The following is a 57,671-nucleotide window of genomic DNA, read 5'->3' as shown; positions in this document are numbered from 1 at the left end:
ACCGCGGCCGGTCCGCTCGGCCCGCGCATCAGGTTGAGTGCGTCGGCTCATCGGCCCTCCCGTTCGCGAGCAGGGGTGGTCTCCACAACGCCGGGCCCTCGGTCGGCTCGCCGCGATGCCCGGACAGCCGTCGGCCACACACCCAGCATGCTCCCTGTATACCCGCGGGCGGGGCCGAATCGCACAACCGCGGGAGCAAGGCTCACCGGCTGGGCGGTACCCCACCCGGTGGCCCTCGTCAGTCCAGGATCGTGGCGACGCCGCGGCGGCGAAGGTCGGCCAGCCCGTTCAGCATGGCCTCGATCTGCTCGGGGGAGTGCCCGGCCCAGCCCTTGAGCTCCGACACGACGCGCACGGGCTCGCGGGTGCGATAGGAGCGGGTGGGGTTGCCGGGGAACTTCTTGTCGGTGACGTTGGGATCGTCCTCCAGCTCTCCGGTCGGCTCCACCACGTAGATCCGGGCCGGACCGTCCCCGGCCGCGAGCTCGGCGCCCCAGACGGCGGCGTCCAGGGTCTCGGACACGTAGACGTGGCGGGACGTGCGCCCCTCCTCGAAGTTGGACGCGTACCCGGGGACCAGCAGATCCCCTGGGGCCAGGGCCGCCTTCGTACCGTGCAGATAGGTTCCGGCCTCGTACACCTGGAAGGGGACAGGCGTGATGGTCATGGGCAGCTCCTCGGGGCCTGGGCTCGGGGTAACAGGAAACCACAGCGGCCGGGGGCGGGTAGGGGCCGGCGACGACCCCGTGCGCACGGCGCCGGACACGGTGTGACTAACCTGGACCCGACCGAAGATCAGGGCAGTCGATCCCATGGACGATCAGCATCCATGTGATGGATTCCCGCTGGTCAGCGCCGCATCGCAAGGGGAAGCCCCGTGAACCTGGCCCGCCTCGACCTCAACCTCGTCGTCGCCCTGCGCGCTCTGCTGGAGGAACGCAACGTCACCCGCGCCGGACAGCGCGTCGGGCTGAGCCAGCCCGCGATGAGCGCCGCCCTGGCCCGTCTGCGCCGCCACTTCGACGACGACCTGCTCGCCCGCGTCGGCGGCCACTACGAGCTCACCGCCCTCGGCCAGGTCCTCCTCGACCGCACCGCCACCGCGTACGACCTGCTGGAACGCCTCTTCGCCAGCCAGGCCGACTTCGACCCGGCCAAGGAGGTCCGCGAGTTCCGGCTCGTCGCGTCCGACTACGCCGTCGCCGTCTTCGGCACCGAACTCGCCCGCGTCGTCCACGAGGAGGCCCCGGGCATCCGGCTCCGCTTCAGCCACACCCCGGCCGGCGTCGTCGACGACACCGCGACGCTGCTCAGCGCCGCCGACGGCCTGCTCATGCCGCACGGCGTCATCAGCGACTTCCCCGCCACCGACCTCTACGACGACCGCTGGGTCTTCCTCGTCGCCCACGACCATCCCGGCGTGGACGACCGCCTCACCCGCGACGATCTCGCCCGCCTGCCCTGGGTCACCTATCAGCGCACCTACGACGCGCCCGCGGTGCGCCAGCTCGGCATGCTCGGTGTCGAACCCCGGGCCGAGGTCTCCGTCGACAGTTTCCAGCTGCTGCCCCTGCTGGTCGCCGGCACCCGGCGCATCGCCCTGATCCAGGCCCGGCTCGCGCGGCTGCTGGCACCGCTCGCCGCCGTACGCGTCGTGGAACCGCCGTACGAGGCGGTGCCGCTGCGCGAGGCGATGTGGTGGCACCCGGTCCACACCCACGACGCCGCCCACATCTGGCTGCGCGAGACGGCGGCGCGGATCGGCGGACGACTGGCCGACGCCGCCGGGGTGTGACACCGGCCCGGGGCTCCCGCCCACCCGGCGGCGGACAGCGGTCGACCGGTCAGGTGCGCAGCAGCCGCAGGTCGATCGCGTCGGCCATCGCCTTCATCCCCTCGTCGTCGGGGTGGATGTGGTCGCCCGAGTCGTAGGCCGGGTTGAGTGCCGCCGGGTTCGCGGGGTCACGCATGGTCCGGTCGAAGTCGATGACGCCGTCGAACGCTCCGCTGGTGCGGATCCACTGGTTGACGCTCTGGCGGATCCGCTCCGCGTCGGGCGTGTAGTACCCGTTGCCCTGGTCGGGCATCAGCGTCGCGCCGATGATGTTGACGTGGGCGGCGTGGGCCTGGCCGATCAGGGTGCGGTAGCCGTCGATCAGGTCCTGCGCGGTCAGCGGGCGGCCGTCCGGCCCCGCGTTGTTGCCGATGTCGTTGATGCCTTCGAACAGGATGACGTCCTTGACGCCCGGCTGGCCGAGGGCGTCGTGGCCGAAGCGCTTCAGGGCACTGACGCCCTGCCACAGGTTGGGGACGTCGGTGAGCACGCGGTTGCCGCCGATGCCGGCGTCGACGACGCTCAGTTTCTGCGGGCCCGGTCCGGAGCCCAGCCGGCGTCCGAGGAAGTCGGGCCACCGGGTGTAGGTTCCGTTCGAGGAGTGGTAGCCGTCCGTGATGGAGTCGCCGAAGGCGACGACGGTGCCCCTCGCGGTCGGTGACAGCACGTCCATCCCCGCCAGGTAGTACCAGGAGGTCGTGGTGGTGCCGAACGCGGCGGCGCTGTTGTCACCGGCGTGGTTGCCGGAGGCTATGTACGTGGTGTCGAACGCGTCGGAGTGCCAGGTCGACGTTCCCGTCGGGCCGGGTGTGTAGAGGTCGACCAGCAGGTTCTCGCCGGCGACGACCGTGATCGGGACGACGTCGCTGACCGCCTCCTCGCCGGCGGGGATCGTGACACGGCGCGAGCCGCCGAAGGTGACGTTCCGAGTGGTGCCGCGGGTCGCCTCGCCGCCGCTCGCCTGGACGGCCAGGTCCACGGTGCCGAGGTCGAGCGGCGCGGTGCCGTACCGGTTGGACAGGGTGATGCGTACGCCGGAACCCGCGACGCTGCTGTGCACCACCATGCGCAGGGTCTGGTTGTCGAAGGACGGGCCGCCGGTCGTCATGCTGGGTGACCAGGCGCTGACCCGGGTGCCCTTGGCCTGCGGCGACGATGCGGCGGCACTCGCCGCGTGCGCGGTGCTCAGCGGAACGACCGTGAGGATCATCCCGGTCACGGCGCCGAACACGGACAGCAGGGATCCGCGACGCGGCCGGCGGTCCGCCGCCGTGCCTTCTTTTTCGGGGGACATCGTTGTTCTCTCCACTCTCCGCGTCGTCCGCGGCGGGCCGGCTCCGCGGGGAGTCCGGCCCGGTCCCGTCCCCGCCGCGGGCGGACGGATTCCGGGCGGCGGGACGGTCCGCTGACGACGGGTCATCGGGGGTTGGCTCGGGGGGAAGGGGTGTGCCGCACCGGCCTCAGCCGAGGTTGTTCAGCGTGACGGACGCGCCGGGCTTGAGGCTGACCTTGCGCGAGGTGCCGCCCGCGAACACGGTCGTGTCACGGCCGCCGACGCTCTTCAGCGTCAGCTGGGTGACCTTGCCGTTCCTCCACCTGAGGTCGGCGACGAAGCCGCCGCGCACGCCGACTCCGGACACCGAGCCGGACGCCGCCCACGCGGCGGGCAGTGCGGGCAGCAGCTCGATGTGGCCCGGCCGCGAGTACACCAGCATCTCGATCATCGCGGAGGGGGTGCCGAAGTTGGCGTCGATCTGGAAGATGCCGCGGCCCTGCCCCATGTCCATGATGTCGAAGAGGTTCGGCGCGGTGCCGTTGCTGCCGCCCGCGGACGGCTTCAGGTTGTTGACGACCAGCTGGTAGGCCTTCTCCGCGTTCTTCAGCCGGGCCCAGCACAGGCCGCGCCAGGCGTTGGCCCAGCCGTAGCTGTTCATGCCGCGCGCGGTCAGCAGGGCGGTCGCGCCGGCGAGGATGTCCTTCGGGGTGGAGTCGTCCGGGCGGATCCGGTCGCCCGGGAAGAGGCCGACGAGCGGGGACAGGTGCCGGTGGGTGGTCTCACCCAGGTTGTCCGGCGACATCCACTCCTCCAGCCAGCCGGTCTTGGGACTGACCACGGGCAGGTACAGGCGCTCGCGCAGGCCGTCGACGGTCTGGCTGTAGGAGGTGTCCCTGCCGAGCACCCCGGTCGCGGTGCGGTAGTTGCCGAAGAGGTTCCACACCAGCTCCTGGGCGTACGTGATGCCCTTGGCGTCCAGCGGTCCCTGCTCGGGGGACCAGTCGCTGTCGGCGATGAGGACCTCGCGTGAGGCGCCGGAGGCGTCGGTGACGGTCGTGGTGATGAGGCGGGCCTCCCAGAACTCCACGGCTCCCTTGAGGAGGGGGTAGATCTTGTCCAGGTAGGCGCGGTCCTGGGTGTACTCGTAGTGTTCGAACAGGTTCTGGCAGATCCAGGCGTTGCCCGCCGGGTGCCACCACCAGCCGCCTCCGCCGTAGGGGTTGGTGGAGATGGCCACGGTCCAGCCGGCTATCTTCCCGCTGGAGTTGCGGTACCTGTTGTCCGGGCTGTTGAACAGCCGCCGCGTGACGTCCGTCCACGAGGGCAGCTGCGCGAGGCAGTAGTCCGTGAAGGCGTCGAAGCAGTCCGGCAGTCCGGCGCGATCGGCCAGCCAGTAGTTCATCTGGACGTTGATGTCGGTGTGGTAGTCGCCCATCCAGTCCGGGTCGTTGCCGTCCAGCCACGGCCCCTGCAGACCCATCGGCAGGACGCCCCGTGATCCGGAGATCATCAGGTAGCGCCCGAACTGGAGGTAGGCCGCCTCCAGTTCCGGGTCCGGGACGTCGTCCCGGTAGCGGGCCTGTACGCGCTGCCAGGTGTCCAGCTTGCGCTGTGCGGTGGACGAGGTGCCGAGGTCGACGGCGAGCTGCTCGAACACCGGGCGGAAGTCCGCGACGTGGGTGTGCAGCAGGGTGCTCGCGGAGTGGCCGGCCGCGTCCTGCACCTTGGTGCGTGCCAGACGCTCCGGGTCCAGGGCCGGGTCGCGGAACCCGGCGGCCGCGTCGGGCGCGTAGTTCGTGCCGCCGCTGACCACGACGGTGAGGTCCTTGCAGCCGCTGAACCTGATCGACGTACCGCTGACGGTCACCGTGCCGGTGCCGCTGGTCGCCGTGACGGCGGCGCCGTACTTCAGGCCGTTGGCGAGGGACGCCCCGAACGAGACGCGCCGCGTGCCGTCCGCGGTGGTGTGCTCGCCGTGGGTGCCGGCCAGCGTGACGGTGCCGGTGTAGGTGCCGCCGCCGAGCTGGGAGAAGTACACGACGATGACGTCGTCGGGGCGGCTGGCGAAGATCTGCCGCTGGTAGGTGACGCCGGACAGGTCGTAGGAAGCGCTGACGAGGCCCTGGGCCAGGTCCAGGGTGCGGCGGTAGTTGTCGACGGAGCCCAGGTCGTGGCCGGGGATGTCGACGGTGAGTTCGGCCAGCAGGGTCAGGGAGCCGAAGTCGTCCCGCCCGTAGGGGAACTGGCCGTCGCTCTGCAGGGTGTCGTTGGCGCCGCCGGTCCACAGGGAGGCGTCGGTGATCGTCAGCAGTTCGCTGGAGGGGTCGTTGCTCACGAGCGCTCCGAGGCGCCCGTTCCCGACCGGCAGGCCCTGCCGGATCATCGAGGTGGGGGAGCCGGGGGCCCGCCACCACAGCTGGTTCTTCGCGGCGGCGGCAGCGGACAGCATGGGCGAGGAGAGGGGGCGGGACGGGGCCGCCGACGCGGTGAAGCCCGGCAGACCGCCGAGTGCGGCGGTCGCGCCGGCGATGGCGGCGAGGGAGAGGAAGCCTCTGCGGCTGGGACGGTTGTCGCGCGATGCGGTGTGCTGGGTGTCCACGTGGTGCACTCCATGTCCGGGGAACGGCGCATGCGGGAACGACGGATGCGGGGCCGTCGGGTGTGCTGCGAGGGGGGTGGGCCCGGAGCCGTACCGGGCCCACGTGCGGGTCAGGCGGTCCTGGGGACGTCGATCCGGTCGATGTCGGGGGAGTAGTCCCAGCCGCTGTCGAACGTGATGCTGTTGGAGCCCGCCTTCAGGGCCAGTTGCACGCTGACGGTCTGGACCGTGCTCCAGTCACCGGTGGAGGGGAACTTCAGCCGGGTGCCGTTGCCGCTGTTGGAGTAGACGGTCACCGAACGGGGATCGCCGCTGACGTAGGCGACGTCGATGGTGTAGATGCCGTCCTTCTTCACCTTGATGTCGTTGAACTGCAGCCGGCTGTCGAGGTAGAGGTTGCCGACCTTCTTGCCGCCGGAGCAGGCGTCGCACGAGGCGAGGGAGGCGTTCCCGGTCAGGGTGTTGTTCCCGGACTCGGCCTCGTAGCGGGTGGTCGACAGCGCGGGGCCGCCGGGCTTGACGGTGAACAGCCGTGAGCCGTGCGCGGGCAGCGTCGCGGTGATCCTGTTCTTGTACGTGCCCAGGTTCTGGTGCTTCCACAGGTCGCGTACGGTGGCCGCGCCGGTGAAGCCGAACGACGCCCAGTCGGCGGTGACGGAGTCCGACGAGTCGCCGAGGTTGAACAGGGCGACGGTGTAACTGCCGTCGGGGTTCTTGGCTCCCCAGACCTGCTGGTCGCCCATCGGGGTGACGGGGCGTGCGACCGGCGAGCCGTTCTGGTCGACGTCGATGACCTCCTGGTTGGTCAGCAGGGAGAGTCCGTAGTCGTCCAGTCGGGTGAGGTCGTCACCGGTGAACAGGGGCGACTTGTTGATGGCCCACAGGGTCATGTAGCTCTGCCGCTCGGCAGGGGTGAGGCCGTCCATCTCGCCGTTGCCGACGTCGACCGCGTCGAGGTCGTTCCAGCCGCCGGGGCCCGCCTTGCCGCTCCACGCGGGGGCGTCGTTCCACCGGTCGTTGACCGAGTTCTCCCAGGTGACCAGGGTCTTGCAGTAACACTCCACATCGGTGTCGATGCGCCAGCCGTTGGAGTACTTCTTCCAGTCGGCGGCGTGGCCGATGTCCAGCGACCAGGACAGTTCCAGGTGCATCGGGCGGCCGGTGTCCCCGATGGCCTTGTGCCAGGCGGCGATGTCCGGGACGTTGTCGTAGTTGTCGCCGGACTTGAACGAGCCCGGACCCACGCCGTCGAGCTTCAGGAAGTCGTAGCCCCAGTCCGCGAGCATCTGCGCCTGCGAGTCGATGTACTTCTGCGCGCAGGGGTTGCCGAAGTCCAGCTTGTAGGCGCTGTCCCAGCCGTTGGTGGTGCGCAGGTCGGGGTAGACCACGTCCGCGGTGGTGCAGCCGGGGGCGTTGCGGATCGGCACCTTGCCCTCGCCGTAGGCCCCCTTCTCCAGGCCCACCGGCAGGTAGATGCCGGCCTTGAGGCCCTTGGCGTGGATGTGGTCGGCGACGGACTTCATGCCGTGGGGGAACCGGACCGGGTCCGGGGTCTGCCGGCCGTACTGGTCGAACTCGGACGTCCAGTTCTGGTCCATCCACCAGCCGGCGTCGATGTTGACGTACTCGTAGCCGTACTTCTTCAGCGTGGTGGCCAGGGCGTCCGCCTGCTTCAGCACGTTGGCCTCGGTCAGGTAGCTGTAGCTGCCGTTCGGATTCAGCCCCGGGTACTGGGAGGACTGCATGCTCCAGCTGGACCAGCCCATGTAGGGCTTGGCCGCGAGGCCGGAGGCGGCGTCGGCCGTGGTCGAGGCGGAACGGGCGGCCGGGGCGGCCGACTTGGCGGTGGCGGCCATGGCCTGATCGACGGCCGGGACCGTGGCCAGTCCGGCCGTGACGGCCAGCACCAGCGTCGCTCTGAGGGTACGGCGCGGGAAGCCGGTACGGGTTCCGCGCAGGGCTGTGTACGGGGATGACCGCATGGGTCGCCTCCTGGGGGTGGGGTGAGCGGAATTGCGGTGGTACCCGGTGGGGGCGGGCGCCGGATCGGGCGGGACGCCGGGCGCGGGCGGTCGAGTGGCGGGCCGCCGAAGCGCCGGACCGGCGGCTCTGTCCTTGCCCGGGCCGATGGGAGCCCGCTGATGCGCTGTCGCCGTGGCGTGCAGTGCAGCGGGAGCGTGGGGTCGCGGTCAGGGGAGCGCCTGCCGTGACGAACGGGGGAGGGTACCGTCTTCGGGCCGGGCTCCGCGCCGCCGACGGCGGGAGCGGGCGGGGCCGGGCTCATGGCGGCCCCGGCACCGGACGGCACCCGGGGGCCGTCGGTGGCCGGATGCGCCGGCGGTCTACGGGCTGCGGCTCTGCAGCGTCATGGGCTGCTCCTCGTACGTGTCCGATCCCAGGAAGGACTGGATCGCGGTGGCCGCGGCCCCCCGCGCCCACTCCTCGAAGGCGAGAGGACGTGTCACCACGTCACACCGCGCGGCGGTGCCGAAGGCGGACGCGGCGAAGGAGTCCCGGATGCCCTCGGCGAAGAGGTCGTAGGCGGCCAGGCCCTCCCCGGAGATGATCACCCGCTCGGGACCGAGGAGGTTCACCAGCGAGCCGATCGCCTTGCCGATGGCCTCGCCGGCCCGCGCGTAGACCGCCCGGGCGCCGGGGTCCTCGCGGCGGGCCAGGTCCAGCGCCTCGGCGATGCCGGCCACCCGCTCGCCGGTGGCCGCGCGCACCGCTCGCACGATGGCGGGGTCCGCCGCGATCGCCTCCACACACCCCCGGTTGCCGCAGTGGCACGGCGGGCCGAGCGGGTCGAGGGACAGATGCCCGATCTCCCCGGCCACGCCGTGCGCGCCGGACACCACCCGTCCGTGCACCACCAGGCCGCAGCCGATGCCGGCGCCCACGGTGACCAGGGCGAAGTGCGAGAGTCCGACTCCGGCCCCGAACCAGTGCTCGGCGACCGTGAGCGCGCGCACGTCGTTGTCGACCGTGACCGGCAACCCGGTCGTGGCCTCGACGAGTTCGGCGAGCGGTACGTCCCGCCACTCCAGGAAGGGCGAGTAACGGACCACACCCTCGGCCCGGTCCACGTCCCCCGAGATCGCGATGCCCAGCCCCCGTACCCGCACGCCGAATCCGACGGCCTCGGTGAGCAACTCCTGTACCAGCGCGGTGATGACGGGGAGCACCGCCTCCGGAGCGCGGCCCGTGAGGTGCACGTGCCGGGACATCCGGATGCGGCAGCACAGGTCGGTCAGTACGCCGATGATCTCGTCGCCGGTCACCTTGAGCCCGATGAACAGCGCCCTCCCGCCGTCCACCCACACCAGGCTGGCCGGGCGTCCCACGGCGGGCGGCGCCTCTTCGTCCACCCCCTCGACCAGGTAGCCGAGTTCCATCAGCGGGCGGACCGCCTTGGTGACGGCGGCGGCGGAGAGGCTGGTCCGCCGCGCGACCTCGGCCCGGGTGAGCGGGCCGTGGGAGAGCAGTGTGGTGAAGACCAGGGAAGCGGCCGGAGTCATCGTGGGGACCGACTCACGGGGGGAGGTCGGGCGCATGGCCGGAAACCTAGGCGTGACTCTTTTCCGCTGTCAATGAAAAAACCACACTTCTTCAGAAGTGCTCTCTGGAGGGGTTCTAAACCTGTGAAACTGCCTCCGATGCATGGATGTTGACGTGCATCCAAGGCCGTGTCCATGAGGGTGCCGGAAGCGCCTCGGTCGCCGACGGTACCGGTTTTCTATGTGGTTCTGGGGAGTGGTGGAGATGCGTCCCCCGACCCGTCCCGTCTCCACCCGTGCTTCCAGCCCTGGAAGCACGGCGGGTGCCGCCGCGTGGCCTCGTCGGCGCCGGGCGCAGCGAACGGGGCAGAGCCGTACTGGGCGTCGAACGGAGGACCGCCGGTGAGATCAGGCTGCACGGCACCCCGGCTCCCGGCGCACGCGTGGGGATCGAAGGGCACTGGCCAGGCTGGAGTACGCAGCCTCCGCCGCCGGCTCAGCCAGGCACGCCCTGACCGGCGCCGGCTGAAGAGATCCAGGCGGGCGCGGGCGCGGGCACTGGCCGTCGCCGGGCCGCGCGTGCCGTCCGGATGCGGGTACCCGTGTGGTGCCCGAGGACGGGTACGACCCGAGCGGCCAGGAGAGAGAGGCGAGGTGACCGACAGCACCGGGGCGTCGCTGTTGCGGCTGATGCAGGCCAGTCACACGGCCACGCTCGAACAGCTTCCGGGGATGATCGCCGGCCACGCCGCCGTGGCAGGCATGCACGACGTGGCCATCTTCGTGGTGGACATCCGGGAGACGGTGCTGCGCCGGCTCACCGGTGAGGGGCTGGATGCCGGACGCGGCGGGCAGGAGTTCACCGTCTCGGGCAGTCTGCCCGGCCAGGCCTACCGGCGCGTGGAACTGTTGCCCGAACCCGTGCGGGAGGGGGAGTGCGATCGTCCGGGCGGGCGGCGCTGGTGGGTGGCCGTCACCGACGGCGTGGAACGCCTGGGTGTGCTGCGGGCCGACACCGACACCGACGACGAACCCGTCCGCCGGGCCCTGCGCGACCTGGCGTCGATGACGGCCCTGCTGTTGCTGAGCAAGCGGTCCTACAGCGACTCCTACGCGCGTCTGGTGCGTACGGAGCCGATGAACGTGGCCGCGGAGATGCAGTGGAACCTCACCCCGCCACCCGCCTACGCGGGGCAGCAGGTCACCGTCGGCGCGGTGATGGAGCCCGCCTACCAGGTGGGCGGCGACGCCTTCGACTACGCGGTCGCCGGCAGCACGCTCCACCTGGGTGTCTTCGACGCCATGGGCCACGACACCACCGCGGGTATCACCGCGAACGTCGCCGTGTCCGCCTGCCGCAACGCCCGCCGCCAGGGTGCCTCGCTGTCCGAGACCAGCCGGAGGGTGGAGGAGACACTGCTCGGGCAGTTCGGCACCAGCCGCTACGTCACCGGTGTCCTGGCCGACCTGGACATGGAGAGCGGTCGGCTGACCTGGATCAACCGCGGTCACCACCTGCCCCTCCTGATCCGCGGCCACCGCTGGACCACCGAACTGGTCTGCCCCCCGGCCGGTCCCATGGGCGCGGACCTCGGCCTGTCGGTCATCATGGCCACCGAGCAGCTCGAACCGGGCGATCGCCTGCTGCTGTACACCGACGGCGTCGTCGAGGCCCGCGACAGGCACGGGACGGAGTTCGGCCAGGAGCGGTTCGTCGACTTCATCCGCCGTCACCACTCCGGCCGGCACACTCTGCACGAGACCCTGCGCCGGCTGATGGCCGCCATCATGGAACACCACGACGGCAAGCTCGACGACGACGCCACCGTACTGCTCACCGAGTGGCGCGGCGGCCACCAGCAGGAGCTGACCCCGTGAGGTCCGGTCCACGCGGAAGGAGGCGGCGATGAACACCGGCCGGCCCGCCTCCCGCGACCACCAGCACACCCTCCGGGTGCACGTCCGCCGCCTGAGCGCCCGCCGTCACCTCGTCACGGTCGCGGGCGCCCTCGACCTGCACACCGCCGCACACCTCGCCGACGCCCTGCGGCCCCTGGTGCTCACCGGCGGGCACAGCGTGCTCGTCGACCTGTCCGGCGTCGGCTTCCTGGACTCCACCGGGCTCACCTGCCTGATCGCGGTCTACCGCACGGCCCGCGGCACCGGCGCCCGCCTGGCGCTGATCGCACCCAGCGAACGCGTACGGCGGATGCTCGCGCTGACCGGAACGGACCAGGTACTGCACAGCTACGCCACCGTGGACTCCGTACCCGACTGACCGGCCGCGACCGGAGGCGGGTCAGCCGGGGTCGTCGAACAGGGCCAGCAGTGCCTCCTCGTCCGTCTCGGACGCCGGCTGCTCCGGCTGCGGAATCTGCTCGGCCCACACCGTTTTCCCCTGCGGCATGTAGCGGGCGCCCCAGCTCTTGGTGAACTGCGCCACGAGGAACAGACCCCGCCCGCCCTCCTCGGTCGTGGCCGCGCGTCTGATCCGCGGAGAGGTGTTGCTGCCGTCGGAGACCTCGCAGATCAGTGAGTCGTCACGCAGCAACCGCAGGCCCACCGGTCCCGGGCCGCCGTACCGCACGGCGTTGGTGACCAGCTCGCTGACCACGAGCCCGGTGTTGAAGTCCAGCTCCGGCATGCCCCAGGCGGCGAGCTGGGCACGGGTCAGCGCCCTGGCACGGGCCACGGCCGCGGGGTCGGACGGGAACTCCCAGCACGCCATCCGGTCCTCGGGCAGCGCGTGCACACGGGCCAGCAGCAGCGCCACGTCGTCGGACGGGCCGCTGGGCGGGAGCGCGTCCGTGACCCGGTCGCAGGTGTCCTCCAGATCCGGACCGGCGAGGCGCAGGGAGGCCAGCAGCTGGTCGGTGCGCGCCTCGGTGTCCTCGTAGCCGCGGCCCTCCTTCAGCAGTCCGTCGGTGTACATCGTCAGCAGGCTGCCCGCGGGCAGGCCGACGGTGGCGGACTCGTACGGCTGGAGCCCGCCGAGCCCGAGCGGCGGACCGGTCGGGAGGCCGATCAGCCGTGCCTCCCCGTCCGGAGTCAGCAGAGCCGGCGGCGGATGACCGGCCGTCGCTGCCGTGCACCGGCAGGACACCGGGTCGTAGATCGCGTACAGGCAGGTCGTCCCCGTCGCCGGGTCCTGGTCGTCGGCGTCTTCCTCGGGGGTGCGGCTGACCAGGTCGTCCAGGTGGGCCAGCACCTCCTCCGGCAACAGGTCGAGACCCGCCAGCGTCCGTACCGCCGTACGCAGCCGGCCCATGGTCGCCGCCGCCTGCAACCCGTTCCCGGGCACGTCACCGACGACCAGCGCCACCCGCATGCCGGACAGCGGGATCGCGTCGAACCAGTCCCCGCCCACCCCGGACCTGGCGTCGGCGGGCAGATAGCGGGAGGCGAGGCCGACGGTGCTCAGCCGGGGCAGGGCGTGCGGGAGCAGGCTGCGCTGCAGGGTGAGGGAGGCGTGGTGCTCCCGGCGGTAGTGGCGGGCGTTGTCCATGCTGATCGCGGCACGCGCCGCGAGCTCGCCGGCGAGCGTCAGGTCGTCCTGCTCGTACGGCCTCGTCCGGCCGCGGCGGTAGAACCCCGCCAGGCCGAGGACGGAGCCCCGCGCGGTCAGCGGAGCGCCCAGGTAGGAGTGCGCGCCCTCGCCGAGGAAGCCGACGGGGTGCGCGCGGCCGGCCGGGTGCCCGGCCAGGGCGGCGGTCATCACCGAGTCCGTGACCGGCTGCCCGGTCTCCAGGCACCGGGCCTGGGGTGTCCCGGCGGGGTAGCCGGCCGGCGCGTTCACCCCGTCGGCCGGAAGGCCGCGGGAGCCCTCGCCGGCCCAGGCGGCCACCCGGCGCAGCGGCACGCCGGGGCGCAGCGGTCCGGGCGGTGGCTCCTCGCCCGCCAGGACGCTCTCGGCCAGGTCGACGACGACCAGGTCGGCGAAGCGCGGCACGGTGATCTCCGCCAGCTGCTCGGCGGTGCGCCACAGGTCCAGGGTGGTGCCGAGCCGGACACCCGCCTCGTTCAGCAGGGCCAGCCGTCCGCGCGCCTCGGCGGCGAACCGGCCGACACCCGGCTCGCCCACGAGCAGCAGCCACGCGTCGGTTCCGCCGGCGTGCGGCTGCGCCGTCTCGGCGGGGCGGTCCGGGAACGGCACACCACCGCCGGGGCCGCTGGCGGCAGCCGGACGCGCCGTTCCCGTACCGCCGCTGTCCTCGAAACTGACCTCGACCGCCGCGCCCTCCGCGTCGCCGTGGTGCAGCTCCCGTCGGCGCAGGACGGCCACACGATTTCCCGCGAGCGGCACCTCGGCGAACGTCTCGCCGTTCGAGGAGATCAGGCCGACGGCACGCTCCAGCAGTGCCAGCCGTTCCTGCGAGGCCAGCCGGGGCGGCGGTCCGCCGCGCCGGGACAGCTCACCCGACTCCAGGTCCAGCTCGGCGTGCCCGCCGCGTTGCATGGCCCGGCGGAAGGAGTGCGTGAGTTCGAGCTCCCGTGCCGTGCTCAGCTCCAGCAGGCGTTCCCCGATGCGTTCGGTGGCGTCCTGGAGGACCAGCGCCATGCCGGGGTCGGCCAGCTCCCGGGGCACGGAGAGGTTGACCGCGCCCCGCACGGTGCCGCCCACCGGGTCGCGTACCGGCGCGGCCATGCAGGTGAGCTCCTTGAGGGCGTGCAGGAAGTGTTCGTGGCCGACGACCACGAACGGCGCCCTGGTGCTCAGCACCATGCTGACGCTGCTCGTTCCCATGAACCGCTCGTCGACGTTGGCGCCCGGCACCAGGGAGGCGGCGTCCATCAGGTCCAGCCCCACGGGGTCGCCCCACCGGTCGACGATGCGTGCGTGGGAGTCGGCCAGTGTCAGGGTCACCGGTACGCCCGAGAACCGTTCGTACAGGCGGGTCAGCACCGGTGTGGCGGCCCTGACCAGCCGGGTGTCGGGATCGAGGTCACGCTCGACCGGCAGGGCCGCGCGCTCGCGGTCGATGCCGAGGGACTGCGAGCGCTCCCAGGACGCGAGGATCTCCGGGCGCATTCCGGCGCCCAGCCGGGCCCGTTCGCCGTGATCGCTGCCGGAGGCATTTGGGTACGACTCCACCGCTCCAGAGTAATCAGGCAAATAGGGCATTTGCCTGGGTGGAGCTGCCCGGTCGTATGCGTTTCGGGCTGTTCCGGGCCCCAGGCCGGCGGGTTCCGCAGGGGAGTCCTAGCCGATCCGGGCCGCCGCCGGTTCCGGCCGGGCGCCCGGGGCGGCCTCGGCCGCCGTGTAGGGGGAGGCGAAGGTGAACGCGCGCGGGGACGGCCCGTGGGCCCGCAGGTCCGCCAGCCGCTCCAGGGCCTCGCCGGCGGTCGGGAGGTGGCCGGCGGGGACCCACCAGAGCACCAGGTGCGCCTCGACGTGCCGGTGGAACCATTCGCGGCGCCGCCGCAGCGCCTCCAGGTGCCCGCTGCGGTAGGTGAAGTCCCACAGCGCTTCCTGGCTCTCCCACACGGACAGGTTGACGATGACGTCCTCGCCCGCCGGGCGCAGGCCGGTGGCGTCGGCCGCCCCCTCCGCCACGAGCCGCCACACGAAGCCGGGCGCGGCGTCGGCGGCGGCGTTGACCGGGGCGAGCATCTCGACGAACGGTGCCGTGCGCGGGTCGTCGAGGGGGTGACGGAGCGTGGCGACGTTGAGCTGGGCGAGGTGGGCGGCGGGCGCGGATGCGGTCATGGCCCCATCCCAGCACGGCCCCCTTTCTATGTCAATGAATGTTGTTTTTAGAGTCCTCGACCACCACGCAGCATTCGCCCGGCCGGGCGTCCATACGCGCGCGGACGGGGCCGTCCGTGCCGAGCAACCCCTCCAGCAGGGCGAGGTTCATGCCGCAGACGAGGGGCGGGAAGCGCTCGGCGACGGCGTGGAAGGGGCAGTTGCGCATGCGGACGGCGCGTGCGCCCGCCGCGGCCGTCGCCGCGGGCCCTCCGGCGGCCTGGCCGCCCCCGGTGGCCCCGGCGTCCGCCACGTAGGGTTCGTAGCCGCGGGCGGCCAGCACCTCCATGGCTTCTTCGAGCCCGCCACAAGGTCCCGCCCGGCCGCGCAGCTCCTCCCCCCGGCGGCGCGCCGCCGCGCAGAGCCCGGCGTCCAGTCCGGCCTGCTCGGCGGCCTCGGCGAGCAGTTCGGCGGCGGTGCGGTAGTCACGGGCGGGCAGCGACACCGACCGTTCGGCACGGGCCCGCGTGTACACCTTGGCGGGGCGTCCGGCCCCCGGCCCCGAGCGGCCCGTCAGGCGGCGGCTGCCGCATTCCAGCAGCCCGGCCTCGGCCAGCTTGTCCAGATGGTGCGCGGCGAGCGTGCGAGCCACCCCGGCCGCCTCGGCGGCCTCGTTGCGGCCGACCTCGCGGCCCTGTGCCACCACGTACTCGTACAGGCGGCGCCGCACCGGATCCTGCAACACCGCGATCGAGTCGATGTCCTTCACCCCACCCAGTCTAGGAACAATCCAGGTTGGAGATAGAAAGGCGGGCCCGCCCCGGCCGATGCCGGACGCGCCGGTGGGCGGCCGCACCGTACCCGGCGGCCGGCCACGGGCGGGACCGGCGCGCATGAAGCGCCCCGGCCAGGGGAGCCGTGAGGTCCCGGCCACGCCACAGGAGGCTTCATGTTCGAGGGGTTCACGCTGACACGTCGCGAGGGCGACGGGGTCCGGTTGCGGGTGCGCCACGGCGGAGAGGGTCCCGCGGTGCTGCTCCTGCACGGGCACCCGCGCACGCACGCCACCTGGCACCGCGTGGCCCCGTTGCTGGCCGCCGCGGGGCACACGGTGGTCTGCCCCGACCTGCGCGGTTACGGGGAGTCCGACAAGCCCCCGACCGACCAGCGGCACACCCCGTACTCCAAGCGCGCCATGGCCGGCGACTGCCTGGAGCTCATGCACGGCCTCGGACACGACCGGTTCGCCGTCGTCGGGCACGACCGGGGTGCGTACGTGGCCACGCGCCTCGCCCTGGACCACCCGGACGCCGTGTCCGCCGTCAGCGTGCTGGACGCCGTCCCCATCGGGGAGGCGCTGCGGCGCTGTGACGCGACGTTCGCCGCCCGTTGGTGGCACTGGTTCTTCCTCGGGCAGACCGACAAACCCGCCGAACGCGTCATCAACGCCGACCCGGACGCCTGGTACAAGGCCACCGCCGAGCAGATGGGCGCCGAGGCCTACGACGACTACCGCCGCGCCGTCCACGACCCGGCCACCGTGCACGCCATGTGCGAGGACTACCGCGCCGGCCTCGGCATCGACCGCGAACACGACGACGCCGACCGGCGCGCCGGCCGGCGCATCGACTGCCCCCTGCAAGTGCTGTGGGCCACCCGCGACGACATGACCGACCTCTACGGCGACGTGCTGGGCGTCTGGCGCCCCTGGGCGGCCGGCCGGCTCGACGGCTCCCCGGTCCACTCCGGACATCACATGGCCGAAGAGGCTCCCGAGGCACTCGTCACCGCGCTGCTCGCCTTCTGGGAAGCGGCGCCGTAGGAGCGGACGGCCGCACGGCGGCCCACTTGGCAGGGCTGTTGACAGCGCACCGATCGCCCGGCTGGAACAAAATGGGACGAAAGTGACGGCGAACTCGGGGAGGCACGGTGGCGCAGGGCAACGCTGGGAACGACGAGGGGGCCGCCGAGGAGCGCGACCCGTACGACGGGGAACCCGACGCGCACGACAGCGACGGGGACGCCGGCGAGTACCCCCGGCCCGAGCCGTACGACGTCGAGCCGGAGCCCTGCGGCAGCACCGCCACGGCGTACGAGGCACCGGCACCGGCTGTCCCCACCGCAGACGGGCCGGCCGGGGCGCGCGTGCCGGCCGGCGCCGGTCCCGACGTCTTCCTCGACGTTCCGGTACTGAAGGTCGACGAGATCGACCTGGACGTCGAGGACCTGCGCGCGCATGTCTCGCTCCAGGCCGAGGTGCTCGACCTGGTGAAGCTGAACGTGGGCGCCGATGTCGCGCTGGGCCGGGTGCACCTGGGCATCTCGGGCGTGGAGGCACAGGCTCAGCTCCGGGTGCGCCTCGACAACGTCGCCTCGATCATCAACCGCGTGCTGACCACGATCGATCGCAACCCGGAGATCCTGCGTGAGGTCGCGCGGGGCGTCGGCTCCGCTGTGCGGGACGTCGGCGACGGGGCCCGCCAGGCCGTCGGGGAGCTGGGCACGGGCGCCGGAAGGGCCGTCCAGGACGTCGGCCTGGGCGCCCGGGACGCGGTGCGGGACGTCGGTCGCGGCGTCGGCTCGGTGGCCGAGGACGTCGGCCAGGGCGCCACCGGCGCCGTCCGTGACGTGGGCACCGCCGCCGGGCGCGCGGTGCGGGAGGCCGGTGGTGCGACGGGCCGGGCCGTCGGCGAGACCGGCACGGCGGCCGGTGCCGCCGCGGGGGAGGCGGTCGCGGGGGCCGCGGATGTGACCGGAGCGGCGCCGGACAGCGGTCGCGTGATCGCGGACGCCCCGCACGCGGCGGACGGCGCCGCGCCTCGCACCGAGTCCGCCGCACGCGGTGCGGTCCGCAAGCCGGCGCAGGGCCGCCGCCGGGCCGTCCGGGACCAGGAAGGCACCCGCGCGCGCCGAGCGCGCAGCGAGGACGGCGAGCCGGCACTCCGGCCGCGCCGCCACCGCACCACCGAGACGCGGGAGGAACCGCCCTGAACGGCAGGCGCGGCCGTGGACAGCGAGGCGTGGGACATCGCGTTCCGGTCGGCGGTCCACGCCGGGCGCCTGCGTTTCACGGAGGAACCCAGGACAGCCGTCCGCTTCCCCGGCGCCGGCCGGCGGGAGTCGGCGAGCCACAGCGAGCGAACCCGCCTCCCCGGCCGGATCGTGCCCGGCGAGGAGTACCGCGACGTCACCGTTGCCTACCGCCTCGCCACCCGGCTCAGCGGGCCGGAAGACCCAGGAGCGAGCCCATGCCCGGAGGGGTGCTGAAAGGACCCCCGGGGCCCGAGCCGTCTGTCTGGGCCGGCCGCACGCACCACCGGGCCGAAGTGAGCGCGTCCGCTGCTTGGACGGTCTGGGCGCCACCCACTGCGCCGAACTGCCCTTCCTCCTCGACACCTTCGACGCCTACCCCGACAGCCCCGTGCTCGCCGGTGCCGGCGACGCCGAACGCGCGCTGGGCCACGCGTTCGGGACGGCTCTCGCCGGGTTCGTCGCCGCCGGCACCGTCGAGGACTGGCCGCCGTACGCCCCGGCGACCGCCCCCGCGTCCGCCGCTTCGGCTGAGCGGGCGGACCGTGAAGCCGCGGAGGACCCGGTTCCGAGGTGTACGGGAGGAGATCCGCACGTGGGCCCCCCGGGCGTCCCGCGGTCACCGCAGGATGCGCCAGCGGTGGCCGGCCGTGCCGTCGTCCGGTGCCTGGACCACGAAGGCGCCGACGGCGCCGGACCCGTTCTCCGCGGCGAGCAGTTTCCCGCTGTGCGCGTTGCGGATCGTGAAGGTGCCGTCGCCTTGGTCGAGCAGGGTCCAGCGGTGGTCGGCGGTGCCGTTGTCCGACCACTGAAGGACGGTGGCGCCGTCGGCCGTGGACATGTTCAGCACACCGAGCACCTTGCCGCTGTGGACGTTGCGGAAGCGGAAGGCGTCGCCGTCGGGGATCATTTCCCAGTCGTGGTCGGCCGTTCCGTTGTCGCTCCAGAGCAGGGCGCGGCCGCCGTCGGCGGTGGACATGTCCTGGATGCCCAGCACCAGACCGCCGGCCGCGTCGGCCAGGCGGACGGAGGGCGGGCCGCCGGTCTTCCAGTAGACGGTGTAGTTGTGGCCGTGCGCGTCGTGGAAGGGCCCCAGACCGACGGTGCCGCCGTTCGCCGTGGCGGTGAAGGCGAGCGCGGTGGAACTGGTCCGCCTGATCGAGGAGGTGTCGAGCGCGGGGAGGGAACCGAGGGCGGTGTCGCCGTAGTCGCCGGCCAGGACGACCGGACCGTAGGTGACCGCGCAGACGTTCGGGTCGTCGTTGGCCGGCCGCAGGACGGTGCGCATGGGCAGGCGCACGGTGACGGTGTCACCGGAGGACCAGGCCCGCTCCAGGGTCGCGTAACTCCCGGCCGCCACGGGGATGTTCTGCGTGACGCCGTTGACGCTGAGGCTCGCCCCGGTCGTCCAGCCGGGGATGCGGACGCGCATCGCCCAGGTGCCGCCCACGTCACCGGTGACGCGCAGCGTCGTGGTGTCGCTCGCCGGGTACGACGTGGTCTGGGTGACGGTGATGCCGCGCTGGGTCCACGTGAGCACCGACGGCACGAACAGGTTGACGGTGAGCGTCGTGCCGGAGTGGAAGTAGACGGAGTCCATGAGCCGGGTGTGGACCTCCACGCCCGTGCCCTGGCAGCACCAGAAGGTGGTGTAGTCGGTGCTCCAGGTGCCGCCGCCCCACGCCGGGCCGACACCGCGCCGGCCCCCGGGCCTCAGCGGGGTGAAGTAGGTGACGTGCCCGTGGGGGTCCGCCGGGTTCTGGTTGCCGATGACGTGGTTGAGCCAGGCCTGTTCGTAGTAGTCGAACAGCGCGGCCCGGTCCGGCGTCAGTGTGAACAGCTCCCTGGTGAGGGTGAGCATGTTGACCGTGTTGCAGCTCTCGCAGGTGTCGTCGGCCAGGTAGGCGGCGATGGCGTTCGGGGCGCGGAAGTGCTCCGCCTGGCTGTTGCCGCCGATGGCGTAGGTGTGGGAGCCGACGCAGTGGTTCCAGGCGTTGGTGGCGATGTCGCGGTACCGGGTGGTGCCGGTCGCCTTGTACGCGCGGACCGCCCCGATCCACTTCGGCACCTGGGTGTTGGCGTGCAGCCCGGCCAGCGCGTCCTGGCCCGCCGCCAGCGGGTCGAACACCGCGGCGTGGTCGAAGCGCTGGGCCACCGTGAGCCACCGGGCGTCACCGGTCTGCTGGCAGAGGTCGGTCAGGACCGCGTTCATGCCGCCGAACTCGGTGCCCAGCACGGCCTGCATCTGGGCGGTGGTCAGCCGGCCGGTGCGCGCGTCGACCCAGCCCGCGAGAGCCAGCAGCACATCGCGGGCCTGGGTGCTGCCGAGGTGCCGCCACACGTCCAGCAGACCGGTCATGGTCTTGTGGACGGTGTAGTACGGCACGTTGCCGTTCCGCAGGGTGCCGGCCTCCAGCGCCGTGAAGTCGGACTCGGGGTAGCCCGAGAGGTAGCCCGCGCCGTAGCCCGCGGCGCCGTTGTTGGCCTGGCACCTGGCCAGCTCCGCCACCATGTACAGGGCCTTGTCGCGGGCCGTCGTGTCGCCCGTGACCGCGTACAACTGCGCCCAGGCGGTCAGGAAGTGGCCCTGGACGTGGCTGCGGAACGGGAAGGTGGGGGCGTCCCAGCCGCCCGTCGCCGCCGCGCCGCCCGTCGACAGGCGGTGGTTGGCACGGAAGGTGTACAGCAGCCGGTCGACGTCGACGAAGCGGAGATAGGCGGCGGTGCGGTCCTGGTTGTCCAGCCACCGGCTCGCGGTGAGCCTGACCTGGCCCAGGTCGAAGGGTGACGCCTTGGTCCCGATGTCGGTGCGGACCGGCGGGACGCTCGCCGCCCTCGCCGCGGTGCCGCCGAGCAGGGGGCCGGCGGTGGAGCCGACGGCCGTGGTCGCGGCGAGCTTGAGGAGCCGTCTTCTGCTGAACTCGGGCATTCTCGAACATCTCCTTGCGTGGGGGAGTCGAGCGCATCGGGCCGTGGCCGGCGCCGCCCGGCCGAGGCTCACGCCGGGGGGCCGCCGTGAAGGGCCGCGGGATCGATGAGCGACCGCATGGGTTCGTAATTTCGAACAGTGTTCGCTAGATCGTCGAGACCATAGTGGGGTGGATGACGGACCGTCAACGGCGCCGACACCTTCCGTCGATCGCCCGCCAGGACCGGGCGGGGATCGACGGCGGCCGCCCGTTGTTCGCCTGCGGCGTCCGCGGCGACTCTGCGATGCTGCTGGGTGGCCGGCGCCTGCCGCGCGGCGACAGACGTCGGCAGATAGACCTCCGCCATCTCACAAGGGAGTTCACATGCGTCTGTGCAAGCGTGCGCTGGCCCTCACGTTCCTGGCCGCCGTGGCCCTCACCACCCTCGGCCCGCAGGCCGTGGCCGCACCCATGCCCTGGGAGACCAGCACGGTCACCGTGCGGTGCGCACCCCCCTGCTACCAGTAGGCCGCTGTCCCGGGAGCGCCTGCGCGGCACCGGGGGCCGCACCGGACGAGTCGGCGCAGGGGTACTCCGGCCCCTCAGGGGTACGCGTGTGCGGCGCCCCCCTCGCAGGCGCACCTGTGGGCAGCACCTGGACAAGCAGTGGGAGATGGCATGAGGCTCCGCCAGTCGGCTCTGGCACCGTTGCGGTGTTCCGCGCACGTACTGGGCGGGCGGTATCGCCTGGACGCGGTCATCGGCTCGGGTGGCGCCGGCGACGTCCACCGCGGCTTCGACCTGCGTCTGAAACGCCGGGTGGCGGTCAAGGTCTTCCGCACCGGTGCCGACGGCGACGCGGAGGACGGCTTCCACAACGAGGCGGTCATCCTCGCCCGGTTGCGGCACCCCGGCCTGGTCACCGTCTACGACGCCGGCCGGCACGACGGACGTGCCTACCTGGTGATGGAGCTGATCGAAGGCCCGACGCTGAAGGCGCGCATCGCCACGGGTTCCCTGGCGCCCGGGGAGACCGCCGCCCTCGGAGCCGGCCTCGCGCGTGCTCTGGCCCACGCGCACGACGCGGGGATCGTGCACCGTGACGTGAAGCCCTCGAACATCATCCTGGACGCCTCCGGCCGCCCCCACCTGACCGACTTCGGCATTTCCCGGCTGCTCGACGCCACCACCCGTACCGCCACCGGCACCCTCGTCGGCACGGCCGCCTACCTGTCCCCGGAGCAGGTGCTCGGCCGGCCCGTCGGCCCGCCCGCCGATGTCTACGCCCTCGGGCTGGTGCTCCTCGAATGCGTCACGAGCCGGCTCGAATACGACGGTACCCCCCTGGAGGCCGCGATCGCGCGGCTCCACCGGCGGCCCGAACTGCCCGGTTCCCTCCCGACGGAGTTCGCGGCCCTGCTGGCGGACATGACCGCGCTGGACGCCGACGCCCGCCCGTCGGCCGAGGACTGCGTCCGGACGCTGGCCGCCCTCGCCGAGGCGGACGGCCCACGGGCGGTCCCGCCCCCGGCCGAGGTCACGAGCCTGGTTCCCGAGCAGGTACCGGCGTGGGCCGACCGCACGCACCCGCATGCGCCGCACACGACCGGCACGGCCGCACCGAAGGCCGTGCCCGCGCGCGGCCGCCGTCTGGTCGCCGGGACGGCTGCCGTGCTGGCGGCCGCCGTGGCCGCCACGGTCGCCGCGTCCGACGGATCCGCGCACCAGGCAGCGGCGCGTGCGATGAGCAGCCCCTCCGTGAAGGCCGACGCACCGGGCGCGTCCGCTCCGGGTCACGAGGCGGGATCCGCCCCCGTCAAGCTCTCCGCCCGCGACGTCCCCGCGGGGCGGCTTCCCGGCTCCACTCCCAGCCAGACCCCCGGCTCCGCCCCGGCTGTGCCGAGCCGGTCGCCGGCCGTCGGCACGGATGCCGCCTACGGCACCACGGCCCCGCCGTCACCCACGGCCTCCCAGGACACACCGGGCAGCGGGGTCACACGAGCGTCCGGGACCGCGTCACACGGCAACAGGGGAGCAGCCCGGTCCGGCGAGCGGCCCGGCAAGCCGCAGAAGGCCGAAGAGGCGCACCAGAAGAAGGCCGGCAAGAAGAAGGCCGGGAAGAACGAGGCCGGGAAGAAGAAGGCGCACTGAGAGTCCGCCCCTGGCGGCGCGGGTCTACCCCTCCGGCGTCCCGCGCCGTACCCGTGCCGCCCCACTGGTCCCCCCGTACACCCACGCCCACACCGTCACGGCCCGGTACACGCAGGCGTCCGCGGGGCCGAGCCGGGAGGGTCCCGCCGGCGGTCTGCGGGGGGCCCCGGCCCGATGGCCGGAACCGGCGGTGACGCGCAGGGAAGGTGGGCATGATGGCCGTGTGCATGAAGAACTGGTACTGCGGTTACGCGGGACGTGGCAGTGTGCCGAGCGGCTCGACACGGCGCTGATCGATGCCGCGCTCGCGCCGTTCGGCGCCGAACTGGTCGCGGTGACCGGCCTCGAACCAGGTGACGTCCGCTTGCTGGTCACGGTCCCCGAGACCGCCGACCTGATCGCCGTCGGGACCGCGGTGGCGGACGCGCTGGCGCTCCCCTCACCCCGGATCACCTTCGACCGGGGGACTCCGGCCGCGCGGGGCATCGCCGGACGCGGCTACTACTGTTCCTGCGGCGGAGTGGACGGCGACCACACCGAGGAATGCCCGAGGGCGCGGACGTGAGCTGGCGGCCCCCCGTCCCGCTGGGTTACCTGGAGAGTGTGCAGACGGTCGGCGGGGTGGCCGCCCCGCTGCTCGCCGGGGGCAGCTTCACACTGGCGGTGCTGGCGTTGCAGTCGTCGGCCCCTGGCCCCACAGCCGTCAGCCGATGGCCGGACGCCTCGCTGGCCCTGTTCGTCGCGGCCGGCCTGCTCCAGATCGCGACCGTCCAGGCGACGGCATGGACCCGGCGCTACATGTGCACGCCGGGCGACCTCGTGCAGTGGTTCCCCGGCGAGCAGACGGACGGCGTTCCGAGCCGGTTCCTGCTCGGCATGCAGCACAGTCACCTGCGCCAGGCCCACCGGTGGGCGAACGCGGCGCGCGGCTTCTACCACGCCGGGATCATCACCCTGCTCGCTGGACTGCTCGTCGCCGGCGTGCCGCGAGGCCACCTCACCGGCGGCCGCTGGACGGTCCTCGCCGTCTGTGCGGCAGGCGTCGCGGGCGAGTTCGCCTGGCTGTTCAGGGCCCTCTTCCTCGACCGCGGCGCGCGTCGCGAGGCCGTACTCCAGCTGGCCGTGCCGCTCTGCATCGCGGTGGCGGCGGCCGTCCCCGGCATCTGGCACGGGTGGCCCGTGCTCGGGGCGTGCGCGGTCTGTCTGCTCCCCTGCCTCCTGTTCCTCGTCGCGCGCCGTTCGGTCACCTCCACGTGGCTCACCTCGGTCGTGAGTCTCTGCCTGGGCGGGATCGCCCTGTTCCTTCCGATACCTCAGCCGATCGTCGTACTCGTGCTGGCACCCGCGTTCGTCCTCGGGGTCCGGGCGTTCGCGGCCGTCCTCCGCCGCCGGCGAGAGCCGGCCACGGCACAGACGTCAGGAGGGACGACCTGATGGATTCACCTGCCCTGCGGGAACTCGCGGCCTGCGTCGAACGCGTGCACGCGACGGACGACTTGGGACACACCCTCGCGGACGGCATGTCGGACCACCTCTCCCACGCCTGGCACGAGTGGGACGGCGAGGACACGGAATCGTCCTTCGTGCTCGGGGTCTTCTCCTTCTACCGCCACCTGGCGGCGCACGAGCCGACGGACCTGCGCCTGGCCGTCATGGCGCTCACCCCCTGCCTGCTGTACGACGACATGGCGTTGCCACCGGACATGCTCCCCTTCCTCACCGACTACGGCGTGTGCGAGGCGGAACTCCTGCGCCAGGACGCCCGCCACTCGCCCGATCCGGCGGCGGCCGCGCGTGCCGCGCACGCCTGGCGGCGCATCGTCACGGCCACCCGGGCCGGCCACCCGGCCACCGGTGAGCGTGAGACCGCCCTGCTGAGGTCGCTGCGCCTGCTCGCCGCCCGGCAGGGCGACACCGCCGAACCCGACCGGGCCGTCGCCCAGGCGCGAAAACGCCTCGCCCCACCGGGCCGCCGGAAGCGGTTCGGCAGCCTGCTCGCCCTCTGCGAGGCGTTCGAGGAACGGTACGAGGCGACCGGCGACGTGGCGGACCACGAGGCCGCCCTCCAGTGCGCCGAGGAACTGGCCGCCTCCGCCGCGCCGGGGGATCCCACCGGCCGCCGGCTCCTGTTCTCGTACGGCGAGAAGCTGTACCAGAGGTTCCTGCGTACTGCCGACGGCGCGGACTTGTCACGCGCCGTCGACTTCCTGCGCGAGTCCGTCACGGCCCCCGACCCCGAGCTGCCGACCCGGCTCCTGGTCCTCTCCTGCGCCCTGTCCACGGGGTACAGCGCCGTCAGGGACCCCGCCGTGCTGGAGGAGGCGGTGGCCGCGGCCGAACAGGCCGCGGCGCTGGTCCGCCGGGACCACAAGGAGCACCCGCTCCTCGAGTGGCACCTCGCCGTGCTGTACTTCCAGCGCTACGGGCACGCCCACTGCGCCGACGACCTCGACAAAGCGACGGCAGCGGTGGCCGAGGCCTGCATGTGCCTTCCCCGCGAGGTCCGGCTCACCGCTCTCAGTGCCGACATCGAGTTCGCGCACTCCCGGCGCACGGTGGACACCGAGCGCCTCTACCGGGCCCTCGTACTGAGGGAACGCGTCGTGCGGAAGACTCCCCCCGAGGACACCTTCTCGCGTGCCGAGGCCCTCTACCAGCTCAGCCAGATCCAGATGTTCTGGTACCGGCGGACGGGATCGCTCGGACACCTGGACGACGCCACCACCAACGGCCGGGCGGCCCTCGGCCTGCTCGCGGCGAACGACAGCCGTCGCTCCCGGTTCCTGTGCGGCCTGGGCTACGTCTGCTTCACCCGCTTCTCGTGTCACCTGGAGCCGGACGCCCTGCCCGAGGCGGTGCACCTGTTCCGGCGCGCCGCCGCGAGCGCACCCGACGACTACCGCCCGCACGCGTTGCTCGCCACCACCCTGTGGCAGGTCTACTCGGTGACGGGTGACAGCGCCGACCTCGACGAGTCCGTCACCTCGGGCGAACGCGCCCTGGAACGCGCCCCCGCCGATCAACGGGCGGAGGTTCTCCTGGACCTCAGCGCCGCCCGCCGGCTGCGGTACGGCAGCACTCGCGACGGCTCCGATCTCCACCGGGCGCAAGCCGCGCTCACCGAGGCCCTCGGTCTTCCCGGTCTGCCGCCGAGAACACGCATGCGGATCGCCCTGGAACAGGCCGAGCTGGCCTCGCTCCCCCCGGCGCATCCGGCCGGAAGACTGCGGGCCTACGAGGAGGCCGTCGGACTGCTTCCCCACCTCGCGCTGCGCAGCAGGTACTACGAGGACCGTGAATTCGTCCTGGGCGCCCACTCCGGCCTCGGTGCCCAAGCGGCCGACGCGGCAGTCGCGGTCGGCCGTCCCGACCGCGCCCTGGAACTGCTGGAGAAGGCGCGCGGCATCCTGGCCGACACCTTGCGCGACAGCACGGACGTCACGGCCCGTGACCTGTGCCGCAGCACCGCCCGCGGCCCCGTGGTCACGGTCAGCGCCGTCGAGACCGGCGGGCTGGCTCTCGTCGTCACCCCCTCCGGCGTCCGCCCCGTCTCCTTGCCAGGGCTCACCCTCCACGAGGCCAGGGCCCGGCACACGGCCCTCCAGAGGGCCCTGGCCTCCCAGGCGAGCGACGACGCCCTCGACGTCCTGCGCTGGCTCTGGCACACGGTCTGCCGGCCCGTGCTGGAAACGCTGAACGCCACGGACCACGACGGTTCCCGCGTGTGGTGGTGCCCCGTAGGCATCATGTCGCTCTTCCCGCTGCACGCCGCGGGCGACGGCCGCGACTCCGTGATGGCGACGACCGTGTCCTCCTACCTCCCCACCGTCCGCGCCCTGCCTGCCACCCGCCCCGCCCAGGTGCCACCGGGCAAGGCCCTCGTGGTCGCCATGAGCAGAACGCCCGGCCAGGCCTTCCTGCCGGGCGCCGCTTCCGAGGTGAACACCCTCACCCGGCTGCTCGACGCCACGGTCCTGCACAACGAACAGGCCACCCGTGACGCCGTGCTCGCCGCCCTGCCCGGCACCCGGATCGCGCACTTCGCCTGCCACGCGCAGGCCGACACGCGCGAGCCCACCCAGAGCCGCCTGCTGCTCTTCGACGAGCCGCTGACTCCGCGGAACCTGCCGGTCGGTCTCGACGCCGACCTCGCCTACCTGTCGGCCTGCGCCACGAGCGACGTCCTGTTCGTCGGGGCCGACGAGGCGATGCACATGACCGCCGCCTTCCAACTGGCCGGTTTCCGCCATGTCATCGGCACTCTCTGGCCCGTGGACGACGGGGTCGCCTCCGACATCGCCGACCGCTTCTACACGCTCATCGCCGCCCACGGCACCGACCACGCCGCCCAGGCCCTCCACACGGCCGCCGCGGAAGTCCGCCAAGCGCACCCCGACCGGCCCGACCTGTGGGCATCCCACCTCCACACCGGCCCGTGACCGGGCGCCGGCACGGCGACGGGCCGGGGCCGGGAGGTCACCGGCCGGCGACCTGCGGGCGGTCGCGGCGGGCGTCGTGGAGGACCGAGCCCCACCACAGCAGCTGGTCGAGCATGGCCCTGGCGGCGTCCTCGGGGCCCTGCGGGTCCCGGAGCGTGCCGTCGGGGGCGAACAGGAGGTAGTAGCTGGGGAAGGCGACGTAGTCGCGCACGGTGTGGGCGTGCAACTCGCTGAAGACCTGCCGCAGTTGCTCGATCGCCAGAAGACCGCCGCTGAGACCGCTGTACCCGACGAAGCCGATCGGCTTGGCCTTCCACTGGGTGTAGTGCCAGTCGATGGCGGCCTTCAGGGACGCGGGGAAGCTGCGGTTGTAGTCGGGGGTCACGATGACGACCGCGTCGGCCGCGTCGAGCCGCCGGGTCAGTTCGGCCATGCCCTCGGGACGCGGCAGGTCGGGCTGCAGGGCCGGCGGGGTGGGCGGCAGCGCGAGCGGGAGGTCGACGTCCGCCAGATCGATCAGGTCGATGGTGAACTCGTCGTGGCGCTTGGCCTGTTCGACGAACCAGTCGGCCACCACCGGACCGAAGCGGCCCTCCCGGACACTGCCGACGATCACTGCGAGATTCAGTCGCGCGCTGGACATGGGTGTGCTTCTCCTACAGGAATGGATACCGCCCCGGCCGGGGCATGCACTCCACGGTGGCGGACCGGCGACGCCCGAGGGAGGCCGGGCGGAGGGTGGTAGTGGCAGGGCCACGATCCGCCGGAGCGACGGGTGTTACGTTCGCGGGATGAGCGACAACGAGCTCGGCCTCTTCCTGAGGCTGCGCCGGGAAGCCGTGACACCGGCCGAGGTGGGACTGCCCGCCGGGCCGCGCCGCCGTACGCCGGGACTGCGCCGCGCGGAACTGGCGACGCTGGCCGGGGTGAGCGTCGAGTACGTCACCAGGCTGGAGCAGGGGCGGGACCGCAGGCCCTCGGTGCAGGTCCTGGCGGCCCTGGCGGACGCGCTGCTGCTCACCCCCGGTGAACGGGTCCATCTGCACCGGCTCGCCAAGGGCGCCGATCCCGGCTTCACCTGCCGGGGCGGGGCGGGACCGAACAGGGCGGTCCGGCCCACGGTGCGGGCGCTGCTGGAGCGGCTGGAACCGGCGCCCGCCGTGCTGGTGAACCGGCTGAGCGAGATCCTGGCCTGCACGGACGGGTACCGGCGGCTCGCCGGGCCGCTCGGCCTGCTGGACGGCGTCCGGCCCAGCCTCGCCCGCTTCGTCTTCACCGACCCGCGGGCGCGCTCGGTGTACCCGGACTGGGACACGGTCGCCGACCAGCAGGTCGCGGCCCTCAAACAGGGACCGGGGCAGACCGACGTGCATGTCGGCGCGCTGATGGACGAGTTGACGGTGTCCTGCGGGGAACCCTTCGCCGGCCGGCTGCGGACGCTGCCGGGGCTGCCGCGGGCGAACGGGGTGGTGCGCATGGTCCACCCGCACGTGGGCGAGGTGCGGCTGGCGTACGAGACGCTCGGGCTGCCCGCCGACGACGACCAGCACCTCGTCGTCCACCTGCCGGCCGACGACGCGAGCGCCGCCGCGCTGGACCGCCTCACCGGCCGCCGCCCGGGCGCCCTCCGGGTGGTCTGAGCGGTACGCCGGCAGCCGCGCCGACGGGCCGAGCTGACCCGGACGAGCCCAAGGGGCGGCCCCGCGTTCCCGGCGCTTTCCGGCATTGGCCGGCACTTCCGCCGCCTACGCGCCCCCTGCACCGCCCCGCTCACCCCGCCGACACCGCTCCCCCGGCACCCGGCGCCCGCCGTACGGATGGCGCGGGCAGCCGCTGCCGGCGGCCGGTCCCGCGCACTCCTCGGCGATCCCCGTCCCGGCTGCGCACTTCTCCGGTCGCAGCCCACGGCACCGTCATGCCCGTCGCGGCCGGCCGAACCGGCACTCGCGCGACGCTCGTCTGACGTTCCCCTGTCCTTACCGCCCGTTCCTGCGCAACCCGTGCACAAGATGACGCAGTCCTGAACAGGCGCGCCTTGATCGGCAGTCGGCGGCCGAAGAGTCTTGAAGCCGGGAAACGGGACACCGCTCCGCACCCGCGGCCCGCCCCGACACCGGCCCGGCCCCGCACACCCGGCCCCGCACACCTCGCCCGCGCACGTCCGCCGTCCGGCATGCCCGTACCGAAGGAGTGTCACGTATGCACAGCACGCTGATCGTCGCCCGTATGGCGCCCGAGGCCAGTACCGAGGTGGCGCAGCTGTTCACCGCGTTCGACTCGACCGAGATGCCGCACCTGATGGGGACACGGCGCCGCCAGCTGTTCACGTACCGGGGGCTGTACTTCCACCTCCAGGACTTCGACGCCGCCGACGGGGGGCAGCGGATCGAACACGCCCGGAACGACCCCCGGTTCGTCGGCATCAGCAACGACCTCAGGCCGTTCATCGAGGCCTACGATCCCGCCACCTGGCGCTCCCCGGCCGACGCGATGGCCTCCCGCTTCTACTCCTGGGAGGCCTCCGCATGACGGCGCGCCGCGTGGTCGTCACGGGCGTGGAGGTCCTCGCGCCCGGCGGGATCGGCACGAAGGACTTCTGGAACCTGCTCAGCGAGGGCCGGACCGCGACCCGGGGCATCACCTTCTTCGACCCCACGCCGTTCCGCTCCCGAGTGGCCGCGGAGATCGACTTCGACCCCTACGCCCACGGACTGACCCCGCAGGAGGTCCGGCGGATGGACCGGGCCGCCCAGTTCGCCGTGGTCGCGGCACGCGGCGCGGTCGACGACAGCGGGATCGACCTGACAGCGCTGGACCCCCACCGGGTCGGGGTCACGATCGGCAGCGCCGTCGGCGCGACGACCGGACTCGACGCGGAGTACCGGGTGGTGAGCGACGGCGGGCGGCTCGACCTGGTCGACCACGCCTACGCCGTGCCCCACCTGTACGACCACTTCGTGCCCAGTTCGTTCGCCGCCGAGGTGGCCTGGGCCGTCGGTGCGGAGGGGCCGGGCACCGTGGTGTCCACCGGATGCACCTCGGGCATCGACTCCGTGGGCCACGCCGCCGAACTGATCCGGGAGGGCTCGGCGGACGTGATGGTGGCGGGGTCGTCGGACGCGCCGATCTCCCCGATCACCATGGCCTGCTTCGACGCCATCAAGGCCACCACCCCCCGCTCCGACGATCCGGCCACCGCCTCGCGCCCCTTCGACAGGACCCGCAACGGATTCGTGCTGGGCGAGGGCGCCGCCGTCTTCGTCCTGGAGGAGCTGGAGAGCGCGCGCAGCCGTGGCGCCCACGTCTACGCGGAGATCGCCGGCTACGCGACCCGCAGCAACGCCTACCACATGACGGGCCTGCGCCCCGACGGCGCCGAGATGGCGGAGGCGATCCGCGTCGCCCTGGACGAGGCCCGGCTCAACCCGGACGACATCGACTACGTCAACGCCCACGGCTCGGGCACCCGGCAGAACGACCGGCACGAAACCGCCGCCTTCAAACGCAGCCTCGGCGACCACGCCCGTCGGACCCCGGTCAGCTCCATCAAGTCCATGATCGGGCACTCGCTCGGCGCGATCGGCTCCCTGGAGATCGCCGCCTCGGTCCTGGCCATGGAGTACGACGTGGTGCCGCCCACCGCCAACCTGCACACCCCCGACCCGGAGTGCGACCTCGACTACGTCCCCCTGCACGCCCGGGACCAGCTGACCGACGTGGTGCTCACGGTGGGCAGCGGATTCGGCGGCTTCCAGAGCGCGATGGTGCTCGCCGAGCCGGGACGGAGGCGGATATGACCGGCACCGCGGTCGTCACGGGCCTGGGCGTCGCCTCGCCCAACGGACTGGGCACGCCCGCGTACTGGGCGGCCACCCTGGCAGGCCGCAGCGGCATCGGCCGGATCACCCGCTTCGACCCCGCCCGCTACCCGGCGCGGCTGGCCGGTGAGATCCGCGGCTTCGTCGCCGAGGACCACCTGCCGAGCCGGCTGATCCCGCAGACCGACCGGATGACCCGGATCGCCCTGGCCGCCGCCGACTGGGCCCTCGAGGACGCGGGCGTGCGCCCCGGCGAGCTGCCCGGGTTCGACATGGGCGTGGTCACGGCGAGCGCCTCCGGAGGCTTCGAGTTCGGCCAGAACGAACTGCGCAAACTGTGGAGCCAGGGCAGCCAGTACGTGTCCGCGTACCAGTCCTTCGCCTGGTTCTACGCCGTCAACAGCGGCCAGATCTCCATCCGCAACGGCATGAAGGGACCCAGCGGCGTCGTCGTCGGCGACCAGGCCGGGGGCATCGACGCCCTCGCGCAGGCCCGGCGGCAGATCCGCCGGGGCACCCGGCTGGTCGTCTCCGGCGCGGTGGACGCCTCCCTGTGCCCGTGGGGCTGGGTCGCCCAGCTCGCGGGCGGCCGACTGAGCACCGGCGAGGACCCCGGCCGGGCCTACCTGCCCTTCGACCGGGCGGCGCGCGGACACGTACCCGGCGAGGGCGGTGCCCTCCTCGTCCTGGAGGAGGCGGAGGCGGCCCGCGCCCGGGACGCGTACGTCTACGGCGAGATCGCCGGGTACGGCGCCACCCTCGACCCGAAGCCGGGCTCGGGACGCCCGCCCGGACTGCGCAAGGCCGTCGAGATCGCCCTGGCCGACGCGGGGACGGACGCCGCCGACGTGGACGTCGTCTTCGCCGACGCGGCCGGCGACCCCGGCCTCGACCGGGCGGAGGCGGAGGCCCTCACCGCCGTCTTCGGCCCCCGGGGCGTCCCCGTGACCGCTCCGAAGACCATGACCGGACGCCTGTACTCCGGCGGGGCCCCGCTCGACGTGGCCGCCGCCCTGCTCGCCCTCCGCGACGGCGTCGTGCCGCCCACCGTGCACAGCGATCCGGCGCCGGAGTACGACCTCGACCTCGTTCTGGACCGGCCGCGCACCCTGCCCGTGCGCACCGCCCTGGTGCTGGCCCGCGGCCACGGCGGCTTCAACTCCGCCCTGGTGGTCCGCCGCGCCGCCCGGTAGCCGCGCCGGTCCACCGCCCCCTTCCCGCTCCCCACCACGCGTTTTGCCGCCCATCCGAGCCCCGCTTCCCACCCCGCGAAAGGACCCCTGATGGCCACCGACGTTTTCACCCCCGACGCGCTGCGGCGCATCCTGCTGGAAGCCGCCGGCGCCGACGAGACCGTCGACCTGGACGGCGACATCCTCGACACCGACTTCACGGCCCTGGGCTACGAGTCCCTGGCCCTGCTGGAGACGGTCGGCCGGATCGAGCGGGAGTACGGCGTCTCGCTCGACGACGACGTGCTCTCCGAAGCCCCCACCCCCCGGACCCTGGTCGACCTCGTCAACGAGCGGCTGTCGGCCGCCCGGGCCGCCTGAAAGGGGAACACCGTGACGACCGAGACGACCGACACGACCGAGACGACCGCTCCGGTCGCGCTCGTGACCGGCGGTACCAGCGGCATCGGACTGGCCGTGGTCCGGCTGCTGGCCGCCGGCGGACACCGCGTGTTCCTCGCGGCCCGCGACGCCGACCGGGTCGCCGCGACCGTGAAGGAACTGACCGGCCAGGGACTGGAGGTGGACGGCACCGCCTGCGACGTCCGCGACCGGGCCGCCGTGGAGCACCTGGTCCGGGCCGCCGTGGACCGCTTCGGCACCATCGACGTCCTCGTCAACAACGCGGGCCGGTCCGGCGGCGGCGTCACCGCCGACATCGAGGACGCGCTGTGGGAGGACGTCCTGGAGACCAACCTCACCAGCGTCTTCCGGGTGACCAGGGAGGTGCTCAACGCCGGCGGCCTGCGGCACAAGTCCCGCGGCCGGATCATCAACATCGCCTCCACCGCCGGGAAGCAGGGCGTGGTCCTGGGCGCCCCCTACTCCGCCTCCAAGCACGGCGTGGTCGGCTTCACCAAGGCACTGGGCAACGAACTCGCGCCCACCGGCATCACCGTGAACGCGGTGTGTCCCGGCTACGTCGAGACGCCGATGGCCCAGCGGGTGCGCCAGGGCTACGCCGCCGCCTACGACACGACCGAGGAGCGGATCCTCGAGAAGTTCCGGGCGAAGATCCCGCTCGGCCGCTACTCCACCCCCGAGGAGGTCGCGGGGCTGGTGGGCTACCTGGTCTCCGACAGCGCCGCCTCCATCACCGCGCAGGCCCTCAACGTCTGCGGCGGACTCGGCAACTTCTGACCGGCCCCGGGACACCGCCGTACCCGTCACACGCCGGGCCCCCGCACCCCCGCACCCACCGCATCCGCCGAGGAGCAACCGCCATGACGACCCGCGAGGTCGAGCACGAGATCACCGTCGGCGCCCCCGCGCCCGCCGTCTACCGGCTGCTGGCCGACGTCGCCCAGTGGCCCCGCATCTTCCCGCCCACCCTCCACGTCGACCAGGTGGAGCGCGGCGGGACCGAGGAACGCATCCGCATCTGGGCGACCGCGGGAGACGCAGCGAAAAGCTGGACGTCCCGCCGCACGCTCGACGCGGACGCGCTGCGCATCACCTTCCGCCAGGAGATCACCGCACCGCCGGTGGCCGCGATGGGCGGCACCTGGATCATCGAACCCGTCACGGACGGAACCGCCCGGGTACGGCTGCTGCACGACTACCGCGCCGTCGACGACGACCCCGGCTCCCTCGCCTGGATCGACCGCGCCGTGGACCACAACAGCCGCACCGAACTCGCCGCGCTCAAGGACAACCTCGAACGCGCCCACGCACACGAGGAGCTGACCTTCTCCTTCACCGACAGCGTGACCGTCGCCGGCGCCGCCAAGGACGTGTACGACTTCGTCAACGACGCGGGGCTGTGGCCCGAGCGGCTGCCGCACGTCGCCTCCGCCCGCCTGACCGAGGACACCCCCGGGCTGCAGACCCTGGAGATGGACACCCGGGCCCAGGACGGCTCCACGCACACCACCAAGTCGTACCGGGTGACCTTCCCGCACCACCGCATCGCCTACAAACAGGTCACCCTGCCGGCCCTGCTGACCCTGCACACCGGGCTGTGGACCTTCGAGGAGACCCCGGCGGGCACCGTCGCCTCCTCCCGGCACACCGTGACCCTGAACCCGGACAACCTGGCCGTGCTGGGCCCGGACGCCACCCTCGACGACGCCCGCGCCTACGTCCGCGGCGCGCTCGGCACCAACAGTCTCGCCACCCTCGGCCACGCCCGCGCGTACGCCGAAGGGAAGGCCTGACCGTGGCCGGGGCCCGGCTGGACACCCAGGTCGTGGTGGTGGGCGCGGGGCCCGTGGGCCTGCTGCTCGCCGGTGAACTGCGGCTCGGCGGCGCCGAGGTCGTCGTACTGGAACGCCGGCCGGAACCCACCACCGAGTCGCGCGCCTCCACGCTGCACGCCCGCACCATGGAGATCCTCGACAGCCGCGGTCTGCTCCCGGCCCTCGGCGATCCGCCCCGGCAGCCCCGGGGACACTACGCCGGGATCCCCCTCGACCTCACCCTGCCCAGCCCCTACGCCGGGCAGTGGAAGGTCCCGCAGCACGCCACCGAACGGCTGCTGGAGCAGTGGGCGCGCGCCCTCGGCGCCGACATCCGGCGCGGCCACGACGTGCACACCGTCACCGCGGGCGCCGGCCCCTGCGTGGAGACGGCGGCCGAGGGCCCGGGCGGCGCCCTGCGGGTGCGGAGCCCGTACCTCGTCGCGTGCGACGGCGAGGACAGCACCGTACGCCGGCTGCTGGACGCCCCCTTCCCCGGGCACGACGCCCGACGGGAGCTGATCCGCGCGGACGTCGCCGGCGTCGACGTGCCGGACCGGCGTTTCGAGCGGCTGCCCGACGGCTTCGCGGTGGCGGCCCGCCGGGCGGACGGGGTGACCCGTGTCATGGCGCACGAGTTCGGCGTCCCGCCCCGGCCGCGCACCGGCGCACCGGAGTTCGCGGAGATCGCCGAGGTGTGGAAGCGGGTGACCGGCGAGGACATCAGCGGCGGCACCCCACTGTGGGTGAACGCCTTCGACGACACCAACCGTCAGCTCGACGCCTACCGGCACGGCCGCGTCCTGTTCGCCGGGGACGCCGCCCACCGTCAGATGCCCATCGGCGGCCAGGCGCTCAACCTCGGCCTGGCGGACGCCTTCAACCTCGGCTGGAAGCTGGCCGCGCACGTCACCGGCCGCGCCCACCCGGACCTGCTCGACACCTACCACCGCGAACGGCACCCGGTGGGCCGGCGCGTCCTGGCCGGCATCCGCGCCCAGGCGCTGCTGCTGCTCGGCGGCCCCGAGGTGCAGCCGTTGCGTGAGCTGATGACCGAACTGATCGCCCTGGAGCCGGTGCGCGCCCACCTCGCCGGACTCGTCAGCGGCCTCGACGTCCGGTACGACGTCGGCGGCCCCGCCCACCCCCTGCTGGGAGCACGCCTGCCGCACCTGGTCCTCGACACCCCCGGAGGGCGCACCAGCACCACCGGACTGCTCCGGGCCGGCCGCGGACTGCGGCTCGGCGGGCCGCACGGCGGCCCCGGCCCCGGCGCCGACGGACCCGTGCTGGTACGCCCCGACGGCCACGTCGTACGGGCCGGACCGCAGAGCGCCGACGACGAGGCGACGGCACGCGCCCGCTGGTACCCGGCCGGCGTCCCCCTCCCCACCACGGAAGGAACACCATGCCCCTGATCTCGCCCGACGACGGCCACCTCACCGTCTTCAACCTCTTCGAGACCGACACCCGCGCCCTCCAGGACGACGTCCTCGACGCGATGCGCGACATCATCGATCACGCGAATTACCCGGGCTGGATCTCCTCCACCCTGCACGCCGGCATCGACAGCCCCGGCACCGCCAACTACATCCAGTGGCGCAGCCTCGCCGACCTCGAAGCCCGCTACCAGGGCGAGAAGTTCCAGCGGAAGACCGTGCCGCAGTTCCACCGACTGGCGCGGACCGTCCGCCTGCTGAAGACCGAGCTGGAGTTCACCCAGCATCACCCGGGGCTGGGCGACGGCATCGAGATCTCGCCCGACCGGGACGACTACACCGTCCTGATCGTCCTCGACACCACCCCCGACCGGCAGAAGGAACTCCTCCACACCCTCGCCAAGCCCGACGAGTGGATCACCACCGTGCCCGGCTACCGCTCCCACACCTACTTCCGCGGCCTCGACGGCACCTTCGTCGTCAACTACGCGCAGTGGGACAGCAAGGAGCTGTACGACGCCTTCCACCACCTCCCCGAGGAGCAGCGCCCGGCGGACGTCCGCGCCGGACGCGTCCGCGCCCGGGAACTGGTCACCGGGCGCCAGGCCAACACCTACCGGGTCACCCACTCGCGTTCCGCGGCGGGCTGAGGGAGGGGCGGCCATGGACACGGACGTCATCGTCGTCGGCGCCGGGCCGACCGGGCTGATGCTCGCCGGCGAACTGCGCCTGGGCGGAGCCCGGGTGACCGTCGTCGAACGGCTCACCGCACCGACCGGGCAGTCCCGCGGCCTCGGTTTCACCGCTCGCGCCATGGAGGTCTTCGACCAGCGCGGCCTGCTGCCCCGCTTCGGCCGCGGCCCGGTCCCGCCGACCAGCCCGGTGGGCCACTTCGGCGGCGTCCGGTTCGACTACACGGCCCTGGAGGGTGCCCACTTCGGGGCCCGCGACATCCCGCAGTCCGAGACGGAGGCGGTGCTGGAGGAGTGGGCCACGGAACGGGGGGCGGACGTCCGGCGGGGCCGGGAACTGACCGGCCTCACCGTGGACGACACCGGCGTCGAGGCCGTCCTGCGCACCCCGGCCGGCACCGAACGGCTGCGCGCCGCCTACCTGGTGGGCTGCGACGGCGGCCACAGCACCGTCCGGGACCTGGCCGGCTTCGGCTTCCCGGGCACCCCCGCCACCCGCGTGATGTACCTCGCCGACGTCGCCGGCCGCGCCCTGCGCCCCCGGCCGCTGGGCGAACGGCTGCCCCACGGCATGGTGATGGCCGCACCGCTGGGTGACGGCGTGGACCGGATCATCGTCTGCCCGCACGGCTCCCCGCCGGACGCCCGCACCGCACCGGTCGGCTTCCCGGAGGTCGCCGACGCCTGGCGGCACATCACCGGCGAGGACATCGGCGACGGCCACGCCACCTGGGTCAGCTCCTTCACCGACGCCACCCGGCAGGCCGACCGCTACCGGCGCGGCCGCGTCCTGCTCGCCGGGGACGCCGCCCACATCCACCTGCCCGCCGGCGGCCAGGGCCTGAGCACCGGCGTGCAGGACGCCGTCAACCTGGGCTGGAAGCTGGCCGCCGTGGCGCGCGGCACCGCACCGGAGTCCCTGCTCGACACCTACGACGACGAACGGCGCCCGGTCGGCGCCCGGCTGCTGATGAACACCCGCGCCCAGGGCCTGATCTTCCTCGGCGGCGCCGAGGCGGACCCGCTGCGCGACCTGTTCACCGAACTGCTGGAGTACGACGACGTCAAACGCCATCTGGCGGGTGTCGTCAGCGGACTCGACGTCCGTTACCCGGCCGCCCCCGGCCACCACCCGCTGCTCGGCCGCCGCGTCGGACACCGCGAACTCGTCGCAGGGGCGGGGGCCACCAGCACCACCGAACTGCTCCACCCGGCGCGCGGCGTCCTGCTCGACCTGGCCGGCGAACCGGCGGTCCGGGCCGCCGCCACCGGCTTCTCCGACCGGGTCACGGTGGTCACCGCCGTACCCGAACCCGTGGCCGGCACCGACCCCCTGGCCGGCACCACCGCGCTGCTCGTCCGGCCCGACGGCCACGTCGCCTGGGCGGCACCCGGCACCGCCGACCCGGCGGCCGGCCTCCAGGACGCGCTGCGGACGTGGTTCGGCCCGCCCCGCGCCCCCGCCGAGAACCCCCCGACCTCCCCGACCAAGGACGCATGATGGCCTCACGCCTGTTCACCTCGGAGTCCGTGACCGAGGGGCACCCCGACAAGATCGCCGACCAGATCAGCGACACCATTCTCGACGCGCTCCTGCGCGAGGACCCCTCCTCCCGGGTCGCCGTGGAGACGCTGATCACCACCGGCCTGGTGCACGTGGCCGGCGAGGTGACGACGAAGGCGTACGCGGACATCGCGTCGCTGGTGCGCGAGAAGATCATCGAGATCGGCTACGACTCCTCGAAGAAGGGCTTCGACGGCGCCTCCTGCGGCGTCTCCGTGTCCCTCGGTGCGCAGTCCCCGGACATCGCCCAGGGTGTCGACGCGGCGTACGAGGCCCGGGTCGAGGGCGACGAGGACGAACTGGACCGGCAGGGCGCGGGCGACCAGGGCCTGATGTTCGGCTACGCGACGGACGAGACCCCGGAGCTGATGCCGCTGCCCATCCGGCTCGCCCACCGGCTCGCCCACCGCCTCACCGCCGTACGCCGCGACGGGACGGCCCCCTACCTGCGGCCGGACGGCAAGACCCAGGTCACCGTCGAGTACGACGGCGACCGCGCCGTACGGCTGGACACGGTCGTGGTCTCCGCGCAGCACGCGAGCGACATCGACCTGGAGGGGCAACTCGCCCCGGACGTGCGGCGGTTCGTCGTCGAGCCGGAGCTGGAGGCACTGGCGCAGGACGGCATCAAGCTGGACACCGCGGGCTACCGGCTGCTGGTCAACCCGACCGGCCGCTTCGAGATCGGCGGGCCGATGGGCGACGCCGGCCTGACCGGCCGGAAGATCATCATCGACACCTACGGCGGCATGGCCCGGCACGGCGGCGGCGCCTTCTCCGGCAAGGACCCGTCCAAGGTGGACCGCTCGGCGGCGTACGCGATGCGCTGGGTGGCGAAGAACGTGGTCGCGGCCGGCCTGGCCTCCCGCTGCGAGGTCCAGGTCGCCTACGCCATCGGCAAGGCCGAGCCGGTGGGCCTGTTCGTCGAGACCTTCGGTACCGGGACCGTACCGGTGGCGCGCATCCAGGCCGCCCTCACCGAGGTCTTCGACCTGCGCCCGGCCGCGATCATCCGCGACCTCGACCTGCTCCGCCCGGTCTACGCCCGCACGGCGGCCTACGGCCACTTCGGCCGCGAGCTGCCCGAGTTCACCTGGGAGCGGACCGACCGGGTGGACGCGCTGCGCGCGGCGGCCGGACGGTGAGCGGGCCGCGGCGCGTCCTGGTCACCGGTTCCGTCGCCACCGACCACCTCATGGCATTCCGGGGACGCTTCGCCGACCAGATCGTCCCCGACCGGCTGGACCGCGTCTCGCTGTCCTTCCTCGCCGACACGCTGGAGGTCCGCCCCGGGGGAGTGGCCGCCAACATCGCGCTGGGACTGGCCCGGCTGGGACTCTCGCCGGTGCTCGCCGCGGCCGCCGGGCGGGACTTCGGACCGTACGGGAGCCGGCTGCGGGACGAGGGGGTGGAGACGGGGGCCGTACGCGTCAGCGACACCCTGCACACCGCACGCTTCGTGTGCACCACGGACACCGAGCAGAACCAGATCGCCACGTTCTACGCCGGGGCGATGGCCGAGGCGCGGTACATCCGGATCGCCGACGTCAGCGACCGCCACGGTCCTTTCGGCATGGCCCTGATCGGACCGGACGACCCCCGCGCGATGGTGCTGCACACCGGGGCGTGCCGCCGGCAGGGCATCCCGTTCGCCGCGGACCCCTCGCAGCAACTGGCCGTACTGGACCGGGAACAGACCCGGAACCTGGTCACCGGGTCGCGGTTGCTGTTCACCAACGAGTACGAGGCGGCCCTGCTCCAGGAGCGCACGGGCTGGACGCACCAGCAGGTCCTGGACCGCACCGGCACCTGGATCGTCACGCGCGGCGCCGACGGCGTCGACCTCACCGGCGCCGGACACCCACCGCTGCACGTCCCCGCGGTCCCCCCGGGGACCGTGGGGGAACCCACCGGCGTGGGCGACGGCTTCCGGGCCGGATTCCTCGCCGCGACCGCGTGGGGACGGCCGCCGCGCGACGCGGCCCGGCTCGGCTGCGCACTCGCCACGGTCGTGCTGGAGAGCGTCGGCCCCCAGCAGTACGCCCTCGACCCCGAGGACCTCGGCCGGCGCCTCCGGCATGCCTACGGACCGGCCGCGGCACGCGAGTTCACCCCCTGGCTCAACCGCCTCGACGGAGCCACGGGGTCCCTCCGGGGCGGGAACAGGCGCGCCGGCGGTGACACGGGTTCCGAGCCGGGCGGGGGCCGGCGTGCCGGCGCGGGCACCGGCTCCGTCCGGCGTGCGAGCGAGGGGACGCGTACTGTCCGGGGCGCGGGCGAGGGCGCGCGTGCCCTCCGGGGCGACGACCAGCTCGCCGGTGACGGCCCGCGCCCCGCTCCGGGCGGGGTCACCGGGCCGGAGCGGCCGGTCGACGCAGGCCACACGGCGCCGGCCGGCGGGTCCGGCCGCGGCCCCGCGGTCCCCGCCCTGCCCGGTGGGCTGGTGCCCTGGGCCGGGAACATCGGCGCGCCCGGCCCCCGCCCGGCCGGCGGATCCGTCCGGCCGTGGTCCGGGAGGCCCGGCCGCGTACCGTCGCCCGGGACGGCCGCCGCCGGGGGAGCGGCGTGAGCCGGGCGGCCGTCGCCGCCGGCCGGGCGGCGACGGCACCGGCACCCGTGTCCAAGGGCGTGCGCCGGATCGAACTGGACGCGGCCGGCACCGTCCTGTCCGCCCTGCTGAGCGAACCCGCGCGCGGTGCGCCACGGGCGACCGTCGTCGCCGTCCACGGTGGCGGTCTGCGTGCGGGGTACTTCGACGGGCAGGCCCATCCGGACGTGTCCCTGCTGACCCTCGGTGCCCGGCTCGGCTGCTCCGTGCTCGCCGTCGACCGCCCCGGCTACGGCCGCTCGGCGGCACAGCTGCCCGCCGGGCTGCCGCTGGCCACGCAGTCCGTACTGCTGCGGGCGGCCCTCGACGACTTCACGGCCCGGCACCCGGCCGGCGCGGGCCTGTTCCTGCTCGGCCACTCCTTCGGCGGGAAACTCGTCCTGCGGGCCGCCGCCGACGGACTTGTGGTGCTCGGCCTGGACGTCTCCGGGTGCGGTCACCGCCCCGCCGTACCGCTCACCGCTGCGCGGGCGCACCACGGGGCCCCGGCATGGACCCGGTACTGGGGGCCGCTCGGTCTCTACCCACCGGGCACGTTCCGGGCGTGCGAGGCCCTGACGGCGCCGGTGCCCGCCCAGGAGGCGGCGGAACTCCCGCACTGGCCACGGTACGTCGACCGGATCGCCCCGCTGGTCAGGGTCCCGGTGCGGCTCACCTTCGCCGAGCACGAGCGCTGGTGGCGGCACGGTGCCGAGGACCTCGCCGACCTGGCGGCCCGGTTCACCGGGTCCCCGCGCGTCCTGGTGGAGCGGCAGCCGGCCGCGGGCCACAACATCAGCCTGGGCTGGGCGGCCCGCTCCTACCACCTGCGCGCCCTGGCCTTCCTGGAGGACTGCGTGACCCGTTCCGCACCGCGCTGACTGCCGTACCGCACACCGTCGTACCGCCCGCAGACACCCGACCCCGCCCCCTTTGGAAGGGAACGCCATGTCCACCACCACCTCCGTCCCCGCCTCCACCGCCCTGTCCGAGGAACTCCGGGAGCTGCGCGGCCAGGTGTGGCTGCTCACCGACCGCGCCGAACTGACCGCCCTGGCCGACCGCTACCTCGCCCACCTCGACCGCGACCGGGACCGCGACGACTGGTTCGGCTCGGTGTTCACCGACGACGCCCACCTGGTCTTCCCGATGGGCGAGTACCGGGGGACCGCCGGACTCGCCCAGTTCCAGCAGCTGGCCCGCAGCACCTTCGAGCGGACCCACCACCAGGGAACCAACTACGCCGTCGACATCGACGGTGACCGCGCCCTCATCCGGGCCCACCTCACGGCCGTCCACGTCGCACGGGCCGCGGAACCCGGTGCGCACTTCGACATCGGCGGCCACTACGAGGCGGAGGCCGTACGCACCCCGGACGGCTGGCGGCTGCGCCGGTTCGTCTTCGACCTCGTCTGGCACGCGGGCAGCGGCCCGCTGACCGGCGCCGGCCACTGACCGCTCCACCCGACTGCCCCGGGGCACCGCCGGCGGTCCCCTCACCCGGGGCCCCGCCGGCCGCCCCGCCCCGGCCGGCCGCCACCGCGGCCGTGCCCGGCCGCTCTGCCAAGACCTGACGCGAGTTCACCAAAACCTGACACAGGACCGCCTTGAACGGGCCACCCGCAGCGAAGAGGCTTCAGGTGGGACCCGTCGGGTGCGTCCCGGTCCGCTCATCCGGTACTCAGGAGGAAGTTCGTCATGCCGTCAGACACCTCCCGGCTCCCCGCACCCGCCCGCATCCTGACCCTGCTCGCCGGCGGCTGGCTCGCCCAGGCCGTGAGCGCGGTCGCCGAGCTGGGCGTCGCCGACGCGCTGGCCGACGGCCCGCGCTCCGTCCACGACCTGGCCACCGCCACCGGCACGCACGCGCCCAGCCTCCACCGGCTGCTGCGGACCGCCGCCGACGCCGGGCTCCTCGAAGAGCTCGACGACCAGGCCTTCGCGCTGACCGAGCTGGGGCAGGCGCTGCGCGAGGACAGCCCCGGCTCCCTGCGCAACTTCGCGATCTGGACCGGGCTGCCCGCCGAACGCCACGCCTGGACCGGGCTGGCCGACGCCGTGCGCACCGGCCGCACCGCCTTCCCCGACGTGCACGGCGCATCGGTCTGGGACTACCTCGGCGAGCACCCCGACGTCCTCACCGTGTTCGACAAGGCCATGACCGAGGCGTCCCGGGGGATCATCGCCCCCGTCGTGGCGGCCTACGACTTCGGCGCCTTCCGTACCGTGGTCGACGTCGGCGGCGGCCGGGGCGCGCTCCTGGCCGCCGTCCTCGACGCCAACCCGCGGGTGAGCGGCACCCTCTACGACCGGCCCGAGGTGGTGTCCCAGGCCGAGGACACCCTGCGGGCCGCCGGAGTGCGCGACCGGGTACGGCTGGTCGGCGGCGACTTCTTCGACACGGTGCCCGCCGGCGGCGACGCCTACGTCCTGTCCAACATCATCCACGACTGGGACGACGAACTCTCCCGGCGCATCCTGCGCAACTGCCGCGCCGCGCTCGGCGACGACGGCCGAGTGCTGCTCGTCGAGGCCGTCCTGCCGGAACGGCCCCGCCCGACCCCCACGGTCTCCCTGATGGACCTCGACATGCTCCTCGTCGCCGGCGGGAAGCAGCGCACCGCGGGCGAGTTCGAGGTCCTGCTGGAGAAGTCGGGACTGCGGCTGACGCGGATCGTCCCCGGCGGCCACTGCAGCGTGGTGGAGGCCGTACCGGCGTAGGACACCCGCACCGACGGCCGGCGCACGCTGCCGGCCCTCGCCCGACACAGGTCCCCGCTCATCCAGCGAAAGAGGTACGCACCAGTCATGCCAGAACGGCTCGCACGCAAACCGTGGTTCGGATACGGCCCCGGCTCGACCCTCGCCGAGGCCGACGAGATCGTGCGCGGGGTGGAGCACGCCGACCGCGCCGGACTCGACTTCTTCACCGTGTCCGACCACCCCTACTACGGCAGCCGGCTGGAAGCGTACGCCACCCTGGGACTGCTCCTCGGCCGCACCCGCGCCATCACCGGTGTCGTCACCGTCACCAACCTGCCGACCCGGCCGGTGCCCCTGCTGGCGCGTACGCTCAGCACCCTCTCCGCGCTCGCGCAGGGCCGTGTCGTCCTCGGCATCGGAGCCGGCGGTTACTGGGACGACATCGTGAGGTTCGGCGTGCCCCGGCTGGAGCCGGCCGCCGCCGTGCGCGCCCTGGAGGAGGCCATCGGCCTGGTCAGGTCGCTGTCCGGCGGCGGTGCGCCCGTCACCTTCGAGGGCGAGTTCACCCGGGTGGAGGCGCTCGACCCGGCCCCCGTGCCGGCCCCGCCGGTGTGGACCGGCTCGGTCGGGCCCAAGTCGCTGGCCGTCACCGGCCGCCGGGCCGACGGCTGGATACCCGGCAACGCGGCCGACTGGCGAAGCCCCCGCTACCAGGCCTCGCGGCGGATCGTCGAGGAGGCCGCCGTCGCCGCAGGCCGGGACCCCGCGGACATCGCCACCATCTTCAACCTGCCGGCCCGCATCACCGACCGGCCCGTCGACGCGCCACGGGACGAGACCGGACGGTGGACCGGCGGCTCCGTCCGGCAGTGGATCGACGAACTGACCGAAGCGGTGCTGGAGCACGGCGCCTCCGGCTTCGTGTTCTTCGCGGCGGGCGATCCGTCCCGCACCAAGGGCCTGGAACGCTGGACGCAGGAGATCGTCCCAACCGTACGTGAAGCCGTGGCCAAGGAACTGGGCTGACGCACCCCGTATCGCACCCCGTACGGACGCCTCCGCCCCGCCGCACTCCCCGCCTCCCCGGCCCGCACCCCCTCCGGGAGGCCACCGCGCCGGCCCGCCCGCCCGAGCCCCCACGCCAGTCCCCTCCACCTCCCCGCGTGAGCGCCACATGACAGCCCGCGCGAGTCCCCCCACATGCGAGTCCCTGCACCGCGCGCGCCGCGGCACCGCTCGACCAGGGCGGCCCCGCAGGCGTGCGCCGCACGTCGGTACGTCCCAGAAAGGGCCTTGGATGTCCAGAAGCCGAACCGGTCCGAGCCACTCCGACCGGCTGCCCCTCCGCCCGGCACTCGCGCTGCTCGCGCTGGCGCTCACCGCCACCGCCTGTTCCGGGGACGGCTCCGGCACCTCGGCCGGCGGCGCGGCCGGCGCACCGCGCGACGGCGGCACCCTGGTGGTCGGCGCGGAGGCCGACCCCGCCTGCCTCGACCCGCAGCAGACCGGGCAGCTGGCCGCCGTGGACATCACCCGCTCCATGGTCGACACCCTCACCGACCAGGACCCGAAGACCGGCAAGATCGTGCCGTGGCTCGCCAGGTCCTGGAAGCGGAGCACCGACGGCCGCGACTTCACCTTCGTCCTGCGCGACGGCGCCACCTTCAGCGACGGCGAGCCCGTCGACGCCAAGGCCGTGAAGCTCACCTTCGACAACCTGATCAAGCAGCCCGCCAACGGCGCCCCCGCCTACCTACGGGGCTACCAGGGCACCACCGTCAAGGACGCGCACACCCTCACCGTCCGGTTCGACGCGCCCAACGCACAGTTCCTCCAGGCCACTTCGGGCGTCGGTCTGGGCGTCCTGTCACCGGCCACCTTCGAGAAGTCCAACGCGCAGCGCTGCCGCGGCCAGTTCCACGGCTCCGGCCCGTACGTACTGGACCACTACACCGCCAACCAGGAAGTCGTCCTCAAACGGCGCAAGGACTACGCCTGGCCGTCCTCGCTGGACGACAACCGGGGCGCGGGCCACCTCGACGAGGTGAAGTTCACCTTCGTCTCCGAGGCGGGCGCCCGTACCAGCGCCCTCAGCTCCGGACAGGTCCAGGTCGCCAAGAGCGTCCAGCCCACCGACCAGGCGCAGTTCCAGGGCAACGGCTTCCACCTGCTGTCCAAGCCCGCCCCCGGACTGGTGCCCCCGCTCTCCCTGAACCACGTCGGTGCCCTCGCCGACGAGAAGGTGCGCAAGGCGCTGCTGGTGGGCATCGACCGCAAGCAGCTCGTCGACACCGTCTTCAACTCCTCGTACAAGCCCGCCACCAGCGTCCTGGCCTCCACCACCCCCTACTACACCGACGACAGCGGCAAGCTGGGCTACGACCCGGACGGCGCCGCGCGGCTGCTGGACGAGGCGGGATGGAAGAAGGGCGAGGGCGGCATCCGGGCCAGGAACGGCAAACGGCTCACCCTGACCTGGCTGATCCCCGCACCGATGCCGCCGGTGGACGAGTACGTCCAGCAGCAGCTGCGCAAGCTGGGCGTGGACGTCAGGCTCAAGGCCGTCCAGCCCGCCGCCTACGTCGAACAGCAGCAGAAGGGGCGGTTCGACATCACCGCGGTCGCCGTGACCCGGGCCGACCCGGACGTACTGCGCAACATCTTCTACTCCAAGGGCTCCAACCTCTGGCACCTGCCGGCGAGCCGGCTCGACACCTACCTGGAGCAGCAGGCGTCCGCGACCGACGACAAGGCCCGCCGCGAGGCCGTCGCCAAGGCCACCGGCTGGATCCTCGACCACGCGGACACCGTCCCGCTCTACGAGGGTTCCCTGGTCCACGGCGTGTCCGACAAGGTGCGCGGCCTGGCCCTGGACGCGTCGACCCGGCTGAACCTCCACGACGCGTGGCTCGGGTGACGCCGGTGCGCCCTCCACGCGAGGCCGGCTCCACGCCGGGCGGTGCGCCATGACCCCCGCGCGGTACCTCGCGGGACGTGTGCTGCGCGCGCTGTTCGTCGTCTGGGCGGCCTTCACCCTCGCCTTCGCCGCCCTGCGGCTGCTGCCCGGCGACCCCGTCGCGCTCATGCTGAGCGGGCGCGGCGGGTTCGACACCCTCAGCCCGCAGGACATCGCCCGCGCCAAGGCCGAACTCGGCCTGGACCGGCCGCTTCCGGTGCAGTACGGCCACGCCCTCGTGGACGCCCTCCACGGTGACCTCGGCGCGTCGCTGCAGACCGGGCAGCCCGTCACCCGCATGATCGCCGACGCGCTGCCGTCCACGCTGGCCCTGGGCGGCACCGCCCTGGCGCTCGCGCTGACGGCCGGGTCCGCGCTGGCGGTCTCCGCCCACCTCGCGGTCTCCCCGGCGGTGCGGCAACTGCTGCGCTCCCTCCCCGCGTTCGCCGTCTCGCTGCCGTCGTTCGCGGTCGGACTGCTGCTGATCCAGCTGCTGTCGGTCAGGTGGCACCTCTTCCCGTCGCTGGGCGGCACCGGGGCGGCCGGACTCGTCCTGCCCGCCTGCACCCTGGCCATCCCGGGTGCGGCGCTGGTGGCCCAGGTGCTCGGCAAGAGCCTGCACACCGTCCTGCGGGAACCGTACGCCGACACGGTCAAGGCCACCGGCGCGGGCCGGACCCGGCTGCTCCTCGGGCACGGGCTGCGCAACGCGGCCATCCCGGCGGTGACCGTCGTCGGCCTCCTGGTCGGCTACCTCATCGGCGGCGCGGTCGTGGTGGAGACCGTCTTCTCCCGGCCCGGCATGGGCCGGATCACCCAGGCCGCCGTCGCCACCCAGGACCTGCCCGTCGTCCAGGGGGTGGTCGTCCTGGCGTCGTCCGTCTTCGCCGTGGTGAACCTCGGCGTCGACCTGCTGTACCCGGTCCTGGACCCGCGGATCCGGGTGACCGGCCGGCTGGTGACGTCATGAGCGCGCACGGGACGGCACCCGGCGCCGTGGCCGACGGGACCCCGGCCGAGGACGCCGCGCCGGAGCCGTCCGGGTTCGGGGCCGTGGCCGGCCGCCGCCTGCGGGGCGCGATCGACGCCACGGTCCGGAACGTGCCGCGCTCGCCCGGCGCCGTCCTGTCCGTCCTGGTGCTCCTGCTCGTGCTGGGCTGGGCGGTCGCGCCCGAATGGTTCACCCACCAGAGCCCCACCACCGGAGTACCGGCCGAGCGGTTCCGGCCGCCGAGCGGCGCACACCTCTTCGGTACCGACCAGCTCGGCCGGGACGTGTACGCCCGAGTGGTGCACGGGGCGTCCCTGTCGCTGCGGGCGACGGTCGTCGCCATCGCCGTGGCCCTGGTCGTCGGCATCCTGCTGGGCCTGGCCGCCGGATCCTTCGGCCGGTGGGCGGACGCGGTCATCATGCGGCTGGTCGAGGTGATGCTCTCGGTGCCGCCGGTCCTGCTGTCGCTGACCATCGTCGCCGCCATCGGTTTCGGCACCGTCCAGGTGGCCGTCGCCGTCGGTGTCACGAGCGTCGCCGCGTTCGCCCGGGTGATGCGGGCGGAGGTGCTGCGGGTGCGCACGGCCGGCTATGTCGAGGCCACGATCCTGCTGGGCTCCCGCTGGTGGCGCGTGCTGTTCCGCTACGTCCTGCCCGCCGCCGCCGGCCCCGTACTGGCCCTCGCCGCGCTGGACTTCGGGCTGGTCGTGCTGGCCATCGCGAGCCTCAGCTTCCTCGGCTACGGGGAACCGCCGCCCGCCCCGGAGTGGGGCGCCCTGGTCGCCGACGGCCGTAACTACCTCGCCACGGCGTGGTGGCTGACGACCCTGCCCAGCCTGGTCGTGACCGTCGTGGTCCTCGCCGCGAACCGGCTGTCGAGGACCCTGGAGACCCGAGGAGAACGCCCATGACCTCCGCACCGGCCGGGACGACCCGTCCCGAGGCCGTGTCGCAGGACACCCCGGTGCTGCGGATCACGGACCTGCGGGTCGCCTACCGCACGGCCGCCGGGACCCGGACCGCCGTCGACGGCCTCGGCCTGACGGCCGCGCCGGGCCGGATCACGGCCGTCGTCGGCGAGTCCGGCTCCGGCAAGAGCACCACCGCGCACGCCGTGATCGGCCTGCTGCCCCCGGGAGGCCGGGTGGAGCACGGTTCCGTCCGCCTGGAGGGCGAGGAACTGACCGGGCTGAGCGAGCGGGCGTGGCGGGACGTACGGGGCCGGCGCATCGGCTTCGTGCCCCAGGACCCCGGCGTGTCGCTGGACCCGGTCAAGCCGGTCGGCCGGCAGGTCGCCGAGGTGCTGCGCGTCCACCACCTGGCCACCGGGCGGGGCGCCGCGGAACGGGCCGTCGACCTCCTCGCCGGGGCGGGGCTGCCCGACCCCGCCCGGCGGTCCCGCCAGTACCCGCACGAACTGTCCGGCGGCATGCGCCAGCGCGTGCTCATCGCGATGGCGACCGCGGCCCGGCCCCGGCTGCTCGTCGCGGACGAACCCACCTCCGCCCTGGACGTGACGGTGCAGCGGCAGATCCTCGACCACCTGGAGGCACTCGCCGCGGACACCGGTACCGCCGTGCTGCTGATCACCCACGACCTGGGTGTGGTGGCCGACCGGGCCCAGCACGTGGTGGTGATGTCCCGGGCGAGGGTCGTGGAGGCCGGACCGACCCGCGAGGTGCTCGCCGACCCACGGCACCCGTACACGCGCCGGCTGCTCGCCGACGTCCCCCGCCTCACCCCCCGCGCCCGCCCGGCCACCCCGCCGGCGCCACCAGCCACGGCGACGCCGCCCACGGCGGCACCCCCGCCCCGACCGGCACCCGTACCGGCCCCCGTGCCCCGACCGGCCCCCGTGTCCGGAGCGGCACCACCGGCCCCCGCGCCCCGCGCGGCGTCCGCGACCGGCCCGTCCGGCGACCCACCGGATGCCGGCGTGCTGCTGCGGGTGCGCGGTCTCACCCTCTCCTTCCCGTTGCGCGGCCCCGGCCCCCGGCGCCGGCACCTCGCCGTCGACGGGATCGGCTTCGACGTCCCGCGCGGGCGCACCCTCGGCCTGGTCGGCGAGTCCGGCTCCGGCAAGTCCACCACCGCCCGCCTGGTGCTCGGCCTGGATCGGCCCGAGGCGGGCACCGTGGAGCTGGACGGCGTCGACGTCACCGCGGTACGCGGCGCGGCCCGGCGCCGCCTGCACCGCCGCGTCCAGCTCGTGCACCAGAACCCGTACGCCTCCCTCAACCCCCGCTTCACCGTCGAGGAACTGCTCACCGAGCCCCTGCGCAACCACCGCGTCGGCGACCGCGCGCAACGCGCCGCGACCGTACGGCGGCTGCTGGACGACGTCGCGCTGCCGGCGGACGTGCTGCGGCGCCGGGCCGCGGAGCTCTCCGGCGGACAGCGCCAGCGGGTGGCCATCGCCCGTGCCCTCGCCCTCGGCCCGGACCTGCTGGTCTGCGACGAACCGGTCTCCGCGCTCGACGTGACCGTGCAGGCGAGGATCCTGGAACTCCTGCTCGGACTCCAGGAACGCCACCAGATGGCCTATCTGTTCATCTCCCACGACCTGGCCGTCGTCGGACAGGTCAGCGACCGCGTCGCCGTCCTGCGCGCGGGACGCGTCGTCGAGGAAGGCGCCACCGACCGGGTCCTGCGCGCACCCCGGCACCCCTACACCCGCGAACTGCTGGCCGCCGTACCCGGACGGAGGCCCCCGCACACCCCGGACGCTCCGCACACCCCGGACGCCCTGGGGGAGGAACCGGGGGACGAGCCGGGGGAAGCCGCCGCCCGCACCACGCACCGCCACGACCGTCCCACGGAGGACACCTCATGGAGCTAGGCCTCATCACCTTCGGCAGCCTGCTGCCCGACCCGGTCACCGGGACCATCCTCAGCCAGCGGGAACGGCTGCGGGACGTCGTCCGGGCGGCGGCCGAGGCGGAGCGGCTCGGCTTCTCCTGGTACACCCTCGGAGAGCACCACTTCGGGGAGCGGGACGTCATCCCCTCCCCGGCACTGGTCCTGGCCGCGATCGCCGAACACACCTCCACCATCCGGCTGGCCACCGGCACCACCCTGGTCGCCAACCGGGACCCGGTACTCGTCGCGGAGGACTACGCGCTGCTGGACCTGCTGTCCGACGGGCGACTCGAAATGGTCGTCGGGGGTTCCTTCTTCCCCGAGCCGTACGCCGTCTTCGACCAGGCACCCGAGTCCAAGGCGGCCCGCAAACGCGAGAACACCGAACTGCTGCTGCGGCTGTGGACCGAGGAACGGGTGACCTGGCAGGGACGGTTCCGTCCGCCCCTGGACAACGTGCTGGTGCAGCCGCGCCCCCTGCAGCCCCGGCCGCCGTTCTGGATCAGCGGGGGAGTGGGCTCGGAGTCGGTCGGGCTGGCCGTCGACCACGGGCTGCCCCTGGTGGTCGGCACGACGGCGCGCCGCCCCGACGTCTTCGTCCCGGTGTTCGACTCCTACCGCGCGCTGTGGAAGGAGCGGCGGACCGAGCCCACGGGCCGGCTGGGCGCCGCCAGCCATGTGTTCGTCGCCGAGACCTCGCAGGAGGCCCGCGCCCGCTGGGCCCCCTACATCGAGACCTATCTGACGGTGCGGAAACCCGGCGACGTCGGGCCCCCGGCCCCGCCGGACTTCGACACCTACGTCGGCCCCGACGGCCCCGCGATCTGCGGCAGCCCCGCCGAAGTGGTCGACCGGCTCGGACGGTTGCAGGAGCTGTGGGGTCACGACCTGCACCTGCTCGCCATCGACGTCGGCGGCCTGCCGTACGCCGACGTCCAGGCGGCGACGGAACTCGTCGCCTCCGAGGTACTGCCCCAGGTGCGCACCCTGGGGCGGGACGACAGGGTGGCGGCCGGTGCTTGACGACGACGTCCGCGAACTCGCCCTCGCCCGGACCCTGGGCGTGTTCACCACGCTCATGCCGGACGGCGGACCGCAGACGAGCCTCGTGTGGCCGCACGCCGACCGGGAGCACCTACTCGTCGGCACCAACACCTCGCGGCAGAAGTACCGCAACGTGATCGCCGACCCCCGCGTCAACATCCTGCTGCTCGACTCGGAGAACAGCCGCCGGTACATCGAGGTCCGGGCCCGGGTGGTGGACATCGAACCGGGCGAGGCCGCGCTGCGGCTGGCCCGCACCACCTTCGGCAAGTGGACCGGCAGCGAGCGGGTGCGGCAGGCCGAGGGCGAACGGGTGCTGCTCCGGCTGCAGCCCGACCGCGTCCACCGCAAGGAATGACCGCCGGCCGCCCCGGACACGCGCACCACGCCCCACCCGCCGCGACGGCTCCGCCACCGCCCTGATCCGAGAGGAAGACCCCCCCATGACCGTTTCCCCCGCACCGCCTCCCGCACCGCCGTCCGCCGTCGTCGACGCCGGCTGGGTGCGGGAGCACCGCGGGCGGATCGTCCTGGCCGACGTCCGCTGGTACCTGGACGGCCGCGACGGACGCGAGGCACACCTCGCCGGACATCTGCCCGGCGCCGTGTGGGTCGACGTGGACACCGTGCTCTCCGCGCCGCCCAGCGGGTCGGGCGGACGCCATCCGCTGCCCGACGAGCGGGACTTCGCGCGGGCGCTGGGCGCGCTGGGCATCGGCGACGACACGACGGTGGTCGCCTACGACGACAACGGCGGCGCCTACGCGGCACGGCTGGTCTGGCTGCTGCGCCGCACCGGAGGCCGGGCCGCCCTGCTGGACGGCGGTCTCCAGGCCTGGGACGGCGGCCTGGAGACCGGGCCGGTCGTCCCCGCGCCGGCGAGCCGTACCCCGGTGGCCTGGCCCAAGGAGCTCCTCCGGTCGGCCGACGAGGTCGAGGCGTCGCTCGCCGCGGGCACCGCCGTCGTCCTGGATGCCCGTGCCCCCGACCGGTACGCGGGCGCCACCGTGCTGCCCGGCGACGTGCGCTCCGGGCACATCCCCGGCGCCCGCAGCGCCCCCTGGGCCGCCAACCTCACCGCCGAGGGCCGCTTCGCCCCGGCCGCACGGCTGGCCGCGCACTACGCGGCCCTCGGCGTCACCCCGGGCACCGACGTCGTCGTGTACTGCGGCAGCGGTGTCACCGCCTGCCACGACCTGCTGGCGCTGGAACTGGCCGGCGTGCCCACCGCGGCCCTCTACCCCGGCTCGTGGTCCGCCTGGTCGGCGGACACCTCGCGCGCCGTGGCGACGGGCGAGGAGCCGCGGTAGCGCAGCCCCGGGCAGGGAAGCCCCGGGCAGGGCCGGGGGTACACGGCCGCCGGATTCACCAGCCGGTGCCGAGCCGGGCCATCGGTTCGATCAACTCCCGCTCCTCGTAGGCAAGATGGGACAGCAGCGCGTCGGTGAGGAGGTCCACCGCCGCGCGCAGTCCCTCCGGGCGGGCCGCGGCACCCGGCCCGCCCCCGATCCGGGCGACCAGCTCACGGTCGACGCGTTCGATCACCCCGTGGATGGCGTGGTGCTCCTCGGTCAGCCGGTCGAGCACCGGCGCGAGCCGTGCGTCGCCCCGCCGCAGGTGCGGGAAGAGGTCCTGGTCCTCGCGGGTGTGGTGCACGGTCGTGATCCGGCAGTACGACGCGCAGTAGGCGCCCAGCGTCCAGGAGTTCTGCCGCAGGCTCAGTTCCTGGAGCCCCGAACGGGCGGCACCGGGGTCCAGGGTCTCCGCCAGCACCTCGTCGACGATCTCACGCAGCCGCGCCAGGTCCGCGCGCAGCTGGTCGTGGGCGGCGACCAGGTTCCTGGCCGGGGCCTGCCGCGCACGCGAGTAGCGCCGCTGCGGATCGGGGGCGGGGCCGGTGGGCCGGTGCTCCTCGTCCCACAGCCGCTCCTCGCTCAGCCATTCGGCGGGCGCGGGTGTGGGCTCGACGAAGAGGGGGCGTCCGGCCGCCGCACCGTCCACCGCGGCCGGACGCTGCCGGGGGTGCGGGGCCGCGGCCGGCCCGGAGGCACCGGACGCGACCGACGCAACGGATGCAACGGACGCAACGGCCCCGGTGGACCGCGTGGTGGCCCCGGCGGCCCGCTCGCGTGCCGCGGCGACCAGGGCGCGGGTGGCCGGGGCGACCTCCTCGCCGAAGACCCGCAGCAGCTCCGGGTGGTGCGCGGGCAGCAGATAGGCGCTGGTGCCCACCTCGACGGTGAGCGCGGCCAGTTGCTCGGGCCAGTCATGCGGACCGCCCCGGGGGAAGCCGCCCTCCGCGCCGGGCGAGAGGTTGTACAGCCGTCGTACGGCCTGCGGTTCCCGCCCCGCGGCCGCGGCCCCCTCGTCGACGAGCCGCTGGCCCGCGGCGAGGCGGGCCGGCGGCACATGCGGCACGCTGGGCAGCCAGCCGTCCGCCAGCTCGCCGGTCAGCCGCAGCATCCGGGGGCCCACCGCGCCGATCCACACGGAGATGCCGTGGACGGGAGCGGGCCCGGCGGCGGCCCCGTCCAGCGCATAGTGCTTTCCGTCGCTGCGTACCCGCCCACGGCCCGACCACAGGGCACGCAGCACCCCGACCGCCTCCCGGGTGGCGGCCAGGGCCTCACCCGGGGTGCGCCGAGGTCCGCCCTCGGCGGCGATGTCGTCCCAGTACGCCCCCGCGCCCAGTCCGAGTTCGACCCGGCCGCCGCTGAGCAGGTCCAGGCTCGCGGCGGCGCGGGCCAGGGCGGCGGGCGGCCGCAGGGGGAGGTTGGCGACATTGGGGAAGACCCGGATCCGGGAGGTGACGGCGGCCATGCTCGCCAGCACCGTCCACGCGTCCAGGAACTCCGGCCGGTAGGGGTGGTCCGGCACGCTCACCAGGTCCAGCCCGGCCCGCTCCGCCGACCGGGCCGACGCCACGGCGTCGTGCGGCCGTCCGGAGGCAGGCACCATTACGGCACCGAAGAGCAGGTCGTGCCCGTAGTCGGTCATGTGCGTGGTCCGTCCTCAGCTCGCGGCGGGGCCGCTGGTCTCGGGCCGGGGTCCTGCCGCGGCCGGCTTCGCCGGGGTGCGCCACAGTGCGCCCGGCCCGGAGAGCGCGGCCAGCGTGGCCACGCCCAGGGCGATCGCGGACATCACGAAGGCGGTGGTGTAGCCGGACTCCGCCGGCAGGCCGCTGCCGGCGAGGGTGTGGGAGGCCACCAGCGAGGCGGACACCTGCGCGCCCAGCGAACCTCCGATGGTGCGCATGATCGTGTTGATGCCGGTCGCCTCACCGGTCTGCCGGGGGTCGACCACGGCGACGACGAGGTTGGCGAGCGCCGCGAAGGCGAAGCCGACGCCGATGCCGAGGATGCCCGAACCGACGTACAGCGCCCACTTGGTGTCATGGGCCCCGGCGTACACGGCGAAGCCGACGACGCCGATCAGGCAGGCGAGGACGAGGGGCAGCTTGAAGCCGACGGCGGCACCGATGCGGCCCGCGAGCGGACTGGCGACCAGCATGGTGGCCGCCATGGGCACCATGAACAGTCCGGCTCCGGTGACCGAGGCGCCGAACCCGTAGCCGGCCTGCGGAGGTGTCTGGGCCAGCAGCGGCACCAGGGTGAACGCGCCGTACATCCCGAAACCGATGATGAGCGCGGTGGCATGGGAGGCCGCCACCGCCGGACGGCGCAGCAACTCGATGTCGATGAGCGGTTCGGACAGTCGCCGCTCCACCAGGACGAACACCGCGAGGAGCAGCACCGCCGCCACGAAGAGAGCGATCACGCCCGCGGACGCCCAGCCCCAGGACTTGCCCTCGCTGATCGCGAGCAGCAGGGCGACGACACCCGCGCTGAGCAGGGCGACACCGGTCCAGTCGATCCGCCCGGGGGAGCGGACGGGCGACTCCTCGACGAAGGCGACGACGGCGAGGACGCCCAGGACGATCACGACGAGGCCCAGCCAGAAGATCCAGTGCCAGTCCAGGGCGTCGACGATCGGGCCGGGAATGACGAGCCCGACGCCGAATCCGATCCCGAACGTCGAGCTGATGAGCCCGATGGCCACGGGCACGCGTTCGCGCGGGAACTGGTCGCGGACGATGCCGAACGCGAGGGGGAACGCGGCCGAGCCGACCCCCTGCACGGCGCGGGCGGCGATGAGCAGCCCGATCGAGTCCGACAGGGCCGCCAGCAGCGTCCCGACGGCGAACACGGTGAGGCTGGCGACCAGCACGCGCCGCTTGCCGAACATGTCGCCGACCCGGCCGAGCAGCGCGGTGGCCACCGAGGCCGTGAGGAGGAAGGCGCTGAGCACCCAGGAGACCACGGTGGTGCTCACGTCGAACTCCCGCCGCAGGTCCGGGAGCGCGGGCACGACCATCGTCTGCATCAGGGAGAAGGAGAGCACGGCGATCAGCAGGGCGGTGAACGGGGCCGCGACGCGCCGCCGCCCTTCCGTGACCGGCGGATGGGCCGGGGTGGTCGTCGGATCGGTCATGGGAAGGTCCTCCGCTCTGATCGGCAGGCACGGGGGCGCGGGCGGCCCGCGCGCCGAGCACCGGCACTCGCGAAATCGTGTCGTGTCGTAATGATTACATTGCGACATGCTTACGTCCAGTGGCTTTCCGTGGTTATGCTGCGCTCCATGAACGACGCCTCGGACTGCGGACCGCAGACCCCCCGGCCGGACACGGAGACCCGCCCGCCGAGCCTGCTCGCGCTGCCCTCCTACCTGGTCAGCCATGTCGCCCGGCTCGGCCACGACGTACTGATCGCCGCGGTCGCGGAGCACGGCCTGAGGCTCCCGCACTTCGCCGCGCTCACGGCGCTCGCCGACTTCGGCCCGCTCCCGCAGCACGTCCTCGCCGACCGGCTCGCCCTCAACCGCAGCCATCTGGTCGGCTACCTCGACACCCTGGAGCAGCGGGACCTGGTCCGGCGCACCCGCGACCCCGCCGACCGCCGGCGCCAGGTCGTCGAGCTCACCCCCGGGGGCGAGGACCTGCAACGCCGGCTGCTGGTCGTGGCCGAGCGCTCCCAGGAGGCCTTCCTGCACGACCTGTCCCCGGCCGAGCGCGCCACCCTGATCGCCCTGCTGCGCAAGGTCCTGGTCGCCGAGGACCACGGCGCGCGGACCGGAGGCTGAACCCGCACCCCGGCACACCCCTCCGGGACACGCCGTCCACCCCTCCCGGGACCGGGTCGATCTGACACGTTCCCGCAGCACGGCCTTCACGCGAGCCCGCCAGAATCGGGGGCGACTCCCCGTCCTGAACGAGAGGTCGTCGACCGATGGGCAATGGAACGCACTCCCTCGCCGGCAAAGTGGCCGTGGTCACCGGCGGGGCGGGAGGGATCGGCGTCGCCACCGTGGAGGCACTGGCCACGGCCGGTGCGGACGTCGTACTCGCCGATGTCGCCGAGGCGCCGACCCGGGCCGCCGCCGCGGAACTCGCCGCCAAGGGCCTGTCGGTGGTCGGGCACACCGTCGACATCGCCTCGGAGGACAGCGTCAAGCGCCTGGTGGACTTCGCCGTGGACACCTTCGGCGGCATCGACGTACTGGACAACAACGCGGCCCTGACCTCGGCGATCCGGCAGGACCGGGACGTGGTGTCGATGTCCGTGGAACTGTGGGACGAGGTCCTCGCGGTCAACCTGCGCGGCCCCATGCTGCTGTGCAAGCACACCGTGCCGGTGATGATCGAGCGCGGCGGCGGCTCCATCATCAACATCACCAGCGGCCAGGGCCTGTCCGGGGACCGCGTGATGGTCGCCTACGGCAGTTCCAAGGGCGGACTGGTCGCGCTGACCCGCTTCGTGGCCGCCGCGTACGGCACGGACGGCATCCGCTGCAACGCCGTCGCGCCCGGACTGGTCCGCACCCCGGCCCTGGAGGCGGACATGCCCGTGCCGGTGCAGCAAATGTTCCAGAGCGCGAACCTCATCCCGCGACTGGGCACCCCGGACGACGTCGCCCACCTGGTGACCTTCCTCGCCTCCCCCGCCGCCTCCTTCATCACCGGGCAGGTGCTGTCCGTGGACGGTGGCTTCCTCTCCCACCTGCCCACGCTCTCGCCGCTGCCGCCGCGCTGAGGACGCGGCGGGCCGGAGGCGTGCGGCCCCGGAGCGGGCGAGCGAGGAGTGGGCCGAGGCGCGCGGCCTGGAACCGCTCGCGTACCTGACCGCGTACGA

At 73.6% G+C, this 57,671-nt stretch carries 48 protein-coding genes and 1 pseudogene (1 of these 49 running past the window's edge); 36 read left to right on the top strand and 13 right to left on the bottom strand.

Going from position 1 to position 57,671, the window contains the following annotated elements; genetic code table 11:
- On the bottom strand, nt 1-51 hold the 5' portion of the coding sequence (locus AB0947_RS17800) for a hypothetical protein (protein ID WP_366751263.1). 159 nt of this gene lie to the left of the window's left edge; the window shows 51 of its 210 coding nt (coding positions 1-51); its start codon is at nt 49-51; its stop codon lies beyond the left edge, outside the window.
- 187 nt (nt 52-238) lie between these two features.
- Complete coding sequence (gene arr / locus AB0947_RS17795; protein ID WP_366751262.1) at nt 239-667, bottom strand: NAD(+)--rifampin ADP-ribosyltransferase; 429 nt, start codon at nt 665-667, stop codon at nt 239-241.
- A 210-nt stretch (nt 668-877) separates the two neighbouring features.
- On the opposite strand from arr, the gene AB0947_RS17790 reads away from it, so the two are divergent.
- Nucleotides 878-1,795 (top strand): LysR family transcriptional regulator, encoded by a 918-nt coding sequence (locus tag AB0947_RS17790; RefSeq protein ID WP_366751261.1) that lies wholly within the window; start codon nt 878-880, stop codon nt 1,793-1,795.
- A gap of 49 nt (nt 1,796-1,844) precedes the next feature.
- Here AB0947_RS17790 and AB0947_RS17785 read toward each other — a convergent pair whose 3' ends face one another.
- The 4 genes from AB0947_RS17785 to AB0947_RS17770 all read right to left on the bottom strand — a co-directional run bounded on the left by AB0947_RS17785 (nt 1,845) and on the right by AB0947_RS17770 (nt 9,263).
- The gene (locus AB0947_RS17785) at nt 1,845-3,128 is read right to left on the bottom strand and encodes an SGNH/GDSL hydrolase family protein (protein WP_366751260.1); all 1,284 of its coding nucleotides are present in this window, start codon (nt 3,126-3,128) and stop codon (nt 1,845-1,847) included.
- 166 nt (nt 3,129-3,294) lie between these two features.
- Entirely contained in the window at nt 3,295-5,709 is a 2,415-nt protein-coding gene (locus AB0947_RS17780) for a glycoside hydrolase N-terminal domain-containing protein (RefSeq protein ID WP_366751259.1), read from the bottom strand.
- Nucleotides 5,710-5,819: 110 nt separating this feature from the next.
- Entirely contained in the window at nt 5,820-7,691 is a 1,872-nt protein-coding gene (locus tag AB0947_RS17775) for a carbohydrate-binding protein (RefSeq protein WP_366751258.1), read from the bottom strand.
- 360 nt (nt 7,692-8,051) lie between these two features.
- The gene (locus AB0947_RS17770; protein WP_366751257.1) at nt 8,052-9,263 is read right to left on the bottom strand and encodes an ROK family transcriptional regulator; all 1,212 of its coding nucleotides are present in this window, start codon (nt 9,261-9,263) and stop codon (nt 8,052-8,054) included.
- Nucleotides 9,264-9,860: 597 nt separating this feature from the next.
- Between AB0947_RS17770 and AB0947_RS17765 the strand changes: the two genes are divergently transcribed.
- Both AB0947_RS17765 and AB0947_RS17760 read left to right on the top strand, forming a co-directional pair.
- A complete protein-coding gene (locus AB0947_RS17765) occupies nt 9,861-11,084 on the top strand; it encodes a PP2C family protein-serine/threonine phosphatase (protein ID WP_366751256.1) in 1,224 nt (407 codons plus the stop codon).
- Between the two features lie 28 nt (nt 11,085-11,112).
- Nucleotides 11,113-11,484, top strand: a complete 372-nt coding sequence (locus AB0947_RS17760; RefSeq protein WP_366751255.1) for an STAS domain-containing protein — start codon at nt 11,113-11,115, stop codon at nt 11,482-11,484.
- 21 nt (nt 11,485-11,505) lie between these two features.
- On the opposite strand, the gene AB0947_RS17755 is transcribed toward AB0947_RS17760, so the two are convergent.
- The 3 genes from AB0947_RS17755 to AB0947_RS17745 form a co-directional block, all read right to left on the bottom strand.
- Nucleotides 11,506-14,298 (bottom strand): SpoIIE family protein phosphatase, encoded by a 2,793-nt coding sequence (locus AB0947_RS17755; protein WP_366751254.1) that lies wholly within the window; start codon nt 14,296-14,298, stop codon nt 11,506-11,508.
- Nucleotides 14,299-14,406: 108 nt separating this feature from the next.
- Nucleotides 14,407-14,913 carry a DUF3291 domain-containing protein gene (locus AB0947_RS17750; protein ID WP_366751253.1) on the bottom strand — a complete coding sequence of 169 codons (507 nt, stop codon included), beginning with the start codon at nt 14,911-14,913 and terminating at the stop codon, nt 14,407-14,409.
- A gap of 31 nt (nt 14,914-14,944) precedes the next feature.
- Nucleotides 14,945-15,661, bottom strand: a complete 717-nt coding sequence (locus tag AB0947_RS17745) for a helix-turn-helix domain-containing protein (RefSeq protein WP_366751252.1) — start codon at nt 15,659-15,661, stop codon at nt 14,945-14,947.
- 180 nt (nt 15,662-15,841) lie between these two features.
- Between AB0947_RS17745 and AB0947_RS17740 the strand changes: the two genes are divergently transcribed.
- The 3 genes from AB0947_RS17740 (at nt 15,842) to AB0947_RS17730 (ending at nt 18,159) form a co-directional block, all read left to right on the top strand.
- On the top strand, nt 15,842-16,714 hold the full coding sequence (locus AB0947_RS17740; protein ID WP_366751251.1) for an alpha/beta hydrolase: 873 nt from the start codon (nt 15,842-15,844) through the stop codon (nt 16,712-16,714).
- A 107-nt stretch (nt 16,715-16,821) separates the two neighbouring features.
- Nucleotides 16,822-17,883 (top strand): hypothetical protein, encoded by a 1,062-nt coding sequence (locus AB0947_RS17735; protein ID WP_366751250.1) that lies wholly within the window; start codon nt 16,822-16,824, stop codon nt 17,881-17,883.
- A 15-nt stretch (nt 17,884-17,898) separates the two neighbouring features.
- Complete coding sequence (locus tag AB0947_RS17730) at nt 17,899-18,159, top strand: hypothetical protein (protein WP_366751249.1); 261 nt, start codon at nt 17,899-17,901, stop codon at nt 18,157-18,159.
- Between the two features lie 382 nt (nt 18,160-18,541).
- On the opposite strand, the gene AB0947_RS17725 is transcribed toward AB0947_RS17730, so the two are convergent.
- Nucleotides 18,542-20,851, bottom strand: a complete 2,310-nt coding sequence (locus AB0947_RS17725; protein ID WP_366751248.1) for a beta-L-arabinofuranosidase domain-containing protein — start codon at nt 20,849-20,851, stop codon at nt 18,542-18,544.
- 364 nt (nt 20,852-21,215) lie between these two features.
- Here AB0947_RS17725 and AB0947_RS17720 point away from each other — a divergent pair, with 364 nt between their 5' ends.
- From AB0947_RS17720 to AB0947_RS17700, 5 genes are all read left to right on the top strand, one after another.
- Nucleotides 21,216-21,359 (top strand): hypothetical protein, encoded by a 144-nt coding sequence (locus AB0947_RS17720; protein WP_366751247.1) that lies wholly within the window; start codon nt 21,216-21,218, stop codon nt 21,357-21,359.
- Between the two features lie 150 nt (nt 21,360-21,509).
- Nucleotides 21,510-22,982 (top strand): protein kinase, encoded by a 1,473-nt coding sequence (locus AB0947_RS17715; protein WP_366751246.1) that lies wholly within the window; start codon nt 21,510-21,512, stop codon nt 22,980-22,982.
- 223 nt (nt 22,983-23,205) lie between these two features.
- Nucleotides 23,206-23,547, top strand: coding sequence for a hypothetical protein (locus tag AB0947_RS17710; RefSeq protein WP_366751245.1), 342 nt, complete (start codon nt 23,206-23,208; stop codon nt 23,545-23,547).
- Nucleotides 23,544-24,416, top strand: coding sequence for a hypothetical protein (locus tag AB0947_RS17705; protein ID WP_366751244.1), 873 nt, complete (start codon nt 23,544-23,546; stop codon nt 24,414-24,416). The genes AB0947_RS17710 and AB0947_RS17705 overlap by 4 nt, the downstream gene beginning before the upstream one ends.
- Nucleotides 24,416-27,421 carry a CHAT domain-containing protein gene (locus tag AB0947_RS17700; protein WP_366751243.1) on the top strand — a complete coding sequence of 1,002 codons (3,006 nt, stop codon included), beginning with the start codon at nt 24,416-24,418 and terminating at the stop codon, nt 27,419-27,421. Before AB0947_RS17705 ends, AB0947_RS17700 begins: the two co-directional genes overlap by 1 nt.
- 37 nt (nt 27,422-27,458) lie before the next feature.
- On the opposite strand, the gene AB0947_RS17695 is transcribed toward AB0947_RS17700, so the two are convergent.
- Nucleotides 27,459-28,064, bottom strand: a complete 606-nt coding sequence (locus AB0947_RS17695; RefSeq protein WP_366751242.1) for an NAD(P)H-dependent oxidoreductase — start codon at nt 28,062-28,064, stop codon at nt 27,459-27,461.
- 148 nt (nt 28,065-28,212) lie between these two features.
- Here AB0947_RS17695 and AB0947_RS17690 point away from each other — a divergent pair, with 148 nt between their 5' ends.
- The 23 genes and pseudogenes from AB0947_RS17690 (at nt 28,213) to AB0947_RS17580 (ending at nt 52,793) form a co-directional block, all read left to right on the top strand.
- The gene (locus AB0947_RS17690) at nt 28,213-29,061 is read left to right on the top strand and encodes a helix-turn-helix domain-containing protein (RefSeq protein ID WP_366751241.1); all 849 of its coding nucleotides are present in this window, start codon (nt 28,213-28,215) and stop codon (nt 29,059-29,061) included.
- A 559-nt stretch (nt 29,062-29,620) separates the two neighbouring features.
- The gene (locus AB0947_RS17685; protein WP_366751240.1) at nt 29,621-29,950 is read left to right on the top strand and encodes a TcmI family type II polyketide cyclase; all 330 of its coding nucleotides are present in this window, start codon (nt 29,621-29,623) and stop codon (nt 29,948-29,950) included.
- Nucleotides 29,947-31,218, top strand: a complete 1,272-nt coding sequence (locus AB0947_RS17680) for a beta-ketoacyl-[acyl-carrier-protein] synthase family protein (protein ID WP_366751239.1) — start codon at nt 29,947-29,949, stop codon at nt 31,216-31,218. Before AB0947_RS17685 ends, AB0947_RS17680 begins: the two co-directional genes overlap by 4 nt.
- Nucleotides 31,215-32,432: a ketosynthase chain-length factor gene (locus AB0947_RS17675; protein ID WP_366751238.1), complete on the top strand. Its 1,218-nt coding sequence runs from the start codon at nt 31,215-31,217 to the stop codon at nt 32,430-32,432. The genes AB0947_RS17680 and AB0947_RS17675 overlap by 4 nt, the downstream gene beginning before the upstream one ends.
- A gap of 90 nt (nt 32,433-32,522) precedes the next feature.
- Nucleotides 32,523-32,792 carry an acyl carrier protein gene (locus AB0947_RS17670; protein WP_103815545.1) on the top strand — a complete coding sequence of 90 codons (270 nt, stop codon included), beginning with the start codon at nt 32,523-32,525 and terminating at the stop codon, nt 32,790-32,792.
- Nucleotides 32,793-32,804: 12 nt separating this feature from the next.
- Nucleotides 32,805-33,611, top strand: coding sequence for a 3-oxoacyl-ACP reductase FabG (gene fabG, locus AB0947_RS17665; RefSeq protein ID WP_366751237.1), 807 nt, complete (start codon nt 32,805-32,807; stop codon nt 33,609-33,611).
- Between the two features lie 83 nt (nt 33,612-33,694).
- The gene (locus AB0947_RS17660; RefSeq protein WP_366751236.1) at nt 33,695-34,627 is read left to right on the top strand and encodes an aromatase/cyclase; all 933 of its coding nucleotides are present in this window, start codon (nt 33,695-33,697) and stop codon (nt 34,625-34,627) included.
- A 2-nt stretch (nt 34,628-34,629) separates the two neighbouring features.
- Nucleotides 34,630-36,066: an FAD-dependent monooxygenase gene (locus tag AB0947_RS17655; protein ID WP_366751235.1), complete on the top strand. Its 1,437-nt coding sequence runs from the start codon at nt 34,630-34,632 to the stop codon at nt 36,064-36,066.
- Nucleotides 36,057-36,737 (top strand): antibiotic biosynthesis monooxygenase, encoded by a 681-nt coding sequence (locus AB0947_RS17650; RefSeq protein WP_366751234.1) that lies wholly within the window; start codon nt 36,057-36,059, stop codon nt 36,735-36,737. Before AB0947_RS17655 ends, AB0947_RS17650 begins: the two co-directional genes overlap by 10 nt.
- 13 nt (nt 36,738-36,750) lie before the next feature.
- Complete coding sequence (locus AB0947_RS17645; RefSeq protein ID WP_366751233.1) at nt 36,751-38,280, top strand: FAD-dependent monooxygenase; 1,530 nt, start codon at nt 36,751-36,753, stop codon at nt 38,278-38,280.
- The gene (gene metK / locus AB0947_RS17640; protein ID WP_366751491.1) at nt 38,280-39,488 is read left to right on the top strand and encodes a methionine adenosyltransferase; all 1,209 of its coding nucleotides are present in this window, start codon (nt 38,280-38,282) and stop codon (nt 39,486-39,488) included. Before AB0947_RS17645 ends, metK begins: the two co-directional genes overlap by 1 nt.
- Before the next feature lie 50 nt (nt 39,489-39,538).
- Nucleotides 39,539-40,447, top strand: a pseudogene (locus tag AB0947_RS17635) (carbohydrate kinase family protein); the annotation flags it as partial.
- Between the two features lie 524 nt (nt 40,448-40,971).
- Nucleotides 40,972-41,811, top strand: coding sequence for an alpha/beta fold hydrolase (locus AB0947_RS17630; RefSeq protein ID WP_366751490.1), 840 nt, complete (start codon nt 40,972-40,974; stop codon nt 41,809-41,811).
- Nucleotides 41,812-41,878: 67 nt separating this feature from the next.
- Entirely contained in the window at nt 41,879-42,385 is a 507-nt protein-coding gene (locus tag AB0947_RS17625; RefSeq protein ID WP_366751232.1) for a nuclear transport factor 2 family protein, read from the top strand.
- 243 nt (nt 42,386-42,628) lie between these two features.
- A complete protein-coding gene (locus AB0947_RS17620; RefSeq protein ID WP_366751231.1) occupies nt 42,629-43,651 on the top strand; it encodes a methyltransferase in 1,023 nt (340 codons plus the stop codon).
- 87 nt (nt 43,652-43,738) lie between these two features.
- A complete protein-coding gene (locus AB0947_RS17615) occupies nt 43,739-44,659 on the top strand; it encodes an LLM class flavin-dependent oxidoreductase (protein WP_366751230.1) in 921 nt (306 codons plus the stop codon).
- Nucleotides 44,660-44,930: 271 nt separating this feature from the next.
- Nucleotides 44,931-46,550, top strand: coding sequence for an ABC transporter substrate-binding protein (locus tag AB0947_RS17610; protein WP_366751229.1), 1,620 nt, complete (start codon nt 44,931-44,933; stop codon nt 46,548-46,550).
- A gap of 49 nt (nt 46,551-46,599) precedes the next feature.
- The gene (locus AB0947_RS17605) at nt 46,600-47,559 is read left to right on the top strand and encodes an ABC transporter permease (RefSeq protein ID WP_366751228.1); all 960 of its coding nucleotides are present in this window, start codon (nt 46,600-46,602) and stop codon (nt 47,557-47,559) included.
- Nucleotides 47,556-48,491 carry an ABC transporter permease gene (locus AB0947_RS17600; RefSeq protein ID WP_366751227.1) on the top strand — a complete coding sequence of 312 codons (936 nt, stop codon included), beginning with the start codon at nt 47,556-47,558 and terminating at the stop codon, nt 48,489-48,491. Before AB0947_RS17605 ends, AB0947_RS17600 begins: the two co-directional genes overlap by 4 nt.
- Nucleotides 48,488-50,419 (top strand): ABC transporter ATP-binding protein, encoded by a 1,932-nt coding sequence (locus tag AB0947_RS17595; protein WP_366751226.1) that lies wholly within the window; start codon nt 48,488-48,490, stop codon nt 50,417-50,419. Before AB0947_RS17600 ends, AB0947_RS17595 begins: the two co-directional genes overlap by 4 nt.
- Complete coding sequence (locus AB0947_RS17590) at nt 50,410-51,462, top strand: LLM class flavin-dependent oxidoreductase (protein ID WP_366751225.1); 1,053 nt, start codon at nt 50,410-50,412, stop codon at nt 51,460-51,462. The genes AB0947_RS17595 and AB0947_RS17590 overlap by 10 nt, the downstream gene beginning before the upstream one ends.
- Complete coding sequence (locus tag AB0947_RS17585) at nt 51,455-51,841, top strand: TIGR03618 family F420-dependent PPOX class oxidoreductase (protein ID WP_366751224.1); 387 nt, start codon at nt 51,455-51,457, stop codon at nt 51,839-51,841. The genes AB0947_RS17590 and AB0947_RS17585 overlap by 8 nt, the downstream gene beginning before the upstream one ends.
- An 85-nt stretch (nt 51,842-51,926) precedes the next feature.
- On the top strand, nt 51,927-52,793 hold the full coding sequence (locus AB0947_RS17580) for a sulfurtransferase (RefSeq protein ID WP_366751223.1): 867 nt from the start codon (nt 51,927-51,929) through the stop codon (nt 52,791-52,793).
- Nucleotides 52,794-52,848: 55 nt separating this feature from the next.
- Here AB0947_RS17580 and AB0947_RS17575 read toward each other — a convergent pair whose 3' ends face one another.
- Both AB0947_RS17575 and AB0947_RS17570 read right to left on the bottom strand, forming a co-directional pair.
- Nucleotides 52,849-54,480, bottom strand: coding sequence for an LLM class flavin-dependent oxidoreductase (locus AB0947_RS17575; RefSeq protein ID WP_366751222.1), 1,632 nt, complete (start codon nt 54,478-54,480; stop codon nt 52,849-52,851).
- Between the two features lie 15 nt (nt 54,481-54,495).
- Nucleotides 54,496-55,974, bottom strand: coding sequence for an MFS transporter (locus AB0947_RS17570; protein ID WP_366751221.1), 1,479 nt, complete (start codon nt 55,972-55,974; stop codon nt 54,496-54,498).
- Nucleotides 55,975-56,121: 147 nt separating this feature from the next.
- Here AB0947_RS17570 and AB0947_RS17565 point away from each other — a divergent pair, with 147 nt between their 5' ends.
- Nucleotides 56,122-56,622, top strand: a complete 501-nt coding sequence (locus AB0947_RS17565) for a MarR family transcriptional regulator (protein ID WP_366751220.1) — start codon at nt 56,122-56,124, stop codon at nt 56,620-56,622.
- A 146-nt stretch (nt 56,623-56,768) separates the two neighbouring features.
- Nucleotides 56,769-57,572 carry an SDR family NAD(P)-dependent oxidoreductase gene (locus tag AB0947_RS17560; RefSeq protein WP_366751219.1) on the top strand — a complete coding sequence of 268 codons (804 nt, stop codon included), beginning with the start codon at nt 56,769-56,771 and terminating at the stop codon, nt 57,570-57,572.
- Nucleotides 57,573-57,671: the final 99 nt, after the last annotated feature.

The organism is Streptomyces sp. NPDC047841 (genome assembly GCF_040704085.1).
Taxonomy (GTDB): domain Bacteria; phylum Actinomycetota; class Actinomycetes; order Streptomycetales; family Streptomycetaceae; genus Streptomyces; species Streptomyces argyrophylli.
The sequence above is the reverse complement of the archived record's forward strand: the minus strand, read 5'-3'. Positions and strand labels throughout refer to the sequence as shown.

Bases quoted from the DNA above. Each gene is read 5' to 3' on its own strand.
- arr (WP_366751262.1), bottom strand. From the start codon at position 667: ATGACCATCACGCCTGTCCCCTTCCAGGTGTACGAGGCCGGAACCTAT.
- AB0947_RS17785 (WP_366751260.1), bottom strand. From the start codon at position 3,128: ATGTCCCCCGAAAAAGAAGGCACGGCGGCGGACCGCCGGCCGCGTCGC.
- AB0947_RS17775 (WP_366751258.1), bottom strand. From the start codon at position 7,691: ATGCGGTCATCCCCGTACACAGCCCTGCGCGGAACCCGTACCGGCTTC.
- AB0947_RS17770 (WP_366751257.1), bottom strand. From the start codon at position 9,263: ATGCGCCCGACCTCCCCCCGTGAGTCGGTCCCCACGATGACTCCGGCC.
- AB0947_RS17760 (WP_366751255.1), top strand. From the start codon at position 11,113: ATGAACACCGGCCGGCCCGCCTCCCGCGACCACCAGCACACCCTCCGG.
- AB0947_RS17750 (WP_366751253.1), bottom strand. From the start codon at position 14,913: ATGACCGCATCCGCGCCCGCCGCCCACCTCGCCCAGCTCAACGTCGCC.
- AB0947_RS17740 (WP_366751251.1), top strand. From the start codon at position 15,842: ATGTTCGAGGGGTTCACGCTGACACGTCGCGAGGGCGACGGGGTCCGG.
- AB0947_RS17725 (WP_366751248.1), bottom strand. From the start codon at position 20,851: ATGCCCGAGTTCAGCAGAAGACGGCTCCTCAAGCTCGCCGCGACCACG.
- AB0947_RS17720 (WP_366751247.1), top strand. From the start codon at position 21,216: ATGCGTCTGTGCAAGCGTGCGCTGGCCCTCACGTTCCTGGCCGCCGTG.
- AB0947_RS17715 (WP_366751246.1), top strand. From the start codon at position 21,510: ATGAGGCTCCGCCAGTCGGCTCTGGCACCGTTGCGGTGTTCCGCGCAC.
- AB0947_RS17700 (WP_366751243.1), top strand. From the start codon at position 24,416: ATGGATTCACCTGCCCTGCGGGAACTCGCGGCCTGCGTCGAACGCGTG.
- AB0947_RS17695 (WP_366751242.1), bottom strand. From the start codon at position 28,064: ATGTCCAGCGCGCGACTGAATCTCGCAGTGATCGTCGGCAGTGTCCGG.
- AB0947_RS17690 (WP_366751241.1), top strand. From the start codon at position 28,213: ATGAGCGACAACGAGCTCGGCCTCTTCCTGAGGCTGCGCCGGGAAGCC.
- AB0947_RS17685 (WP_366751240.1), top strand. From the start codon at position 29,621: ATGCACAGCACGCTGATCGTCGCCCGTATGGCGCCCGAGGCCAGTACC.
- AB0947_RS17680 (WP_366751239.1), top strand. From the start codon at position 29,947: ATGACGGCGCGCCGCGTGGTCGTCACGGGCGTGGAGGTCCTCGCGCCC.
- AB0947_RS17675 (WP_366751238.1), top strand. From the start codon at position 31,215: ATGACCGGCACCGCGGTCGTCACGGGCCTGGGCGTCGCCTCGCCCAAC.
- AB0947_RS17670 (WP_103815545.1), top strand. From the start codon at position 32,523: ATGGCCACCGACGTTTTCACCCCCGACGCGCTGCGGCGCATCCTGCTG.
- AB0947_RS17660 (WP_366751236.1), top strand. From the start codon at position 33,695: ATGACGACCCGCGAGGTCGAGCACGAGATCACCGTCGGCGCCCCCGCG.
- AB0947_RS17650 (WP_366751234.1), top strand. From the start codon at position 36,057: ATGCCCCTGATCTCGCCCGACGACGGCCACCTCACCGTCTTCAACCTC.
- AB0947_RS17645 (WP_366751233.1), top strand. From the start codon at position 36,751: ATGGACACGGACGTCATCGTCGTCGGCGCCGGGCCGACCGGGCTGATG.
- metK (WP_366751491.1), top strand. From the start codon at position 38,280: ATGGCCTCACGCCTGTTCACCTCGGAGTCCGTGACCGAGGGGCACCCC.
- AB0947_RS17625 (WP_366751232.1), top strand. From the start codon at position 41,879: ATGTCCACCACCACCTCCGTCCCCGCCTCCACCGCCCTGTCCGAGGAA.
- AB0947_RS17620 (WP_366751231.1), top strand. From the start codon at position 42,629: ATGCCGTCAGACACCTCCCGGCTCCCCGCACCCGCCCGCATCCTGACC.
- AB0947_RS17615 (WP_366751230.1), top strand. From the start codon at position 43,739: ATGCCAGAACGGCTCGCACGCAAACCGTGGTTCGGATACGGCCCCGGC.
- AB0947_RS17610 (WP_366751229.1), top strand. From the start codon at position 44,931: ATGTCCAGAAGCCGAACCGGTCCGAGCCACTCCGACCGGCTGCCCCTC.
- AB0947_RS17605 (WP_366751228.1), top strand. From the start codon at position 46,600: ATGACCCCCGCGCGGTACCTCGCGGGACGTGTGCTGCGCGCGCTGTTC.
- AB0947_RS17600 (WP_366751227.1), top strand. From the start codon at position 47,556: ATGAGCGCGCACGGGACGGCACCCGGCGCCGTGGCCGACGGGACCCCG.
- AB0947_RS17595 (WP_366751226.1), top strand. From the start codon at position 48,488: ATGACCTCCGCACCGGCCGGGACGACCCGTCCCGAGGCCGTGTCGCAG.
- AB0947_RS17590 (WP_366751225.1), top strand. From the start codon at position 50,410: ATGGAGCTAGGCCTCATCACCTTCGGCAGCCTGCTGCCCGACCCGGTC.
- AB0947_RS17580 (WP_366751223.1), top strand. From the start codon at position 51,927: ATGACCGTTTCCCCCGCACCGCCTCCCGCACCGCCGTCCGCCGTCGTC.
- AB0947_RS17575 (WP_366751222.1), bottom strand. From the start codon at position 54,480: ATGACCGACTACGGGCACGACCTGCTCTTCGGTGCCGTAATGGTGCCT.
- AB0947_RS17570 (WP_366751221.1), bottom strand. From the start codon at position 55,974: ATGACCGATCCGACGACCACCCCGGCCCATCCGCCGGTCACGGAAGGG.
- AB0947_RS17565 (WP_366751220.1), top strand. From the start codon at position 56,122: ATGAACGACGCCTCGGACTGCGGACCGCAGACCCCCCGGCCGGACACG.
- AB0947_RS17560 (WP_366751219.1), top strand. From the start codon at position 56,769: ATGGGCAATGGAACGCACTCCCTCGCCGGCAAAGTGGCCGTGGTCACC.